Source organism: Sunxiuqinia rutila, assembly GCF_050589705.1.
In the GTDB taxonomy this organism is placed as follows: domain Bacteria; phylum Bacteroidota; class Bacteroidia; order Bacteroidales; family Prolixibacteraceae; genus Sunxiuqinia; species Sunxiuqinia rutila.
This window is the reverse complement of record NZ_JBNGOT010000021.1, coordinates 1-53,039: the sequence shown is the minus strand read 5'-3', so window position 1 is coordinate 53,039 and position 53,039 is coordinate 1. Positions and strand designations below refer to the sequence as shown.

General features: G+C 45.8%; 45 protein-coding genes. 25 read left to right on the top strand and 20 right to left on the bottom strand.

Going from position 1 to position 53,039, the window contains the following annotated elements; translation table 11 throughout:
- Nucleotides 1–372: 372 nt before the first annotated feature.
- Complete coding sequence (locus ACRD6K_RS18950) at nt 373–3,672, bottom strand: TonB-dependent receptor (RefSeq protein ID WP_430974523.1); 3,300 nt, start codon at nt 3,670–3,672, stop codon at nt 373–375.
- 467 nt (nt 3,673–4,139) lie between these two features.
- Here ACRD6K_RS18950 and lacZ point away from each other — a divergent pair, with 467 nt between their 5' ends.
- Complete coding sequence (gene lacZ, locus ACRD6K_RS18945) at nt 4,140–7,352, top strand: beta-galactosidase, LacZ type (RefSeq protein ID WP_430974522.1); 3,213 nt, start codon at nt 4,140–4,142, stop codon at nt 7,350–7,352.
- A gap of 96 nt (nt 7,353–7,448) precedes the next feature.
- Here the strand turns inward: lacZ and ACRD6K_RS18940 are convergent, their stop codons facing one another.
- Complete coding sequence (locus ACRD6K_RS18940) at nt 7,449–7,583, bottom strand: hypothetical protein (protein ID WP_430974521.1); 135 nt, start codon at nt 7,581–7,583, stop codon at nt 7,449–7,451.
- Nucleotides 7,584–7,670: 87 nt separating this feature from the next.
- Here ACRD6K_RS18940 and nadA point away from each other — a divergent pair, with 87 nt between their 5' ends.
- Nucleotides 7,671–8,663, top strand: a complete 993-nt coding sequence (gene nadA / locus ACRD6K_RS18935) for a quinolinate synthase NadA (protein ID WP_430974520.1) — start codon at nt 7,671–7,673, stop codon at nt 8,661–8,663.
- A gap of 190 nt (nt 8,664–8,853) precedes the next feature.
- Entirely contained in the window at nt 8,854–9,588 is a 735-nt protein-coding gene (locus ACRD6K_RS18930) for a hypothetical protein (RefSeq protein WP_430974519.1), read from the top strand.
- A gap of 84 nt (nt 9,589–9,672) precedes the next feature.
- Here the strand turns inward: ACRD6K_RS18930 and ACRD6K_RS18925 are convergent, their stop codons facing one another.
- A complete protein-coding gene (locus ACRD6K_RS18925; protein WP_430974518.1) occupies nt 9,673–10,599 on the bottom strand; it encodes a CPBP family intramembrane glutamic endopeptidase in 927 nt (308 codons plus the stop codon).
- A gap of 169 nt (nt 10,600–10,768) precedes the next feature.
- Between ACRD6K_RS18925 and dusB the strand changes: the two genes are divergently transcribed.
- The 6 genes from dusB to mgrA all read left to right on the top strand — a co-directional run bounded on the left by dusB (nt 10,769) and on the right by mgrA (nt 15,292).
- Nucleotides 10,769–11,782, top strand: coding sequence for a tRNA dihydrouridine synthase DusB (gene dusB, locus ACRD6K_RS18920; RefSeq protein ID WP_430974517.1), 1,014 nt, complete (start codon nt 10,769–10,771; stop codon nt 11,780–11,782).
- Nucleotides 11,779–12,162: a YkvA family protein gene (locus tag ACRD6K_RS18915; protein WP_430974516.1), complete on the top strand. Its 384-nt coding sequence runs from the start codon at nt 11,779–11,781 to the stop codon at nt 12,160–12,162. Before dusB ends, ACRD6K_RS18915 begins: the two co-directional genes overlap by 4 nt.
- 125 nt (nt 12,163–12,287) lie before the next feature.
- The gene (locus ACRD6K_RS18910; protein WP_430974515.1) at nt 12,288–12,623 is read left to right on the top strand and encodes a hypothetical protein; all 336 of its coding nucleotides are present in this window, start codon (nt 12,288–12,290) and stop codon (nt 12,621–12,623) included.
- A 130-nt stretch (nt 12,624–12,753) separates the two neighbouring features.
- A complete protein-coding gene (locus ACRD6K_RS18905) occupies nt 12,754–13,509 on the top strand; it encodes a sulfite exporter TauE/SafE family protein (RefSeq protein WP_430974514.1) in 756 nt (251 codons plus the stop codon).
- Nucleotides 13,506–14,225 carry a class I SAM-dependent methyltransferase gene (locus ACRD6K_RS18900; protein WP_430974513.1) on the top strand — a complete coding sequence of 240 codons (720 nt, stop codon included), beginning with the start codon at nt 13,506–13,508 and terminating at the stop codon, nt 14,223–14,225. The genes ACRD6K_RS18905 and ACRD6K_RS18900 overlap by 4 nt, the downstream gene beginning before the upstream one ends.
- A gap of 77 nt (nt 14,226–14,302) precedes the next feature.
- On the top strand, nt 14,303–15,292 hold the full coding sequence (gene mgrA / locus ACRD6K_RS18895; protein ID WP_430974512.1) for an L-glyceraldehyde 3-phosphate reductase: 990 nt from the start codon (nt 14,303–14,305) through the stop codon (nt 15,290–15,292).
- A gap of 76 nt (nt 15,293–15,368) precedes the next feature.
- Here the strand turns inward: mgrA and ACRD6K_RS18890 are convergent, their stop codons facing one another.
- The 3 genes from ACRD6K_RS18890 to ACRD6K_RS18880 all read right to left on the bottom strand — a co-directional run bounded on the left by ACRD6K_RS18890 (nt 15,369) and on the right by ACRD6K_RS18880 (nt 19,294).
- Nucleotides 15,369–16,289: a coiled-coil domain-containing protein gene (locus tag ACRD6K_RS18890; RefSeq protein ID WP_299584040.1), complete on the bottom strand. Its 921-nt coding sequence runs from the start codon at nt 16,287–16,289 to the stop codon at nt 15,369–15,371.
- Nucleotides 16,290–16,380: 91 nt separating this feature from the next.
- A complete protein-coding gene (locus tag ACRD6K_RS18885; protein ID WP_430974511.1) occupies nt 16,381–18,732 on the bottom strand; it encodes a TonB-dependent receptor in 2,352 nt (783 codons plus the stop codon).
- A gap of 205 nt (nt 18,733–18,937) precedes the next feature.
- Nucleotides 18,938–19,294: a hypothetical protein gene (locus tag ACRD6K_RS18880; protein WP_299584046.1), complete on the bottom strand. Its 357-nt coding sequence runs from the start codon at nt 19,292–19,294 to the stop codon at nt 18,938–18,940.
- A gap of 80 nt (nt 19,295–19,374) precedes the next feature.
- Here ACRD6K_RS18880 and ACRD6K_RS18875 point away from each other — a divergent pair, with 80 nt between their 5' ends.
- Complete coding sequence (locus tag ACRD6K_RS18875; protein ID WP_430974510.1) at nt 19,375–19,770, top strand: DUF3859 domain-containing protein; 396 nt, start codon at nt 19,375–19,377, stop codon at nt 19,768–19,770.
- Here ACRD6K_RS18875 and ACRD6K_RS18870 read toward each other — a convergent pair.
- The 6 genes from ACRD6K_RS18870 to ACRD6K_RS18845 form a co-directional block, all read right to left on the bottom strand.
- Nucleotides 19,767–20,060 carry a hypothetical protein gene (locus ACRD6K_RS18870; RefSeq protein WP_299584054.1) on the bottom strand — a complete coding sequence of 98 codons (294 nt, stop codon included), beginning with the start codon at nt 20,058–20,060 and terminating at the stop codon, nt 19,767–19,769. The two genes, ACRD6K_RS18875 and ACRD6K_RS18870, sit on opposite strands and share 4 nt — an antisense overlap.
- A 2-nt stretch (nt 20,061–20,062) precedes the next feature.
- A complete protein-coding gene (locus ACRD6K_RS18865) occupies nt 20,063–20,911 on the bottom strand; it encodes a DUF3108 domain-containing protein (RefSeq protein WP_430974509.1) in 849 nt (282 codons plus the stop codon).
- Complete coding sequence (locus tag ACRD6K_RS18860) at nt 20,856–22,736, bottom strand: Ig-like domain-containing protein (RefSeq protein ID WP_430974508.1); 1,881 nt, start codon at nt 22,734–22,736, stop codon at nt 20,856–20,858. Before ACRD6K_RS18860 ends, ACRD6K_RS18865 begins: the two co-directional genes overlap by 56 nt.
- 81 nt (nt 22,737–22,817) lie before the next feature.
- The gene (gene glmS, locus ACRD6K_RS18855) at nt 22,818–24,656 is read right to left on the bottom strand and encodes a glutamine--fructose-6-phosphate transaminase (isomerizing) (protein ID WP_430974507.1); all 1,839 of its coding nucleotides are present in this window, start codon (nt 24,654–24,656) and stop codon (nt 22,818–22,820) included.
- A gap of 39 nt (nt 24,657–24,695) precedes the next feature.
- The gene (locus tag ACRD6K_RS18850) at nt 24,696–26,063 is read right to left on the bottom strand and encodes a DUF4270 domain-containing protein (protein WP_430974506.1); all 1,368 of its coding nucleotides are present in this window, start codon (nt 26,061–26,063) and stop codon (nt 24,696–24,698) included.
- Between the two features lie 30 nt (nt 26,064–26,093).
- Nucleotides 26,094–26,897, bottom strand: a complete 804-nt coding sequence (locus ACRD6K_RS18845; protein ID WP_299584068.1) for a glycogen/starch synthase — start codon at nt 26,895–26,897, stop codon at nt 26,094–26,096.
- 154 nt (nt 26,898–27,051) lie between these two features.
- Between ACRD6K_RS18845 and panC the strand changes: the two genes are divergently transcribed.
- From panC to ACRD6K_RS18805, 8 genes are all read left to right on the top strand, one after another.
- A complete protein-coding gene (panC, locus tag ACRD6K_RS18840; RefSeq protein ID WP_430974505.1) occupies nt 27,052–27,894 on the top strand; it encodes a pantoate--beta-alanine ligase in 843 nt (280 codons plus the stop codon).
- 11 nt (nt 27,895–27,905) lie between these two features.
- Nucleotides 27,906–28,256, top strand: coding sequence for an aspartate 1-decarboxylase (panD, locus tag ACRD6K_RS18835; RefSeq protein ID WP_430974504.1), 351 nt, complete (start codon nt 27,906–27,908; stop codon nt 28,254–28,256).
- Nucleotides 28,257–28,340: 84 nt separating this feature from the next.
- Nucleotides 28,341–28,829 carry a D-glycero-beta-D-manno-heptose 1-phosphate adenylyltransferase gene (gene rfaE2, locus ACRD6K_RS18830; RefSeq protein ID WP_430974503.1) on the top strand — a complete coding sequence of 163 codons (489 nt, stop codon included), beginning with the start codon at nt 28,341–28,343 and terminating at the stop codon, nt 28,827–28,829.
- 2 nt (nt 28,830–28,831) lie between these two features.
- On the top strand, nt 28,832–30,196 hold the full coding sequence (gene radA / locus ACRD6K_RS18825; RefSeq protein ID WP_299584083.1) for a DNA repair protein RadA: 1,365 nt from the start codon (nt 28,832–28,834) through the stop codon (nt 30,194–30,196).
- Nucleotides 30,197–30,322: 126 nt separating this feature from the next.
- On the top strand, nt 30,323–30,709 hold the full coding sequence (locus ACRD6K_RS18820; RefSeq protein WP_430974502.1) for a DUF4296 domain-containing protein: 387 nt from the start codon (nt 30,323–30,325) through the stop codon (nt 30,707–30,709).
- Entirely contained in the window at nt 30,706–31,200 is a 495-nt protein-coding gene (locus tag ACRD6K_RS18815) for a hypothetical protein (protein ID WP_430974501.1), read from the top strand. The genes ACRD6K_RS18820 and ACRD6K_RS18815 overlap by 4 nt, the downstream gene beginning before the upstream one ends.
- A 75-nt stretch (nt 31,201–31,275) precedes the next feature.
- Nucleotides 31,276–32,055: a radical SAM protein gene (locus ACRD6K_RS18810; protein ID WP_430974500.1), complete on the top strand. Its 780-nt coding sequence runs from the start codon at nt 31,276–31,278 to the stop codon at nt 32,053–32,055.
- A 135-nt stretch (nt 32,056–32,190) separates the two neighbouring features.
- Nucleotides 32,191–32,793 (top strand): magnetosome magnetite crystal formation protein family, encoded by a 603-nt coding sequence (locus ACRD6K_RS18805; protein ID WP_430974499.1) that lies wholly within the window; start codon nt 32,191–32,193, stop codon nt 32,791–32,793.
- 179 nt (nt 32,794–32,972) lie between these two features.
- Here the strand turns inward: ACRD6K_RS18805 and ACRD6K_RS18800 are convergent, their stop codons facing one another.
- The 3 genes from ACRD6K_RS18800 to amrS form a co-directional block, all read right to left on the bottom strand.
- Nucleotides 32,973–33,422, bottom strand: coding sequence for a DUF2147 domain-containing protein (locus ACRD6K_RS18800; RefSeq protein WP_430974498.1), 450 nt, complete (start codon nt 33,420–33,422; stop codon nt 32,973–32,975).
- A 104-nt stretch (nt 33,423–33,526) separates the two neighbouring features.
- Nucleotides 33,527–34,369, bottom strand: coding sequence for an AmmeMemoRadiSam system protein B (gene amrB, locus ACRD6K_RS18795; RefSeq protein ID WP_299584101.1), 843 nt, complete (start codon nt 34,367–34,369; stop codon nt 33,527–33,529).
- Nucleotides 34,350–35,378 carry an AmmeMemoRadiSam system radical SAM enzyme gene (amrS, locus tag ACRD6K_RS18790; RefSeq protein ID WP_430974497.1) on the bottom strand — a complete coding sequence of 343 codons (1,029 nt, stop codon included), beginning with the start codon at nt 35,376–35,378 and terminating at the stop codon, nt 34,350–34,352. Before amrS ends, amrB begins: the two co-directional genes overlap by 20 nt.
- Nucleotides 35,379–35,573: 195 nt before the next feature.
- Between amrS and pepF the strand changes: the two genes are divergently transcribed.
- The 3 genes from pepF (at nt 35,574) to ACRD6K_RS18775 (ending at nt 39,661) form a co-directional block, all read left to right on the top strand.
- Nucleotides 35,574–37,472 (top strand): oligoendopeptidase F, encoded by a 1,899-nt coding sequence (gene pepF, locus ACRD6K_RS18785; RefSeq protein ID WP_430974496.1) that lies wholly within the window; start codon nt 35,574–35,576, stop codon nt 37,470–37,472.
- Nucleotides 37,473–37,597: 125 nt separating this feature from the next.
- Nucleotides 37,598–38,419 (top strand): class I SAM-dependent methyltransferase, encoded by an 822-nt coding sequence (locus ACRD6K_RS18780; RefSeq protein ID WP_430974495.1) that lies wholly within the window; start codon nt 37,598–37,600, stop codon nt 38,417–38,419.
- Nucleotides 38,420–38,473: 54 nt separating this feature from the next.
- The gene (locus ACRD6K_RS18775; RefSeq protein WP_299584116.1) at nt 38,474–39,661 is read left to right on the top strand and encodes a glycoside hydrolase family 18 protein; all 1,188 of its coding nucleotides are present in this window, start codon (nt 38,474–38,476) and stop codon (nt 39,659–39,661) included.
- Between the two features lie 441 nt (nt 39,662–40,102).
- Here the strand turns inward: ACRD6K_RS18775 and lgt are convergent, their stop codons facing one another.
- Together lgt and ACRD6K_RS18765 are read right to left on the bottom strand one after the other, a co-directional pair.
- On the bottom strand, nt 40,103–40,948 hold the full coding sequence (gene lgt, locus ACRD6K_RS18770; protein ID WP_430974494.1) for a prolipoprotein diacylglyceryl transferase: 846 nt from the start codon (nt 40,946–40,948) through the stop codon (nt 40,103–40,105).
- Between the two features lie 286 nt (nt 40,949–41,234).
- Complete coding sequence (locus tag ACRD6K_RS18765) at nt 41,235–41,774, bottom strand: ester cyclase (RefSeq protein ID WP_430974493.1); 540 nt, start codon at nt 41,772–41,774, stop codon at nt 41,235–41,237.
- 215 nt (nt 41,775–41,989) lie between these two features.
- Here ACRD6K_RS18765 and ACRD6K_RS18760 point away from each other — a divergent pair, with 215 nt between their 5' ends.
- The 4 genes from ACRD6K_RS18760 to ACRD6K_RS18745 all read left to right on the top strand — a co-directional run bounded on the left by ACRD6K_RS18760 (nt 41,990) and on the right by ACRD6K_RS18745 (nt 45,888).
- Entirely contained in the window at nt 41,990–42,577 is a 588-nt protein-coding gene (locus ACRD6K_RS18760) for a flavin reductase family protein (RefSeq protein ID WP_430974492.1), read from the top strand.
- Nucleotides 42,578–42,670: 93 nt separating this feature from the next.
- Nucleotides 42,671–44,776, top strand: a complete 2,106-nt coding sequence (locus tag ACRD6K_RS18755; RefSeq protein WP_430974491.1) for a M3 family metallopeptidase — start codon at nt 42,671–42,673, stop codon at nt 44,774–44,776.
- 224 nt (nt 44,777–45,000) lie between these two features.
- Nucleotides 45,001–45,399 carry a heme-binding domain-containing protein gene (locus ACRD6K_RS18750; protein ID WP_430974490.1) on the top strand — a complete coding sequence of 133 codons (399 nt, stop codon included), beginning with the start codon at nt 45,001–45,003 and terminating at the stop codon, nt 45,397–45,399.
- Nucleotides 45,400–45,423: 24 nt separating this feature from the next.
- Nucleotides 45,424–45,888: a heme-binding domain-containing protein gene (locus ACRD6K_RS18745; protein WP_430974489.1), complete on the top strand. Its 465-nt coding sequence runs from the start codon at nt 45,424–45,426 to the stop codon at nt 45,886–45,888.
- A 517-nt stretch (nt 45,889–46,405) separates the two neighbouring features.
- On the opposite strand, the gene ACRD6K_RS18740 is transcribed toward ACRD6K_RS18745, so the two are convergent.
- The 3 genes from ACRD6K_RS18740 to ACRD6K_RS18730 form a co-directional block, all read right to left on the bottom strand.
- Nucleotides 46,406–48,583, bottom strand: coding sequence for a hypothetical protein (locus ACRD6K_RS18740; RefSeq protein ID WP_430974488.1), 2,178 nt, complete (start codon nt 48,581–48,583; stop codon nt 46,406–46,408).
- A 39-nt stretch (nt 48,584–48,622) separates the two neighbouring features.
- On the bottom strand, nt 48,623–51,340 hold the full coding sequence (locus tag ACRD6K_RS18735) for a TonB-dependent receptor (RefSeq protein ID WP_430974487.1): 2,718 nt from the start codon (nt 51,338–51,340) through the stop codon (nt 48,623–48,625).
- Between the two features lie 658 nt (nt 51,341–51,998).
- Nucleotides 51,999–52,703, bottom strand: coding sequence for a hypothetical protein (locus ACRD6K_RS18730; RefSeq protein ID WP_430974486.1), 705 nt, complete (start codon nt 52,701–52,703; stop codon nt 51,999–52,001).
- Nucleotides 52,704–53,039 lie beyond the last annotated feature (336 nt).

Genomic DNA, 53,039 nt, shown 5'->3' with positions numbered 1-53,039 from the left:
AACTATTTCTATCTTTTACCTTGAATTCGGTATTACAAATATACAAACATTAAATGGTTCTATGCAATACAAAGTACTATCTTTTTTGAAAATATTTTTGCAAAAACAGACTAACGGACTGATTTAATGCAGTCTAGCGATCGATTGGTTTTAATCTTTTTTTCGAAGGATGGAGCAAAAGGGCTTGAAATCACTAAAATGGACTTCCTTTTCATGCCCGAAGACAACAAAAAAACAGCAATGAGAGGGGAAAAAAGAAGAAAAAAAGTGCAGGCAGAAAAGAATGAACCTTTCCTTAGAAAGGTGAAAGGCTGCCCGAAAACAATCGGGCAGCCTTTCTGCTGTTGTTAAAATTTATTTCCTATTCACTCGTTAGAATGAATAACGTACGCCTACTTGCAATTGCCAGCACTGGTTATAATTATAGTAGGTTGAGTACGTTTTTGACAAATAGTTTCCATCAGAATCTTTTGCCATTGAGAAGCTCGGTTTATTATTGGCATCGGCTCCTTCGTATCTTAGAATCTGTCCATTATTGGCTTCAAACATGTTTTTTTCAACCCCCCATTTGCTGTTCAAAAGGTTTCCAAAATTTAAGAAGTCAAGCGTGAACTCCAACGTATTCATTGTATTTCCAACTTTTACATAGTATTCGCGTGCAATGCGGAAATCAAACTGGTGTACCCAAGGAGCGCGGGCTGCATTCGCTTCAGCATACTCTCCCTTATGATTTTTCAGATAACGATCTTGCTCAACAAACTTGAAGAAAGCATCCTCATCAGCTGTACTTACAAAATTGATCTCCCCTTTGGAACTTGGGATATAAATCAAATCTGTTGCATAACCATCGTTATTCATGTCATTCGAATAAGTAAAGCTATACTCCCCTGCGGAATACCCGGAATAGAACAGATTAATAACAGTGGCTGATTTCAAGCTAGTATTCAACCAAGGAATTTTGTACGAAACAGAAGCAATGGCCTTGCTAGGCACCACGTATTGCGAACGTTGAACTTCGGGAAGATGTGGACCATTCACCTGAATAAGTCCATTGTAAGCCGAACCGGCATTACTACCTGGCATACCCGAAATTTCTTTGGATTCGGTGTAAGTATAAGCAGCCATCAACCTCAAATCTTTTGTTGGCTCTGCTCTAACAGTAATGTTTCCAATTGCTCCCCATCCATCATTTGTATTCGACAACACATAAGCGTTTTTCGAAGTATAGGTGATATCATCTCTTTCCGGATAAATATACCTGTTATCCGGTCCACTGAACTGCTGCCAGGTATCATCAGGCTGTTTCAGGTTATAGTTTTTCAGCATCACACCATTAATGGTATTGGTGTAAATCCCCTCTACAGTAACCGACATCGGGAATGATACAGGAAGATCAAAATCTAAAGCCAGCGAAGACTTCCACACTTGAGGCATTTTAAAGTCCGGATCAATGGCGTTGATATCGCGTGGCAAGGCGCCTTGATCTGGCGTAATGGTATTGGGCAGGTTCAACCTTGAAATCATTTCGCTTACATCAGTAATCATAGGTCCGGCCAAAGAGGCCAAAACAGGATCAACATCTGTTACGGCACCATCAGAATCGTAACGGGTTACAGCGGCATAGCTGCCCTGTACCATTCCGGAGTTGGTTGGCATGTTGGTAAAGAAAACCAAGGGCAAACGTCCGGCAAAAATACCAGTACCTCCGCGCAGTTTCAGGCTTTGATCTCCTTTAACATCCCAAGTAAACCCAACTCTGGGCGACAGCTGAACCTTGGCATCGGGCCATTCGCCGGTATCAATCTTCTTCCCGCCAAAGTTCAAATCATAAATGGCATTGTTCCGAAGAACATTGTCTTCATACTTCAGGTAATCAGCACGGATCCCGTAGGTCAGTTTAAAGTCTGAGTTCACATTCCACTCGTCCTGCGCATAAAGCCCAAATTGATTAAACGCCACTTCTGCAGCCGGACTTTTCTCTCCGTCATAACCATAGGTTAACGCGAAATCGCGTGGTGCAGCCTGATTCAGGAAATCCTCAATACTGGCATAGCGATAATAACCTGTTCCGTTACGCATGTAAGAATTGTTGGCCATTTGGTGCTCAAAACTTACCCCAGCTGTAACTTTATGGCTTCCCAAATAGAAAGTAGCATTATCAACAATGGTGAAGATGTTATTATTTACCCCGTTGTTCCATGTAAACAACTCATAACCTGCCGATATGTATGGCTCCAGTATCTGCTGTCCCTCAGCATTTACCCCATTCATAATGTCGATGAACGGAAATGGAGAAGACTCTGAACCCCGAACATCCTGAATTTTGGTATAAGTAGTCAGGAATTTATTCGAAATTTTTTCAGAAATGCGGCTGTTCAAATCCAATGAAAATGAGTTCACAATGTTATCCATTGAATAAATGGAGTTGGAAAAAGCCATGGAGTATTGAGAAATACGATCCATTGAGCGATTACGGAACCCCGCATCGTTTGAGTTGCCATTCGTTGGGTTCCAAGCCTGATTTTTGGTATAGTTATAACGCAAACTCAGTTTATTGGCTTTATCAATGTTCCAGTCGATGCGAGCCAACAGCTTTTTATTGCTTTCGTCAGCCGGATAACTGCTGTACGAACCCGGATCATAGTCATAATTATCAATCAGGTGCTTCCGAACGCGCTCCATATCAGCAATGCTGGTGCGCGAAAGCGACAAGCTTTCGTTTGCCACGCCATTTTCCGAAGGTCTCCAGTTTACAACCTGTCCCGGACGAACCTCATACTCCCCATTGACAAAAAAGAATAATTTATTTTCGATAATCGGACCTCCAAAGGTGGCTCCGTAAATCTTTGTCGATTCTTCATCACGCTCTCCAAAGTCAATATCTCCAATATTGTTACCGCGCATATTCTGGTTGGTAAAGTAGTGATAAGCCGATCCTTTGAAAGTATTGGTTCCTGATTTGGTGATGGCATTAACACCACCTCCGATGAAGTTGGTTTGACGAACATCGAAAGGAGCAATAACCACTTGCACTTCCTCAATCGCATCCAACGAAATCGGATTGCCACCACCAGGAAGATTTGAACCCAATCCAAAATTGTTGTTAAAGTTGGCACCGTCAACCGTGAAGTTGGTTGAGCGGCCATCGCCACCGGCAAAACTCATTCCATTGGCATAGGGCGAAATACGTGCAATGTCCGAAATACTTCGATTAATGGTAGGCATTGCGTTCATTTGTTCGTTCGATATATTGGTCGTAGCCCCGGTCTTGGTCGTCCGGAAAGGCGAGGCTTGCGTACCAAGCACCACCACTTCTCCTACATCAACCGAGCTTTCCTGCATTGTAGCATTCAAAATGTAAGTTTCACCCAAGAATAGTCTGATATCAGTGAAAGTTCCTTTATTGTACCCAACAAAAGATACTTCAACCCGGTAAGGCCCGCCGGATCTCATCCCTTGCAGATCAAACAAACCTTCTTTGTTGGTAATGGTCCCGTACTGAGAACCTGATGGTTCATGAACAGCCAGGACAGTTGCACCCGGCAGTCGTTCACCTGATTCAGTCTCAACAGTTCCAGTCATTCCTGCAGTAGTTATCTGCGAAAAAACCGGAGAAGCTGCAAACAGCATCAAAGCGAATAGCAAAGTGTAATTTTTTAGTTTTGTTTTCATAGAAAATGGATTAAGATTAGTTACAAATAACACAAAAACATATTTGTCAATAATTAACAACTTGTTACAACTTTGTTAAAAATAATTACGATAAACAAAGACCATCCTTCTCCAAGCAAAATCAAAAGATTCTACAAATTACAATTTTATGGTTTATAAAAATATAAGAGCAATCACATGTTCATATCTTTCGCCCCATTGTAGATAAGTTTTTTGTTAGCCAAAAAATCGAATAAGCCGTTCTTCCTTCCATTTTACCTCACGAACACTCTTTTTAGCTTAACAGGTTGCAGAAAATGCCAAACAAAGACAGCAGCTTTTTCCCGTCCTTCCTGACCAAAACCATATTCCAAAAGTTTACAGGCTGTTAAACACGTTTTTTCTGCTTGCTTTTAAAGAATATTTTTAGGATTTTTGCTTCCCTACCGGTACCAACCAGTTAGGCTAACAAACGATAAACACTTATAATGAAAAACTATTACTACTCAATTACGCTGCTACTTGTGCTTTTAATAGGCCATTCATGCACCAGCAAATATAACGACGTTCCTTTTGAAGAGCCCAATCCAAAGCCCTGGGAAGATCCTGAGATTGTTCAAATTAACAAAGAAGCTCCCCGGGCTCACTACATTCCCTACACTACCATTGAACAAGCAGTTCAGGATGAGAAATGGGAATCGCCTTACCTGGCTTCACTGAATGGGACTTGGCAATTTCACTTGGCGCAAAACCCCGATGAACGCCCATACTGGTTTTTCAAAAACGACTACGACACCCGTGACTGGCAGGAAATTAAAGTGCCTTCCAACTGGGAAGTTGAAGGGTTTGATTACCCCATTTACACCAATGTAAAATATCCGCACGCCAAAACGCCACCACTCATTCAAAAAAATTACAACCCCGTTGGCTCCTATAAACGCACCTTTAAGATTCCTTCAGACTGGACGGACAAAGAAGTTATTTTGCACTTCGGAGCCGTTAGCTCAGCCATGAATGTGTGGGTAAATGAGCAATTTGTGGGCTACAGCGAAGACAGCAAAACTCCTGCTGAATTCAACATCACTCCCCTCCTGAAGAGCGGAAAAAATACACTGGCTGTAGAGATTTTCCGATGGAGCGATGCCAGCTACCTTGAAGACCAAGACTTTTGGCGCCTTAGCGGAATGACCCGCGATGTATTCCTGATGGCTCGTAACAAGCAACATATTCAGGATTTCAGCGTGAAAGCTGGCTTGGATGAGAATTACAACGATGGTCACCTGGCGCTGCAGGTTGAACTGGCCAATGTGCAGGCCGAAACCAAAAACCTGACTTTACAGGCTGAACTTTTAAATGGCGATAAGTCTCTGGTCAGTTTTGAACAGGAAGTTGAACTGAGCAGCACCGGCCAGATGCTTCCTTTTGAAGCAACCCTTCCGAAGGTGAAAAAATGGTCCGCCGAACATCCGAACCTCTATTTACTGTTGATCAAACTACAGGATGCCAATGGCAAAACTCTGGAAGTTCTTCGTCAGGATGTTGGTTTCCGAACAGTGGAAATCAAAGACGCCCAACTGATGGTAAACGGAGTCCCCATTCTGGTTAAAGGAGTCAATTTACACGAACACCATGATGTTACCGGGCATGTGATGGATAAAGAAACGATGTTGAAAGATATCGAGCTCATGAAAACCCACAACATCAATACCGTTCGTACATCACATTATCCCCAACCCGAATTGTGGTACAAACTCTGCAACCAATATGGTTTGTATGTGATTGACGAAGCCAATATTGAGTCACATGGAATGGGTTACGGCAAAGAGTCGCTGGCCAAAGACCCCATTTGGGGTAAGGCGCACATGGACCGGACGGTCAACATGTATGAGCGCGACAAAAACCAACCTTCCATCATCACATGGTCATTGGGTAATGAAGCCGGAAACGGGGGCAATTTCATGGCTACCTACAAGTTTCTGAAAGAAGCTGACCCGACACGCCCGGTTCAGTATGAGCAAGCGCACGGCGGCGAAAATACCGACATCAACTGTCCGATGTATGCATCCATTGGTCATATGGAAAACTACGCCAAATCCAATCCTACCAAGCCCTTGATTCAATGCGAATACGCGCATGCCATGGGAAACAGTGTTGGAAACTTGCAAGACTACTGGGACGTGATCGAAAAATACGATGTTTTACAAGGTGGTTGCATTTGGGACTGGGTTGACCAGGGACTGCTGACCACCAACGAAGCCGGAGAAACCTACTGGGCTTATGGCGGCGATTTCGGACCGGACACTGTTCCTTCGGATGGCAACTTCTGCCTAAACGGATTGGTTGATCCTGACCGTGGAATAAAACCCCATCTTCTGGAGGTAAAAAAGGTGTACCAAAATATTGGTTTCAAAGCCATCAACCTTCAAAAGGGCATTGTTGAAATTGAAAACAAATACAGTTTCACCAATCTCTCGGAACTGACTATCAGCTGGACCATTACTGCCGATGGACAAACAGTTAAGGAAGGAAAACTGACCAACTTCGAACTGACTCCCGGAGCCAAGCTTCAGGTAAACCTGGATTATACGATTGATCCGCAACCAGGAACAGAATACTTCCTGAACTTTTCAGCAAAAACAAAAGCACAACAAGGCCTGGTTCCAGCCAACTACGAACTGGCAGCCGAACAAATGAAATTACCGTTTGAGAAAGCGGCCAAGAAAATGAACACCGCCGAATTTCCGGCACTCCAGGTAAACGAAACGGATGCTTCAATTACCATCAATGGTGAAAGATTCAGTCTTGAATTTAATAAAACGGTTGGCGTATTGAGCAGCTTCAAAACCGGCGAAACCGAACTGCTAAAAGAAGGCCCGATTCCGAACTTCTGGCGAGCCCCCATTGATAACGACTACGGAAACAACCTGCACAAGCGTAGCCGCGTTTGGCGCAAAGCCGGCGAAAACCGGACTGTAAGCAGCGTAAAACTAACGCAAAAATCAACCAACGAGGTCGTGGTCAACTTCAAGTTTGACCTGAATAATGAGGCGGGTGAAAAAATTGCGGACTACAACTCAAGCTACACCGTTTATGGTAGTGGCGATGTAGTGGTTAACAATCAATTCAAAATGACCAAAGAGGAACTTCCTGAAATCGTCCGGATGGGAATGAACCTGCAAATGCCGCGTCAGTTTGACCAAATGAGCTGGCTGGGACGTGGCCCACACGAATCGTATTGGGACCGCAAAACTAGTGCATTCGTTGGATTGTATTCCGGATCGGTAGCTGATCAGCTCTGGGCTTACGTTCGTCCACAGGAAAACGGCAACAAAACCGATGTTCGCTGGATGACCATCACCAACAAACAAGGCGTTGGATTGCTGTTTGTTGGCGAGCCGCTGCTGTCGGTGAGTGCACACCATAACATCATGGAGGACTTTGAGTCGCCTGAGCGTACCGATGGACGTCAGGCCCAAGGCGTAAAGCCAGTAAACCGTCACACCAACGACGTGAAAGAACGCGAACTAACCTCTGTCAATGTAGACTACAAACAGATGGGAGTTGGTGGCGACAACAGTTGGGGGGCTTGGACGCATGAGCCTTATCGCCTGACCGCAAAAAGTTACGACTATTCATTCCGCATGCGACCGGTTTCTGATAAAATCAGCCCAGTCGACCATGCGAAACTACAACTCGATTAATACAAATTACTCGATTCCCGAGTCAAATCCCTGTCAGATTATTAGCTGGCAGGGATTTTTTATTTTGATCTTACCGCAATCCCCAGCGGGCTGATTTTACTGAAGGTACAACTGACCAACGGTGCCCAACACATGGTAAAAGTAATGGTAACCCATTAAACGGTGTTTGCCGAAATCTGGTCCCCCACTAACCATTCCTAGTCCTGACACACCCATTGGATATGCGTTCATTCTCAAAACATTTAAAGATTGCTATATGTTTTTTTAGAGGAATTCTTAATTTTGCAGGCAATTATTCTGAAAAAAGGAGTGCTGACGATGGAAAAGTTATTGGTTCAGGAGATGTTGGAAGAGAAAGGTTTTATTGACGAAAAAATCGATCCTAAACTGAATTTGGTAAACGAGATTAAGCGGCTGAAACAGGAAAAAAATGCCGTTATTCTGAGCCATTACTATGTGGATGGAGACTTGCAGGACATTGCTGATTTCGTTGGCGACAGCTTACAGCTGGCGCAGGCTGCAGCCCAAACCGAAGCAGACATGATTGTTTTTGTTGGCGTGCATTTTATGGCTGAAACAGCCAAAATCATCAACCCCTCCAAAAAAGTGATTCTGCCCGACCTAAAAGCCGGATGCTCACTGGCCGAGTCAGCCCCTGCGGATAAATTTGCTGAATTCAAAAAACAATATCCTGACCACCAAGTTATTTCGTACATTAACTGTACTGCTGACCTGAAAACAATGACTGATGTGGTCTGCACCTCATCCAATGCCGAGAAAATAGTCAACAGCTTTCCGGAAGATGCCAAGCTTATTTTTGCCCCCGACAAAAACCTGGGCAACTATATCAACAGCATCACAGGACGCAATATGGTGCTTTGGGACGGCGCGTGTATGGTTCATGAAAAATATTCGGTTGAGAAAATTATCCAGCTGATGGATCAACATCCGGACGCAGAATTTATTGCTCACCCCGAATGTGAAAAACCCGTGCTTTTACTGGCCAAACACATTGGGTCTACTAGCTCTTTGCTGAATTACGTTCAGGAAAACAAGGCCCAAAAGTTTATCGTAGCTACTGAAAGCGGGATCCTTCACCAAATGAACAAAGCGTGTCCCGACAAAATTTTCATTCCTGCCCCTTCAAACGATTCTACCTGTGCTTGTAACGACTGTTCTTACATGAAGCTGAACAGCTTACAAAAACTGTACATCTGCATGAAACATGAGCTACCCGAGGTACAACTTTCTGCCGAGGTCATCGAACAAGCCAAGGTACCGATTGTTCGTATGCTCGAAATTTCGAAGTAAGTTTAAGAAAGAGCCCACAACCTGAAGGACAGTTTCTCCCCTGGAACAGCACTCAGAGAAAGCAAGAAAATACTGCGAACAGCCCGTAAATATTAACTTGTGAACAGGTAGCTGTTAATTAAAATAGGAAAGAACAGCTCAATTAGCTTGCGCGTAATTCTTATCTTCGTAGTATTCAAAAGAACTTAGTATGCCTTACCGCAGGTTGCCAAATACCGACCAAGCACGAATGAAAGCCATTGAGATGGCTTTGGAAAAAGGAAAGCGAACAGCCTATAGTGAATTGGCTTTCAGTCAGCTCACGCTCAACAAGCTTCAATCGCTTTACCCCAATTTGTCCAACTGTATCCGGCAACTTCAGGCTGCCAAGCAAGTACAGTTTGACCGGTCCAACGAATACGGCAACATCTTCAAAAAGGCTAAATTATACTTATCCCACTTCGTTCAGGTGCTGAACTTCGCCATTCAGCGTGAAGAAATGAAACCTGCTGTCCGCGAATTTTACGGGCTTCGTCCCAATGCCTTGGATGTTCCTCCACTCAACTTGGAAAAGGACGTTTTAGCCTGGGGAGAACGGATCATTCAGGGAGAACAAAGACGCTGCATGCAAGGCGGAAGTGCCATCTACAGCCCATCCATTGCCTTGGTAAAGGTTCATTATGAAAATTTCAAGGATGCCTTTCAGCATCAGAAAATTCTGCAAAACAACACCGATCGTGCATCCTTTAAAATGAAGGACATCCGCGAACAGGCAGATGCACTCATTCAGCAGTTGTGGAACGAGGTAGAAGCCCATTTTGAAGGACAGCCCTATGAAATTCGACGCGAAAAAGCCGCACAATATGGCGTGGTGTATGTGTACCGCCAGTCGGAACTGAAACGGATGGAAGCAGAAAAATTGCAGATCAACCTCAATTTCAACTAAGCTGCACCTTGCTTTTAAACCGGGTTCTTATACCTGCAACCGAAAGCTAAGGCTAATCGACAAAACTACGATTTACGGAAACCATCAGGCTTCTGCGGCCACTCTTTTGCACAGTACATAAACCAACGCCATGGTTAAGGCCAGACTCAAAACAGCCATCACTACAGAAGTACTCATCGAATCGCCATAGCTGTTCAATGATTCCATTGTTTTACTGCCGGTCTTTTCGGCATGCAAGGCCAAAACACCTAAGGCATTATTCATGAAGTGAGCCAGAATAGGCAACCACATTGACCCCGAATAAATGAGCAGGTAGCCAAATAAAGCGCCTAACACCAATCGGGGGAAAAAGCCGAAAAACTGCATGTGTAAGGTGCTGAATAAAAACGCAGAGATCCAAATTCCCCAATGTTGATTGCGGGTCATGTTCGTGAAAATCTTCTGAACCACCCCACGAAAAAGCAACTCCTCGCCAATAGCCGGAATTACGGCAATCATAAACAAGTTGAACAGCAACCCCCACACCGTTTCTACCGCAATAAAACGATCAATCAGGTTGGCAGCACTATCCTCCATGCTTCGCATCCAGTCTTCCATGCCGGCCAAAAAGCCGGGAAGATGCATATTCTGGTTCAGCTCGCCCAGGTAACCCACCCAGGGGCCGGCTGCCAGCACCGCAAGCAAACCAAGCAACAGATTGCCTGTCCGCACTTTTTGATCCAGGGTCAGGTACCGCCATACATTCCCTTCAAACAACCAGGCTAAAAGAAAGGGAGGCAATACAAAAAGCCCAATGGACTGAACCACCTGAAAATATTTCAACAAGTTTACCGTGTTCGGGTCCGAAGGATCAAGCCCCGAAAGGCTGTTCATCATTTCGGAAAGCCCAACAATTGGCACAAGCGCAGCAATAGAAATAGAAAAGACAACCAAAAAGGAAACCAGAATAACAAATGCAGAGAAAACTAACTGTGTGCCGGGCTTCATCCCCCGGAATGTGGTAAAGGCCATAGTTAAAATTTTAAGTGCCCTAAAGATAAGTCGCCCGAAGCAAAAAAAAAACCGCAAAAAAGCCCCCCAAAACAGGTCAGCAGCCAGACTCTTTCCCGTCATCTTCAGGTACAAAACTCGAAACTCAAAGCTTCTTTATATATCTTTGTACCTTAAAAATTGGAGTAAAGTGAAGATTGGATCGATTGATTTAGGAGAAATGCCGCTGTTTTTAGCGCCAATGGAAGATGTGACTTACAAGTCGTTTCGATACATGTGTAAAAAATTTGGCGCCGATGTGATGTACACGGAGTTTGTGTCGTCCGAAGCACTGATTCGGGATATTGCCAAAACCAAACAAAAGATGCACCTTTTCGATTTTGATCGTCCGGTAGCCATTCAGATTTATGGGTACGACATCGACTCGATGGTGAATGCTGCCAAAGCCGTTGAAGAGTTTCAGCCCGATTTTATCGATATCAACTATGGTTGCCCCATGAAAAAAATCGTCAAGAAAGGGGCTGGTGCCGGACTGCTGCAGGATTTGGATAAAATGCAACGAATGACGGCAGAGATTGTCAAAGCGGTTTCGCTGCCCGTAACGGCCAAAACCCGCCTGGGTTGGGACGAAGACTCCAAAGTCATTCTGGAAGCTGCGGAACGCCTTCAGGACGCCGGTGTGGCTGCGTTGGCCATTCACGGCCGAACCCGCAAGCAATTGTATACCGGAAAAGCCGACTGGAGCCTGATTGCTGAAGTGAAAAACAATCCGCGCATGCACATTCCCATTATTGGTAACGGCGACATCAACGGGCCCGAAAAAGCCATGGAGTTCTTAAAACAAAGTGGTGTCGATGGCTTAATGATTGGCCGAGGTTCCATTGGCCGCCCCTGGATTTTCAATGAGGTGAAACACTACCTAAAAACCGGCGAAATTCTTCCTCCCCCCACCGTATCTGAAGTCGTTCAGAACTTGCGCGATCAATTACAACTTTCACTCGACTGGAAAGCCAACGAACGCTCTGCCATATTGATGATGCGCCGGCATTTTGCCAAGTACTTTCCGGGCGTCCCCGACTTTCGGCAACACCGCATTCAACTCCTTCAGGCCGTAGAGATGAATGAAGTGCAGCGCATTCTTAACGAAATTGTTGAACACTATGGCCAGCTACAGGTTGATTATACAAACATGAGTTTGAAATGATCCCGCACGATTACAAACAATTCTACAACGAGCAATCGTTTAAGCAGAAATTGCAGCAGTTTGCAAAAACAGCCGGACTGCAAGTTGCTTATGCCGCCTTGCTCCTGTTCTATCTGATGAAAGAGCCTTCCGTTTCCGTCAAAGCCAAAGTAACCATTGCGGCAGCACTGGGCTATTTTATTTTACCCACCGATGCCATTCCCGACTTGGCTCCCCTGGTTGGTTTTAGCGATGACCTTGGGGTTTTGATTTTTGCCCTTTCCCAAATCAGCAGCAACATCACGCCAGAGGTTCAGCACAAAGCAAAAAACCAATTGCGAGCCTGGTTTAAGGAGTTTGATGAAGCCAAGCTGGACGAAATCAACTCCAAAATATTCTAGCCCTTCCTGATCAGCTCAATACCCCAATAGCCAGTCCGCCCAGCGTATTTTTAACAGCCCTTAGCACTTCTTGGCATTGTTTTTGAATTTCATGAATCAGCAAACAAATTAAAAGCCTTGGAGTTATGAAAAAAACAATGCTGATCGTGCTTTTAGGAATGGTGTCTTTTTTACTGAATCCGGAAACAACACAGGCACAGGTGACTGTTGAGCACAAGCCAAGCCCGCCAAAGGTTAAGTTGCCCCTGCCCGAGAAACCCGGACCAGATTATCAGCTCATTCCTGGACACTGGATCTGGCACCGGCCCTCCAAGATGTACGTGTGGGTGGGTCCCCACTGGGTGCTCCCCAAGGAAAACAGAAAGTGGAGCCCGGGGCATTGGCAAAAACAAAAGAAAGGCTGGAAATGGATTCCCGGAAAATGGGAGAAGATCAATAAGAGAAAATACTTTTTCAACTAATAATATTATTTTTTTTCATACTTGTTTGTTATGTGTTTTGGGTCAAAGGCCGGATTGTTCCGGCCTTTTTTTGGCTTCCTTCCCTTCGTTCGCTTCAACTTTACTATTTTTGTCCTTCTAAACAAACAACATGGAATTACTTTCACCCTTTGACTTAAGCCCGCTGCAGTGGGTTTTAATGGCTGTATGCGGCATGCTCATAGGTATGTCGAAGGTTGGAGTGCCGGGCGTATCCATGATCGTGGTTCCCATTCTGGCCTTCATTTTTGGAGGCAAACAATCCACCGGAGTTTTACTGCCCATTTTAATGATGGCCGATTTGTTTGGTGTGGGCTATTATCGCCGGCACGCACAATGGAGCTACCTGGTCAAAATCCTTCCCTGGGCCTTTGTCGGGGTTGGTCTGGCTTTGTGGGTTGGCGAAATTGTGAACGACGAGCAATTCAAAGACCTCATCGCCATTCTGGTGTTTATGTGCATCGGGCTGATGCTTTGGAAAGACCGGCGAAAAGGAAAAAACTTTTTCCCTGACAGCTGGTGGTTTGCAGCATCCATGGGTGTTTTGGGCGGATTTGCCACGATGATTGGCAATGTGGCCGGCCCCATTTTTGCCATTTACCTGCTGGCCATGCATCTGCCCAAAAACAATTTTATCGGTACCTCGGCCTGGTTTTTTCTGATTCTGAATTTCTGCAAGTTCCCCTTGCACCTGTTCATTTGGAAAACCATTAGCTGGCCCAGCCTGAAAATGGATTTAATGACTTTACCGGCCATTGCGCTAGGGGCATTTCTGGGCATTTGGCTGGTTCGCATTATTCCTGAAAAAACCTATCGGACAGCCGTAATCGTTATTACCGCAATCTCAGCATTTTTACTATTGATATGAAACAGCTTCAGCATTTTTTCAAAGACAAAACCGTCCAGCAGGTCCTCGATGTCGGATGCGGATCGGGCGATTTCATCAAAGTGCTTAACGACACCTTTAATGGGCAGGTATCCATAACAGGAGTTGATCCGGGTGAACAGTGGCTGAAAGAAGCACGTGCACGTTTCGCCCAGGAGCACATCTGTTTTTCGTGCATGAGTGGCGAAACACTGGCCTTTGAGGATGCCTCTTTTGATGTGGTTTCCTTGTCGAATGCGCTGCATCATTTAGCTGACCTGGAACAAGCCTTGAATGAGATGAAGCGCGTGGTCAAACCTGGCGGATGGATCATCATTAACGAGGTTTCGGATGGCGATTTGACCGAAGCACAGGAGAACCAAAAAATGCTGCATCATTTCAAATCGTTTGTCGATCGTTTGCACGGTATTCCGCATCGCTCAACCTGGACCGTTGACGAAATTCTGGACATTGTTCGTCAAAACAAACTGGAGATTGTAGACTCCTTCAGGCACCTTAAAACGAAGCAAGTCAATTTTGAATCCTATTTTCTGGATGAAAAGAGCCGGCAAATGGAAAGCCTGCTGGAAGAGCTGCAGGGACGACCAGAGTATGATCAGACCAAAGATCAGCTCCCGCTTTTCAAAGAGCGGTTGGAGCAACATGGCTTTCAGTCAGCCCCTCAGTTGCTGGTAATTGCCCGGCCAAAAGCCCGTTAAAACGCGCTAGCTCATTGGGGTAAATCATCAATTATTTTGTAATTTCGGGAGCACAGAACCAAAAACGAAATTAAATCATGACTTATCTGGCAAACAATGCACGTTACAAAACCATGACCTATAACCGGTGTGGCCGCTCTGGCTTAATGCTTCCGGCAATTTCACTGGGTTTATGGCATAATTTCGGCGGAGTCGATGTCTTTGAAAACGGACGCGCTATTCTGCGCCACGCTTTTGACAAGGGAATTACCCATTTCGACCTGGCCAATAACTACGGGCCACCTTACGGCTCGGCAGAAGAAAACTTTGGGAAGATCATGAAACAGGACCTCCGGCCTTACCGCGATGAACTGGTGATTTCGACCAAAGCCGGTTACGACATGTGGCCCGGACCATACGGAAACTGGGGAAGCCGCAAATACTTGCTGGCCAGCCTCGACCAAAGCCTGCAGCGCATGGGGCTCGAGTATGTTGATATTTTTTACTCGCACCGCCCCGATCCGGAAACCCCCTTGGAAGAAACCATGATGGCCCTTGACCAGGCTGTTCGCCAGGGAAAAGCCCTGTATGTGGGTATCTCCAACTACCCGGCCGAACGCACGCGGGAGGCGGCTCAAATCCTGCGTGATCTGGGGACTCCCTGTCTGATTCATCAACCCAAATACTCCATGTTTGAGCGTTGGGTAGAAGATGAATTGCTGGACGTGCTGGAGGAAGAAGGCATTGGCTGCATTCCGTTTTCACCCCTGGCGCAAGGCTTGCTTACCAACAAGTACCTGAAAGGCATTCCGGAAGGGTCGCGGGCTGCAAAGTCGTGGGGATTTTTGAAAGCCGACCAGGTAGAACCGGCCATCGAGAAAGTGAAGCAGTTGAATGAAATTGCCCTGCAGCGCGGACAAACGCTGGCGCAAATGGCCCTGGCCTGGATCATTAAAGATCAGCGAATTACTTCGGTCTTGATTGGAGCCAGCTCCGTTAAGCAGCTGGATGACAATATTGCCATGCTCGACTACCTGCATTTCTCGCAAAATGAGCTGCAACAAATTGAAGCGATTTTGAACGACTAAAATGACAAAAGCCGGTTGAAAAGTAATTGCTTTTCAACCGGCTTTTGTATCCATTAGTCCTTAAAGGCGTTTTATCTTACTTTTTAAAGGAGAACGTTGTGGTTCCGATGTTGTTTCCATCAGCAAAAATATCCACCGTATATTCGCCGGCAATAAGGGGTTGCTCACCATTGTTATCCCAGAAAATATTCACTGGCAGATCATTTCCTTCATAAGTCACCTCGCGCATGGCTGAGTAAGGAATGCGCAGGTCTTCGAACCGGAAAAGGTCGTTTTTCGATTTCAGCAGCAAGATTTGGTCTGGTCGCTGAATACGGACATAAATATTTTTGGCTCCGCGCTTGGCAGTAATGTTCTTTCCGAGGGTAAAATTCACCTGAATCTTTTCCGCTTTTCGACTGTTGTTCACATCATTACCACGCGAGTTAATTCCAAAAGCCGTCAAGCCTTTGGCCTCCAGGGCAGCGGCTTTCTCCACGCGCTGCGACAGGCGTTCTTTTTCCTTTTCCAAGCGTTGCTTTTGGCTTTCAATTTGGGCAAACTCTTGTTTCACCTGGGCGTTTTCCACCATCAGCTCTTGGTTTCTTTTATTCAGCGAATCGACCTGAGTAATGTAATTCCGCATAATTTTACGCAGCGATCCCACCTGGTTCCGGTACATTTCAATCTGTTCGTAGCTGGCTTTCTTCACCTGCCCAATCTCCAGCATCAGGTCTTTCACCCGGGTTTGTGCCACAAAAAGCTGCGAGTTTACGGTGTCGTTATCTGTTTTCAAGCTGTCGTAACTCTGAACCATTTCCGTTAATTCCATTTGAATGGAATCCTTCTCGGCATTCAGCGCCTTGAGAATTTCCTTGTGCTCGCCACGCTGCAAAAAAAACAACACCACAACACCAACTAAAATAACGGCCAGAAAAATTACAATCAGGTTATTGCGTCTGTCCTTGTCTGTACTTCCTAGAGAAAACTTGTTCTTCTTCATTTGCGAATCGCCCATATTTGCAGAATTTTAGCTCCATAAACAACGCCCACAAAATTAATATTATTTTGTGGGCGGTCAAATAAAGAGGTGTTATGTAGCGAATGTACTAAAAGATATTTCCAAGCTTCACGCCAAAGTAAAACGTACGAGGCGAAAGTGGCCCGTAAATGTAGCCCGGATCGCGGTCAATGCCGTGGTCAAAATCATCCTGATAAGCATCAAGCAAGTTCTTAGCACCAGCATACACTTGCAGCTGCAAACTTCCCGGAAGCTCAATGTTTTGACTTACCTTCAGCCCCAAATCAAAGAAAGAACCGACTTCATTAAGCTGACCTGCCTCCGGGTTGATCAAGGTATTTCCGAAATAAGGAACCAGCATCTTTCCGGTGTAATTTCCAGTAACCGAAGCCTTGAATGTAGCCGTTGGCGAGTAGGTCATGGCCAGGTAGCCATAACTGTCTGGCGTGCGGAAGAAACGACGCTCGTTGAATTCCTGTGGTGTATCGTATTCGCTTTTCTGAAAAGTCAGTCCTGACTGAAACATCCAACGGGCGCCTGGTGAGGCATTCAACTCCAGATTAACCCCCTGAACCTTTGCGCCATCTTCAGCATTGATTCGGGTGTACACCACTTCACCTTGCTCGTTTGGTGTTCCGTATTCATTCGTGAATGGGTTTTCCAGAACGGTGTAGAATCCTTCAGCCAGCAGCTGGGTTTGCCAACGGCCAAAATCTTGTGAAATATCAATCGAAAAAGTTGCACTGTGCGAGTTTTCCTGTTTCAGGTTAGGATCATTTTCATGAATCACCTTGCGAGCTCCGGAAGTTTCAATGTGCAGGTCCTCATCAAAAATCTGAGGAGCCCGGTAGCCTTTAGCAAAGCTGGAGCGCAACTGGACTTGCTCTGACAAGTTGAACAGCAGGCTGGCACGCGGACTAAAAACATCGCCGGAAATATCACCACTCGATGTTGCTTTGTCTGAAATCGCGTAGTGTTCAACGCGGAAACCCAATGAAAAACGCCACCTATCATTGACCCATTCGTTTTGAGCAAAAAAACCAAGTGTACTAACTTCCTGATCTGCTATGGTGGTTGTACCAACATGTTCCATGGTTTCTACATCCAGATAGCCCAGTTTTTTGTCCGTTAAGGCATCACTGGTCAACTCCAATCCCATGACTAATTCGGAAGGGGCAAACAATAGTTTTTCGATATCGCGATGGTATTGCGATCCCAGCGAGTAAGCAAAATCATCGGTGTTTCCATAGGCTGACAAGTCTTGTTCGGCTCCATAGTACGACCCGCGCTCCACCCACTGAGCTGCAGCAAAGAAACTGAGTTTATCGTGGTCGCGCATGAAATGATCGAAGGTCAGGTTGGCCGAATTGATTTGGTGGTCCACAGCCTCTGAAATATCTGCTTCGTGGTTAGGCAAGCTAAAATCATTGCCGCCCCGTCGCGACTCCTCAATAAAGAAGTAATCAAGGTTAATCTTCGAGCGCATCCCTACTCGTTGAAAAAAGCTGGCTCCAAAGGTGCTGTTAGTTATTTTCGCCATCTCTGAGAAACCATCGCCGTTGGCATCGTAAGGATCGCGCTCCCGTTTAAAACCGTAAAAACTCATTCCGGAACGGTAATCTTCGCTTACAATGGAACCATTCATGCTGAGGTTAAAATCAGCAATGGCATCAGCACCAATCAATCCCAATGAGCTGTTAATGCTGTATGTGTCCTGAACCGGCTCTTTGGTAATCAGGTTGATGGTTCCGGCAATGGCATTGCTGCCGAACAAGGCCGATCCGCCCCCACGCACCACTTCTACGCGGTCGATCATGTTGGCCGGAATTAGCTCCAAGCCATACACCCCTGCCAAACCACTAAATACCGGCCGGCTATTAATCAAAATTTGCGAATAAGGCCCTTCCAGCCCATTCATCCGAACCTGGGTAAAACCGCAGTTCTGACAGTTGTTTTCCATGCGCAAACCCGGTGTAAAGCTCAAGCCTTCGCTCAGCGTTACACTTTGAGTGGTCTCCATCAGCTTGGGGCTAATGGTACTCACTATAGTCGAGGCATCCCGGCGTGATTTCTCACTGCGATCAGCCGTTACTACCACCTGCTCCAGCCCAATTTGGTCCGGCTCCAGTTCAGCCAGCAAGGTAAGTGCATTTCCTACTTTAAATTCGAATTCATACGATTTGGATTGATAGCCAACAGCGGATACGACAACCTCCTGCGGCCCTTCCGGAATGCCCACCAATTTATAATGCCCGGTTACATCGGCAGCGGTTCCTACTGTTGTTCCTTTCACCATAATGGTTGCAAACGGGATGTGTTCATCGCCGGAGCGTACATCACCAAAAAGCATGGTATCATTGGGTTTTACCGTTGGAACTTCCTTACCCTGAGTCAGGGCGCAAAAAAGTGACATTAAAGCCACAATAAATATTTTTCTCATAACGAGTGCTGTGGTTTTTTTTATTGGCTTCTGTTGAAAACCAATGCGTGATCAAGTAATTTTTGGGTTGAATTCATTCGTGAAATGACAACGAATGAATTGTTTTTTTGACAAAGCTAGGTGCCTGTTGAAGGATGTACAATCCCCAAATATTGGGATTTAAATCCCAAAATATAACATAATGCCCAAGTTTGTCCCACTAAAATCAGACCACGGGAGGACCACGAAGATCGTTCAGATTGAATTGCTCGTACGAGTAGAAAAAGGCAAGCGGCTGCTCATCGGTATCAACAGCCACCGTTGTCAAACGAACCGGTTCAAAGGGTGTTGATGTATCCAGATAATCTAAAAAGAAAGCCTGATAGTAACAGATTTCCGAATCGCTGTGCGAATGGTGCTTATCGCCTTCTGAATCATGCTTTAAAGGGTGAGCATGTTTCACCACCATGCCATTCGAAAGCACATGCACGTGCATGTTCTGCATCGAGTTAGCCAGCAGGGCCAGATAGACTGGCAGAACCAGAAGAATAAATACTTTTATATATTTGTACAAGCGTCTCATGGAGGAGTTGCAAAGATAATTACTCCGCGCTTATTTGGAATAACTCTTAATAAAAGAATCGAAAAAAATTTAACATACCCTTGGCAAAGAAAAAGATCGATATTGTGCTTTATAGTTATGGTGAATACAGTCCCTGGGACCGATCGAGCCGGGACTTACCCAAAATCAGGGAAATCACCGAAATCATTGAAGCAGAAATCGGAACCGAATTTGGCTACATCTTGAAAATACGGAAAGGAAAAGGGAAAAAACTGGAGTTTCGGATCATTCATCCGCCGTTTAAGGATGAACATGGAGCCATTGCACCAGACTTTACCGGGGAGTACTATATAAACAGCAATGACTATTCCTTCTTTCTGGGTGATTGCATCTGGGAACCCCTTGAAGACAAACTGGGCCCGTGGCGCTTAATCACCTACCTCGATGGGCAGGTGATTGCAGATAAAACATTACAATTGGTTGCCAAAAAACCTTAGGCTTCCTTCTCGATCAACTCTGCGAGTTGGGCATAAGCAGCATCGCAGGCTACCAACAGGTCTTCACCAATTTTACGATAGTGTGCTTTAATTAATTTCGGATTGTCTTTCCCGTCCGGATGATTTACCCGTTGACGCAACTCCTGATGCTTGGCCATCACTTCACCGGCTATTTTGTAAGCAGCATCCTTATCTGCATTTTCAAAATAACTGCTATACTGAAAACAATCAACAACTACCAAGGATACTAAATAATCAATGTCCTTTTTAAGATCGCGGATACTTGCCATAATTAGTCTATTTCTGATGTTAATGGATATTTAATCTGTTCCAGGCCGGTCAAAATTGCGCTAACCGATCCAACCAAAATTTCCGTTTCTACCTTCACCGGAATATGATTTCGGTCGGCCGTGAACCAGACGTTCATGTGTTCGCCATCCGGGAAAAAATCGCCCCCTAACAGGGCAATGGATACATGATGACAACGAAACTTCCGGCCTTCGCGTGTTTTCACAACCTCCTGTCCCAGGTAACGAAAGTACAAATCTTCTGTCTTGTTATCAACCAACATCCGAAAATTAACTTTATCCCCCTTTTTAAGGGCATCAAAGTCGTAATTCCGAAACTGATAGACTGTTGTCAGCATATCGGCCGTAGCGGGCTTCCAGCTTAGCGTATCGTGAAAAAGCGCTTCCTTTTCGCGTTTTATTCGCGAATAAATCTTTTTGCTCGCTGCATCGAAGGCGTATTCGTGTAAGGTGGAGCTTTTGCCATGGTTCACTTTCCGGTTAAAATAGTCGGCTTGTAAGCCCTGCACGCCGACATAACTCATGAAAGTATCACGAACCGTATAGAAGAGATCATAAGCCTTGTAGGTGCGGCCTTCAGCCAGAAACTGCCACTGCGCCTCTCCCTTTCGGCGGAGCGTGTCAGCCTCAAAGGTTACTTCGCCGGCATTCACCCATAGAATGCCCCAGTTGTAATAGGCGCCGTAAGTAATCTTCTCTCCCGACTGGAAGACATAGTCGGCCTTTTGCGCACCGACAGAGCTGGGAAGCAAAAGAACAAAGGCAAGGAAAATCAGGCTAGAAAGGCCGGTTGCCCGACCGCTGCGATTGTTTTCTCTTTGAATTTTTGCCATCCTCTTTTTTCTTGTCTTCATCAATCAGTTCCTTATCAAATTGAATTAAGGGGAGTACCCACACTTCCCGAACTTCAAAATTGGAGCGCAGTTTCAAAATTTTAGAATAGTACATGACCTGCTCAGGCTGAATTCCTTCATCCAGTTTCCCGGTATCCCATTTCCCGTTGTTGTTACGATCAGCAATAAGCCTGATTTTATACTTATCGGGTTTTAGATAAGCAAATTCAATTTCACTGTCCTCGGCAATGCGAATTTCCCGCAAGACTTTTTCGTCCTCGGTATTCTCAAGCAATTGCACGATTCCAGGGCCATTCAAGCCGCCAACCATCAAAATAATCTTGGCATAGAAACTCTCTTCCTGAATGCCTATCTTTTGGTTAAGCTTACTGCTGGGGTGCCCCGCAAAGTTGTAGGCAGCAGCCGAATCAACTTGCAAGCGATACTGGCCTTCAAACTCCCACGGGTAATGAATGTGAAATTTACGCGCCGACAAAGAATCCTGCCAAATCTCGAACTCCCGTTCTTCCTCCAAGGTATCTACTTGTTGGTACAGATGAATCATTGACCAATCAAAGAATTCCAAGGGCTCAGGAGCTTCGAGCAAAATGTTGTTATACACATCAAAGCCTTTGCTTTTGCCATTGGCTTTGAATGTAATATGTGGAATGGGCTCGGGCTTATCTTCCTCCTCCTTTTTCCGTCGCTTTCGGGAAGTGCTCTCTGGTTTGGCATAGTTCAAATCCAGCGTATCATGTTTTAGCACCAGCTGATTCAAGCTATCCGCCACCAAATACTCCAAATGAAACATCAGGCTGTCGGTGTTGCTCAACACGGTGTCGGTCAACCAAAACATCAGCGAATCGCGGGTGGGATTAAACTCCATGTAGTTCCAGTCATCCCGGGAAGGAGTCGAATTAAGCAATTCTACATGAAATGAATCGCTCAGGCTTTCAGCAAAGTAAAAGTGAATCAAGTTGTTGCGTTCCCGTTTGGCATCTTCCAGGTACTGGTCAAAGTATTCTTCTTCAAACAGCATTAAAAAGAACGGTGTTTCAAGGGCACTGCGACGTTTGTCCTTTATACTAAGCGTATCAGTCGTATCCGCTACGGCAGTATACTCCGGCAAGTTCATTTCCTGCGGAATCACCAGGGAATCGAGAAAGCCGATCTGCTCCAACTGCTGGTTGTAGTTTAAGCTGTTGTCAGCATCGGTCAGCGCGTACAGCCGGTACGAGCCCGGAGCAATATTACTGACCACAAAGAAGCCCTCTTCATCCGTTTTGGCAATATAATCAGGAATGCTATCGGTAAAAGCCGACAGCTCTTTCAACGCGTGAAGCATGACCAAAGCGCCTTCAACCGGCTCCAGGTTATCGGCTCTTTTCACATAACCGCCAATCATCAGGCTGTCAAAATCAGGGCCGGTACTAAAAGAAAACCGGAAATCTTCCAGCGGATTTTTCTCATTATTGTCCACAATGGCATCCTTGAAATCAAGCGAATACGTTGTATTTCCCTGGAGTTCTTCCCCCAAATCGATAATCAGGGTTTTGGACTTGGTCCGAATCATGGGCCGCTTTTTCAGTGGAGGCGAAACCACCAAGGCTTCACGCACCTCATCGCTAAGCACAAATTCATCAAAGGTCAGACTAATTTCCTCCCCCTTAAAATTTCGACCGTTAAATTCGGGAACGGTTTTAATCACCGCGGGAGGAATGGAGTCTTTAGGACCGCCTGTGGGCATTCCAGGATTGGCACAAGAGGTTGTAAAAACCAAATACCCAACATAGGCAAACAGAAGTATCGGGAAAAATTTTTTCATGTTTTTAAAGTCTGCATAAACATACAAAATCCATCAGAAATTGCCGGTGGTCTTGCTTTTTTGTTTGGTTGAAAGGACGATTTATTCCACAGTAACTGATTTGGCCAGGTTTCGGGGTTGGTCAACATCACAGCCCCGCATCACCGCAATATAATAAGAAAACAGTTGCAGGGGAATTACCGTAAGCAAAGCAGCCACCGCCGGGTGCGACTCAGGAACTTCGAACAGGTCATCGGCCATTTTACGCAAGCCGTTATCGCCTTCGGTAACTACCGCAATGATATTTCCTTTACGGGCTTTCACCTCCTGAATGTTGCTAACCACTTTCTCATAGTAGCTGTCTTTGGCTGACACCACCACTACCGGCAGGTTGTCATCCACTAACGCAATGGGTCCGTGTTTCATTTCACCGGCAGCATAGCCTTCCGCATGAATGTAGGAGATCTCCTTCAGCTTTAAGGCACCTTCCAAGGCAACAGGAAACAGGTATCCACGCCCCAGGTAAAGTGCATTCACGGCACCTTTATACTTTTCAGCTACTTGTTTGATGTAAGGGTGACCGACTAATATTGTTTCCAGTTTCTCCGGGATAGCCAGCATTTCGGCAATCAACATTTCATAGAATTCCTGGTCAATCTCCCCTCGTTCCTTCGCCAGTTTAAAAGCCAGCAAAGTCAGCACCGTAACCTGAGCCGTAAAAGCTTTGGTTGAAGCCACGCCAATCTCAGTACCGGCATGAGTATAAACACCGGCTGCTGTTTCGCGGGCAATACTGGAGCCAACGACATTGCAAATTCCAAGAATCAGAGCGCCTTGAGCTTTAGCCATTTTCAGGGCAGCCAAGGTATCAGCCGTCTCCCCGCTTTGACTGATGGCAAGCACCACATCGCCTTCATAAATAATGGGTTTCCGGTACCTGAATTCCGAAGCATACTCCACTTCAACCGGCACGCGGGCATACTCTTCAATCAGGTATTCGGCCACCAGAGCTGCATGCCAGGAGGTTCCGCAGCCAAGAATTATAATTCGTTTGGCGGCCACAATCTGTGGAAAAACATCCATCAGTCCGCCTAAGACAATGTCATTCTGATTTGGCCTAATCCGGCCACGGTAAGTATCTGAAATCGTTTTGGGTTGCTCGAAAATTTCTTTCAGCATGAAGTGCTCAAAATCCCCTTTATCCAAATCGCCAATACTCAGATCGACCTTGGTAACTTTGAAGTTGGCCGGATTATTCTGCACCGTTTTCAGCGTCAGGCTGTTCCGTTCCACAATAGCCACATCACCATCATTCAGGTAAATCACACTATCGGTGTACTCCACAATCGGGCTGGCATCAGAAGCCAGAAAATATTCACCCTGCCCAATGCCAATCACCAACGGACTCCCCATTCGTGCCGCAATAATCCGGTCTTTTTCGGCTTTGCAAATCACCACTATACCGTATGCACCAACCACTTTTGAAAGAGCCAGGCGAACAGCTGTTTCGGTGTCTTCCACCTCTTCCAGCTGATAAAAATACTCAATCAGGTTGGCCAAAACTTCGGAGTCTGTTTCCGAATGGAATTCAAAGCCTTTGGCCATCAAATCCTTTTTCAGGCGGGCATAGTTCTCAATGATTCCGTTGTGCACCAGCGCAAAATTACCGAGCATGGACTGATGCGGGTGAGCGTTCACATCGTTGGGCTCGCCATGGGTTGCCCAGCGGGTATGTCCAATCCCGACATGCCCTTCTATGTTTTTGTCCGCTACAAAAGCTTCCAGTTCGCTTACTTTCCCTTTGCGCTTGTAAACGTTTAAGGAACTATTATAAATAGCAATACCGGCGGAATCATATCCCCGGTATTCTAATCGTTGCAATCCTTTGAGCAGGATTGGGTATACATTTTTATCGCCGATATAACCAACTATTCCACACATATTTTATCTGGTTTTAAAAGTGGAAACGATTGGCAGGCGCTAATTCAACTTGGTGTAAGTCACCTCCAAACGAATTCCAACATGGCTGGAACTCCCTTTCAAGACCACTCTTCGAGTCCGCTCATTGCGGAAGAGAGTAGAAAGGTAAAAACCATAATTCGTTACTTCTCCATCAATAATATCTTGTAAGTGATGGGTAATATTGAATGTATAGGTCGCATCCTCAGCATTAAACCGTCCGCCATACAAAGCAGAAGAAACCGCAAAATCGGAAGGCAGGTACAAGTAGCCATCTTCCCCTTCTGTTTTTTCTCCATCAATAGCCCGTAAAACTAAAGCCGATGGAACTTGATAGTTGTTATAGTCTGAAGCAACGGTATCAACCTGAAAAACAATAGAAGCCTTGTTTATGATGAAATCCGTTGAATCCTTCCAGGTATCCAGACTTGGAATGTCAACCTTTGATCTCAACCCTCCAAGAGTTTGAAGATAAATCAAGCTGTCCGGCGTTTCCGGGTGTTCTACCAGCTGGTCTGCAAATACGGTAGTAGAGTAATCATGTGTAAAGCTGCTAATCCGCGCCGAGTTGGTATTGATGCGATACGAAAAGCTTAAAGAATCAGTCTCCACTGTATCTATTACTTGCGTGTAGTGCAAGGTAAGGTTTGATCCACCTGCCAAGGTATAGAGGCTCAGCAAAGCACCACCTTCACTAACATCTTGCGACTCGATGTAAAGGCCTTTAAAAAAATCAAGGAACACATCGTTATTCACCATGTCCAGTGAGTCAGCCTTCACCAAACGTTCGGCCAAAGACTGATCAAGTTTAATGGCTAATTCCTGAACCAAGGTATCGGTTTCCGTAGAATCCATGCGGAAAACAGGATAAAAATCCAGCTCTCCAATGACATTGGCACTGGCCAAAGCTTTCAGATCAACATCCTGGTAATAAGGATAATCTCCGGAACCCGTAACATCGGTTGTATCCAGATAAACATCCTCCTCCAACTCATAAACCTTAAGTGACTGCAAGGTCGTCGTATCGCCATAAAAATCCTTGTAAAGCAGGTACAATACCAACGAATCAGCCTGGGTCGTTTCATCAAATCCGGGATAACCGGGCAAACGAAGCTGAACCGCTAAATTGGCTGTTGTTTTCCCAAACACAGGATCATTAAATGTTCCAAAGATATTGTAATTGGGCTCGTCGGTTCTCAAAAGCTCATCGTTTTCGGTATACGCCGCAATGGTTGTTGAATCCACAGCAAAATCTACTTCCTTCAAGTCAGAACCTGGTAACAACTCCAAACCGGTACTGTTCGGATCTTCCTTACAGCTCCACAAGGCTAAGCTTGCCAATGAGCAAACGAGTGCCAGTCTACTTAGTTTTTTTAGTTTCCTTTTCACGTAAACATTGTTTTTAGTGCATCAGTGCGCTTACATCACCTTGTCGTAAAATTCGTTGTAGGCATCCACGTAAGTGTCTTCCGACTGATAATTTAGAAATAGTTTTTCTGACTCCTGAATGTAAGCCGACAGGTTGGGATTAATCTGCTCACTGCCTTGAATAACGGCATCTGCATATTCAATTCCCAGTTTACTCATGTTCTCATAAGTCGGTTCATCCAACAGTTTCAGATCGTCCTCTGCAATACCATCCAACAGTACATTGGATTTCGTATTTGGACTTAACGGATTTTTGAAGGTTTCATTGTATACCGAATACACAACTTTGGAATTGGCAAAAAGCGGATCGTCATGATAAGCCTTTTTGATGTATAGAGGTACCAGAGAAGCTAACCAACCATGACAATGAATCAAATCCGGAGCCCAGCGAAGTTTGATTACTGTTTCGAGCACGCCACGGGCAAAAAACACCGCACGTTCATCATTGTCTTCAAATTCTTTTCCTTTTTTATCCCGCAGGATTTCTTTTCGGTGAAAATAATCCTCATTATCAATAAAATAGACCTGCATACGTGCAGCCTGAATAGAAGCCACCTTAATAATTAGCGGGTGATCGGCATCATTAATAACCAAGTTCATTCCCGACAAACGAATCACCTCATGCAATTGATTTCTGCGTTCGTTTACACTCCCGTAACGCGGCATGAAAGTCCTGATCTCTCGACCTTTCTCTTGAATTCCCTGAGGTAAAAACCTCGACTTAACCGACATTTCTGATTCTGGAAGGTAAGGTGTAATTTCCTGGGAGATAAATAATACTCTTTTCTTTTCCATTGAAAAATAGCTGAATTTGAATAGGCAAAATTAGTAAAAATATCGCGAATATTCAATTTAAGGCGGTTACGTGTATCTTAAAAAAACTTAAGAAGGCAGATCACCTTTTGTTTTGAATTAATTTATTTACTTTGCAGCTCAAATTTTGCCCTGTATGTTGGTTGTAAAGGAAATAAAAGAATTACAAGAACGAATTGCGCGAGAGAAACAGGAGGGAAGAACCATCGGTTTTGTACCAACCATGGGGGCCTTACACCAGGGGCACCTATCGCTGATTGAAAAGGCGGGACAACAAACTGACTTTGTTGTTACTAGCATCTTTGTAAACCCCACCCAATTCAATGATAAAAAAGATTTAACAAATTATCCAAGAACCTTGGATAAAGATCTTGAACTGTTGCAGGAAACAGCCTGTCAGCTGGTTTTTGCACCGGAAGTAAAAACCATTTATCCTCAGGAAGATAAACGGCAATTCAACTTCGGAAAACTGGAGCAGGTCTTGGAAGGTCAGTTTCGCCCCGGGCACTTCAACGGAGTAGCTCAGGTGGTCAGTAAACTGTTCGACATGACCAAACCAGACCAGGCTTTTTTCGGTCAAAAGGACTTTCAACAGCTGGTGATTATAAAAGCTCTGGTAAAACAACTAAATTTGCCGATAGAAATCGTGGCCTGTCCAACCATGCGCGAAGAAGATGGCCTGGCCATGAGCTCGCGCAATCAACGCCTGACGGATGAGCAGCGTCAAAACGCTCCGCACATCTACCAAACGTTGAAAGAGGCACGGAACAAAGCCCGCTCCATGAGCGTAAACGAAGTAAAGCAGTGGGTGATTGAGACGATTGATCAAAATGAATTCCTGCAAACGGAATATTTTGAAATTACTGATGATGAGAATCTTGACACAATTGAGAGCTGGGACAGTCCGCTAAACAAAGTAGGATCACTGGCTGTTCACTGTGGAGAGGTCAGGTTAATTGATAATATTGTATTTGAATAAATAATTACAACATGTTTATTGAAGTTTGTAAATCAAAAATACATAAGGTAAGTGTTACCGAAGCAAACCTGCAATACGTTGGAAGTATCACCATTGATGAAGATTTAATGGATGCGGCCAACCTGATTGAGAACGAAAAAGTTCAAGTGGTTAACATTAACAATGGCGAGCGGCTGGAAACTTACGTCATTAAAGGAGAGCGCAATTCGGGCGTTATTTGTCTGAACGGCCCCGCAGCACGTAAAGTTGCCGTAGGCGATGTAGTGATTATCATCTCTTACGCCATGATGGATTTTGAGGAAGCCAAACAACACAAACCAACCTTGGTATTCCCCGACATTGAAACAAACAAAATCGTTTAAAACGATTGAAACCCATAAATTAAACCTCAAGGCTTTTTTTAGCTTTGGGGTTTTCTTATTTTTACTGAATAACCTTCAGTTAAGATGATAAAAGACCTCTCCCGTAAAATCTTCCCTTCGTTTGAAGCCTTTTTTGACACGCTTAAAACCTGGAAAACAAGCAATCACAAACTTGTTTTCACCAACGGATGTTTTGACCTGTTGCACCGGGGACACCTCGACTCCTTGATTCAGGCAGCCAGGCTGGGAGACAAACTCATTGTCGGACTCAACTCCGACACCTCGGTTAAGCGCCTGAAAGGTGCCAATCGTCCGCTGATTGATGAGGAGTCGCGCGCACACATGCTCGCGGCGCTGGAGATGGTTGACGCCGTCATCCTGTTTGACGAAGACACCCCTTATCCCTTAATTAAGGCCATTCGCCCCGACATTCTGGCGAAGGGAAATGATTATGCCATCAGTGAGATTGCGGGAGCCGACCTGGTTCAAAGCTATGGCGGAACCGTGGCACTCCTTCCGCTAACCAAAGGATTTTCAAGCTCATCCTTGATTGAAAAAATAAAAAACAGCTAAACATGGCCAAAGTAAAAACCGTTTATACCTGCCAAAACTGTGGCAGTCAATCTCCCAAATGGGTGGGTCGTTGCAACAACTGTGGCCAATGGAACACCCTTGTGGAAGAAGCCGTAGTGAAGGAAACCAAAAGCCCGTTAAGTTCGCGAACAGCCAGTGGCGCCAAACCGCAAAAACTGAACGAAGTGAGTTCCGAGCAAGTACAGCGAATCGATTGCCACAACAAAGAACTCAACCGGGTGCTTGGCGGCGGCTTGGTTCCCGGTTCCCTGGTGCTGGTTGGCGGCGAACCTGGCATTGGCAAATCAACCCTGGTTTTGCAGGTTGCCCTTGACCTAAGCACCAAAAAGATTTTGTATGTCTCGGGCGAAGAAAGCATTCAGCAAATAAAAATACGCGCCAACCGGCTGAAACGCGAAAACGACAACTGCTACTTTTTAAGCGAAACATCGCTCGAAAATATCCTGACCCACTGCGAACACCTGGAGCCCGAAGTGCTCATCATCGACTCCATTCAAACGGTGTCCACGGCCCACATTGAATCGTCGCCGGGCTCGGTCAGTCAAATCCGGGAGTGTACCAACGGCATTCTCAAATTCTCCAAAGAACGGCAGATTCCCGCCATTTTAATCGGACACATCACCAAGGAAGGCAGCCTGGCCGGCCCCAAAGTGCTGGAGCACATGGTTGACACGGTTTTGCAGTTTGAAGGCGAAAACCAATACCTCTACCGGATTTTACGATCCATCAAAAACAGATTTGGCTCTACCTCCGAATTGGGGATTTTTGAAATGAACAACGAAGGGATGCGCGAGGTAAGCAACCCATCGGAGCTGCTGATTAACCGCGACCACGAAGGACTGAGCGGGACAGCCATTTCCGGAGCCATTGAAGGCAACCGCCCTTTGCTGATTGAAATTCAGTCGCTGGTAAGCACGGCCGCCTATGGCACCCCGCAGCGCTCCTCTACCGGTTTCGACCTGCGCCGCCTGAACATGCTGCTGGCCGTACTGGAAAAACGAGCCGGGTTCAAACTGGCCAGCAAAGATGTTTTCCTGAACATTGCCGGCGGAATAAAAGTGGACGATCCGGCCATTGATCTGGCTGTGATCTCGGCCATCCTCTCGTCCAACTTCGATTTGGCCGTCGACAAGAAACTTTGCTTTGCCGGCGAAGTGGGTCTGTCGGGTGAAATACGCGCTGTCAACCGGCTGGAGCAGCGTATCGCAGAAGCCGAGAAACTGGGCATGCAGAAAATTTTCGTGCCCAAAAGCGGAAAGGCCCTCAACCTGAAAAAATTCAACATCCTCATCGAGCAAGTCGACCGAGTGGATGACTTTTTCCGAAAGCTGTTCCGCAAAAACTAACCGAATGCCAACAAGCATTTCCGGTTCCAGCCCAGCTTCGTTTTAGTAAATTCAATCTTTTTTTGAAGTTAGCGGATCAAATAATGAGATGGAATCCTAACTTTGTCAACGAATTCACGATCAGTAATGAAAAAAATAAGCTTATACTTCCTCCTGATACTTTTGGCGGTAGCCTCCTTTTCCTGTAAAGAGAAAAAGGGCTTTCCCGAACCTGCAAACCTGATTAAGGAGAAGCAGATGGTCGATATGCTTTACGATATTCATCTTAATGAAGCCTACGCCAACCAAGCCCGCTACGATAAAAATAGGATTCAGGTGGAGTCGAAAGACTTGTACCTGTCGGTGCTGGAAAAATACGGCGTGCCCGACTCTGTTTTCGCACAATCAGTCGTCTTTTACTCAAGCAGACCCAAACTGTACGACCGCATCTACCAACAAGTGGTTGAACGCCTGAACATGCTTCAGGAAGAGAACAGCGCCCGGAAGGAAGTCAATATTCAACCCCAAGAATGAAGAAATACGCTGCTCACTACCTTTTCCCCGGCAACGAAAAACCCATTGCCCAAGGAATGGTTCAGGTCGATTCCAGTGGTCTGATTCTGGCTGTTGTTAAGCCGCATGGAAAACTGCAAGAAGAGGCAGGCATGGAATTTCACAACGGCATCCTCTGCCCAGCCTTTGTCAATGTTTACCACGAATTTGAGCCTGAACGCTTTTACCGCAAATTCCCCTTGCTGAAAAAATTCCAAGCGCTGCAGCCCGAACGCTTATCAACCGAAAAAGACGTCTTAAGCTGGCTGATTGCCATTCAGCAGGCCGATGAACAAATCAGTCTGCAACAGCTGATTGCCGTATTTACCATCGATGCCGCCAAAGCCATCGACCTGGAAAAAGAAATGGGTAGCCTCACTGCCGGGAAACGCCCCGGCCTGATGCTCCTTTCGGGCATGGACTACCAAAAACTGCGATTGACCGAAAAGAGTCATCTGAAGAGGCTGGTCTGACTCCAAAGTAGCCCAGCGCACAACTTGGCTCAGCCAAAACCAAAGAAATCCTTACTTTTGCTGAAAAATTACCGCATGGCAACCTTTCTGTTTGACGAGATTATTTTTGGACCGGTTAAAAGTCGCCGGTTGGGTGTTTCCCTTGGTGTAAACCTGCTTCCTACCGACAGCAAAGTCTGTTCGTTCGATTGCATTTACTGCGAGTGTGGCTGGAACCCGAAACAGCGGGAGAAAAAAGCGGAACTACCAAGCCGGGAAACCGTTTCCGACAAGCTACGCAGCAAGCTAAAGGCCATGCAAACGGCAGGTGAACTTCCCGATGTAATTACCTTTGCAGGCAATGGCGAACCCACCCTGCACCCGCAGTTTGCCGAAATTATTGACGACACCATCGCCCTGCGTGATGAGTTTGCCCCCGACTGCCGCATCGCAGTGCTTTCCAACTCAACTATGATTCAGCGGGAAAGCGTTTTTCAGGCGCTCTTAAAAATCGAAGACAACATTTTAAAGCTGGATTCGGCCATCGAAAAAACCGTGCAACTGCTGGACTGTCCGGTTGGACGTTTCGACCTGAAACAAACCATCGAGCAGCTGAAGCGATTCGGCAATCAGGCCATTATTCAAACCCTGTTTGTGCGCGGAGAACAAAAACAGCAAATGGTGGACAACACGACCGAAGAAGAACTCAACGCCTGGCTGGAAGCACTCCTGGCCATTCAACCGAAACAGGTCATGATTTACACCATTGCCCGTGACACACCGGCCGAGGGACTTCAAAAAGTTTCGGTGGAAGAGCTGAATACCATTGCCGACCGGGTAAAATCAGCCGGCTTTGATGTGCAGGTGTCGGGTTAAGTTCGACCGCTTCTCCCGCGGCTATTTCCCTTAAATAAAACAGCTTGCAGCAATGACGTAAAAATGACGTAAGCCAGACGCTATACACACTAAACCCTGCTCCTACTTTTGTTCGAAACATTAATTTGAAGAAAAATGAAAAACAACGATTTAGCCAGGCGCGTCAAGCTCCTTCGTTCACGGAAAGGTTTTTCACAAGAGTTATTAGCCGAGAATTCAGGCTTGAGTTTACGTACAATTCAACGTATGGAAAATGGCGAAACGGAGCCACGTGGCGACACCTTAAAACGTTTGGCTCACGCGCTGGATGTTTCGTCGGATGAAATCATGGACTGGACCATTGAGGAAGATCGCGGTTTTCTGACCAGCCTTAACTTATCAGCCTTAAGTTTTATTCTGTTCCCCCTTTTGGGTATACTCGTTCCTTTAATTCTTTGGATCTCGAAAAAGGATAAAATAAAAGACGTGGATCAGGTGGCCCGAAACCTGTTAAATTTTCAGATTAGCTGGAGCATGTTTCTCTTTTTGGGATTGATTGGCAACATTTTACTAACACAGTATCGGATCCATTCGAGTGGAGACATCAATATGGCCATCCTCATGACCGCCAACCTCCTCAACATTGGTTTGTTTGGATTAACCTACTTCTTCAACCTAACGCTGGTCATCATCAATACCATTCGTATCCAAAATGAGAAAGCAACATGGTACTTTCCAAAGATTCGCTTTCTGCGTTAATCCAAACCACTCTTTCCTGAAGAATAACAACGAAATTTTTCAAATCGAATAATCCGATCTCCTGGTTTGAAAAATAAACCACTTGAAGACAGTTGAATACAATCACTTTCAACTGTCTTTTTCGGCTGAAGATTTATATCAAGCTATATCTTTAACATCTTATTCGCTTTGCCCCCGAATCAGTTGAGCTTGGTGCGTGTCCATTCGGTTGATTTGCCCAGCCATCGGATTCCCACCACATAACCTTTCAGGTAAAGCGTGTTTGAATCATTTTTAAACCAGGCGTAGCAATCGTAGGTTTTGCCCGACTTGGGATCGTAAATTCGTCCGCCCTGCCATTCCTTGTCGCTGGTATCGTAGGTCAGGCTGTTTAATATCTGAAGTCCAACAATGGAGCGGTTGCGCAAAGCCGGATCCGGATTTTCATCATCTTTAGGAGGCTGGCCATTGTCATATTTCTCCGGAATCATATACACAATGGTTCCCGTGAACACGCCATTTTCTTCAACCACTTCTATTTTCGAAGTCTTTTCATCATTCCACCAAATTCCGGTGATATCGGAGGCTTTCTGTGCCGAAACAGTATTCAGCCCCAGCCCAAACAGCAAAAGAAACAGGATTTTTTTCATCGTATCAGGATTAGTCATCAAACATAGCGCTTGCCGTTCTGTTGAATTGCAGGCAGCCTAAAGGTAAAGAAATCAATGAATAATCCTTCACTCCAATGAAAACATCAGGCATCGTAACACAAAAAGGAGATGTAGTCCACCACCATTGCTGCCGGCTGTACTTCCCCGGAATTTCCTCTGCGCAGCAAGGCAATTCCAGGCCGCTGCGCCACCTGACGGGTATATTCAATCAAGGTCATAATGGGGCCATAGCCACAGGCCGACACCTGGTGTTTCTGCACCACATCAAATACGTTCTGACTATTCAAGCTTAAAATCTGATCGATTACCAGCTGATCCTTCTCATACCCCTTGCTTGGCGATTCGTGGTGCGAAAAATCAGAAGAAGCGATAAGCAGAATACGCTCACCGGTTTGCAGGGCAGCCTGCTTGATTTTGGAAGCCAGCGACACCGCGCTGGGGACGGTTTGCTTATTCATGGTAATCATGACCACCGCAAAAGGATGCTCGGCATACAACTGCAAGAAAGGCAATTGCACTTCACCCGAATGCTCGAGCGAATGCGCCCGGTTGTTGGGTTCAATATCCAGGGCCTCCATAAAAGCCTGGTCGGTATCCACCGTGCCCAAAGGCGTTTCCCATTGGGTGTAGCTGCTGGTGTTGTACCAACCCGATCCGTAGCCGGTGTGGTTGGGATTTACCACCACAATGGTATCGAAATGCTGCTGACTTTGCTTGAGAATATCGTAGAAATGAATGGCCTCGTAACCGGAGTAAGCATAGCCTGCATGCGGAACAATGCCGCCGAGCAGGGTTTTCTGAGCCAGAGCTTTGTTGATGCTTGCCTTTTCAGCCTGGTAAACATTCTGGATCAGTTGCTTTAAGGCCACCTCGTTGTCGGGGTAGAAACTTCCGGTAAAAATGGGGTTACGAATCGACGTGTTCATAGAGATGCTGTTTAATGACGTTGGTTTTACAGTGCTGACAATTTCCACTGGCATCAATCCCGCTCGGATGAACCTGGTAGGCATTGCGCTCAATCAGCTTGTTGTTGCAATGCGGGCAAAACGTATCGCCATGATCACCGACAAACAAATTGCCCAGGTAAACGTGATGAAGCACATTTTTAGCCAGATCATACATCCGGAACAAGGTTTTGGCTGGCGTTGGTTCCAGTCGCAAACGGTAGCCGGGGAAATACCTGGAAAGATGAAGAACCGTTGAGTTCCCAGTCTCATCGGCAATCCATTGACACAGTTGTTCAAACTCCTGCAAATCATCATTCAGTCCCGGAATAACCAGGGTCGTCAGTTCCAGATGACTGTCTGATCGTGCAATCTGTTTGATCGTACGTAACACCGGACTCAGCCTGCCCTGGCAATGCATCCGGTAAAAAAGCTTGTTAAAGGCCTTCAAATCAATATTGAAAGCATCCATCATTCCCATCAAGCTGCTCAAAGGTTCGGGGTTGATGTAACCATTGCTGATCATCGCGGTGTGCAAGCCTTCCTGCTTGGCATTAACTGCTGCACTCAGCATAAATTCATAATTCACCGTGGGCTCATTGTAGGTAAACGCCAGGCCAATGTTATGCGGCGTTCGTTTAGCCAGCTCTACCAGCTCTACGGGCGAAAACTCATGCAGGGGTTGGCGGTCTGTTACCCCGCCCTGGGTCAGGCTGTGATTCTGGCAAAACGGGCAGCGCAAATTGCATCCGGCCGTTCCGACCGACAAAATTTTATGCCCCGGAAAAAAGTGATACAAAGGCTTCTTTTCCACCGGATCCAGGTTCATCGCCTCCACCTTACCATACACTTTGGACAACAACACCCCGCCGTGGTTCATGCGAACCAGGCAATCGCCATAGGCACCGGGCTTAATCCGGCAGTTATGCGGGCACAAGTGACATTGCACCTGGTGGTTCTTCAATGCGGTATAGTAAAGCGCTTCGTGCATGTTTTTTTTGCTTTTAATACGGGGCAGACAGCCGTTTTCAAAGCCCTGTAATCTTCTATACGCAAACCTTCGATAAAAGGTATCTTAATCCAAAAATCAGAAAAGATGAAGAACATCTTTTTTTATACCAATTCCTTGTAATATATTTCCACCATAAATTACCTATACAGTCAGGAACTGTACAATTTAAAATACATGAAGCGAATTAATCTGAAAACAAACGCGATCCTGTTAACTATTATAGCGATGTTTGTGGCTATGAATAGTAACAGTCAGAATCAGAAAACCCGGGAAGATATCCCCGAAAAGTACCAATGGAATTTGACCGATTTATATGAATCGGATGAAGCCTGGCGGGAGGCCGTAGAGAATTTAACAGACAAACTCGATGAAGTTGAAAAGTTCAAAGGCACATTGACCCAATCCGCCGATCACCTGCTGAAAGCCATGGAATTCAACAGCCTGCTTTCCAAAGAAGCTTCCAAAATTTACCTGTACGCCGGCATGAACTCCGACCTGGACACCCGCAACATGAAATACAACGGCATGAAACAAGAGCTGCAATCTTTGTTTTCCAACTTTGGAGCCAAAGCCGCTTTTATTGAGCCGGAAATTCTGTCTGCCGACTGGGCAACCATCAAAGACTTTATTAAAGAAGAGCCAAAGCTGGCCGTCTACCGCATGCCGCTGGAAAACATGTTCCGCACCAAAGCCCACTCCCTGAGTGAAAAAGAAGAGCGTATCATGGCCCTTTCCGGTATGGTAGGCTCCGTACCTCAGGCGGTTTACGGAACTTTTTCCAATGCCGAGATGCCCAAACCCGAAGTTACGCTGACGGATGGCTCGAAACTTAAGGTTGGAAGCGCCGAATATGGCCGCTACCGGGCATCAGCCAACCGCGCCGACCGCGAAATTGTGTTCGAAGCCTACTGGAACAACTATGCGAAATTTCGGGCGACCTATGGCGAAATGCTTTACGGCAACGTGAAAGCCGACATTTTCCATGCCCGCGCCCGTCATTACAACTCGTCGCTTGAAGCTTCGCTTTACCCCAATAACATTCCGGTGGAAGTGTACCATTCGCTGGTGGACAACGTGAACGAAAACCTGCCTGCTTTTCACCGCTACCTCAACATTAAAAAGCGCATGATGGGGGTTGATACCTTGAAGTATCTCGACTTGTACGCTCCGGTGGTGAAAGATGTTGACCTGACCTACGACTACGACGAAGCAACAGCCCTTATTCTGGATGCGCTGAAACCGCTGGGAAAAGAGTATGTGAACACCGTTAAGCAAGCGGTTGATGAGCGCTGGATTGATGTGTACCCCACCGAAGGCAAACGCTCCGGAGCTTACTCCAACGGCGCCTTCTACGATGGTCACCCCTTCATTTTGCTCAACTACAACGATCTTTACGACGATGTAAGCACCCTGGCACACGAGCTGGGTCACACCATGCAAAGTTACCTTTCGAACAAAAGCCAGCCCTACCCAACGGCCGACTACGTAACTTTTGTGGCCGAAGTAGCTTCTACCTTCAACGAAGTATTGCTTTTTGAATACATGATGAATAAGGTGGAAGATGACGATGTACGCTTGTCGTTGCTGATGGAGTGGCTCGACCGTTTCAAAGGCACCTTGTTCCGTCAAACCCAGTTTGCCGAGTTCGAACTGAAGATTCACGAAGAAGCTGAAAAAGGCAAACCGCTGACCGGTGATGAGTTCTCCGAAATTTACACCGACATTGTTAATCGCTACTACGGACACGACAAAGGCGTTTGCTACGTGGATGACTACATCAACATGGAGTGGGCCTACATCCCTCACTTCTATTACAACTTTTACGTGTACCAATACAGCACCTCGTTTACAGCCTCCATTTCGCTGGCCGAAAAAGTGATGAGCGGCGACAAACAGGCCTTGAAAAACTACATCGATTTCCTCTCTGCCGGTGGATCCGACTACCCCATTCCGCTGCTGAAAAACGCAGGCGTGGATATGACCAGCTCTGAACCATTCGACAAAGCCATTGCCTCGATGAACAAGGTGATGGATGAAATTGAAAAGATACTGGACAAGAAGGAGAAAGAGTAACCATGTTACTGATTGTCCGTTTATAAACCAGCTTCCCGCAAGGGAAACTGGTTTTTTATTGACTCCTTTCCCTGGCTTACCCGGGAACTTTCATTCGATGAATAACTCATAAAAATCTCCAACCAATGACTCCTGAAAAAGACTACATCGCCATCAACCGCGAATCGTGGAACAACAAAACAGCCACGCATCTCCAGTCCGATTTCTATGATCTGAAAGGCTTTCTGGCAGGCAAAACATCCTTAAAGTCCATTGAACTGGAACTTTTGGGTGATGTGCGCGGAAAGAGTATCCTCCACCTGCAATGTCATTTCGGACAGGACAGCCTTTCATTGGGGCGCATGGGAGCCCGGGTAACCGGCGTTGACCTTTCGGACCGGGCCATTGAGCAAGCCCGCCAGCTGGCCGAAAAAACGCAGATTGAGGCCAAATTCATTTGTTGTGACCTTTATGACTTGCCCCGGCATCTGGATGAAAAGTTTGATGTGGTGTTTACCAGCTATGGCACCATTGGCTGGCTGCCGGACCTGGATCGCTGGGCCCGGCTTATTGCCAGCTACCTAAAGCCAAACGGCCAGTTTATCTTTGCTGAATTCCACCCGGTGGTCTGGATGTTCGACGACCAGTTTCGGCAAATTGCCTACAACTATTTCAATTCCGGAGCCATTGTAGAAACGGAATCAGGCACCTACGCCGACCGGGATGCACCCATCAGCCAGGAGTTTGTTTGCTGGAACCACAGCCTGGGTGAAGTCATCACCAGTTTGATTGAAAACAAGCTTGTGCTAAACACGTTCAACGAGTTTGATTATTCGCCCTACAACTGTTTTAACAACACCCTGGAAGCGGAGCCGGGCAAATTCCGAATCCAACACCTTGGCAATAAGCTGCCCATGGTTTATGCCCTAAAAGCGAGCTTAAAAAAAGTAACAACAACAGCGCGATAAAGCTGTTGTCCTACAAAAACACTAATTTTGCATTACAAATTCAAAACCTTCGACATGAACAAATTATTCGCTATTGTTTGTCTGGCAATTCTCGCAACTGCGATGGCCTGTACCTCAACCAGTGAGCCGGCTAACAAGCCTGCCCGCGTGATTATGGGTTATTACTTTGCAGGAGAAGATGCACAGATTGAAAAACTTCCGCTGAACAAGTTAACGCACATCATCTTTTCGTTTACCGAAGTATTGGACGGTGAGATGAAATTTCCAACGGCATTCAGCGCGGATCAACTTCACCGCCTGGTCGCCCAAAAAGAGAACTATCCCGGACTGAAAGTGATGGTTGCCTGCGGTGGCTGGGTTGGCAGTAAAGGATTTTCGGAAATGGCTGCAACTCCTGAATCGCGCAAAAAATTTGTGGATAGCACCGTTGACTTCATTAACACATTCAAAATTGACGGAATCGACCTTGACTGGGAGTATCCGGCTTTGCCAGGAGATAACAACCCTTATGGCCCGGAAGATACGCCCAACTTTACTTCGCTGGTTAAAGAGCTTCGCGAAGCGATGGATAACATCGATGAAGATTTAATCCTGTCGTTTGCCTCAGCCGGATGGGCCAAGTACTACGACCATATTGAGACCCTTGAGGTGATGAAGTATGTGGATTACATGAACATCATGACTTACGACCTGACTACCGGAGCCAATCCGTTTACTGGTCACCACACCAACCTGGGACTGATTACGAAAGAAGACCTGGAAGGAACACCAATGATGGAGGCTTACAAAGCCGATCCGGATTTTGATGTTGAAAACTGGACGCCTCGTTCTACGGAGTTCATTGTTGACTATTGCATTGATCTTGGCATTGAGCCTTCAAAAATTGTGCTGGGAGCTGCTTTCTACGGACGCGGATGGAAAGGTGTTCCACCGGAAAACAATGGTCTTTATCAACCCAACCAGGGAATTTTCATCAACTGGGCTTCCTACTCGCTTATGCGCGACAAGTACGAAAACAAGAATGGCTACGTTCGCCATTGGGACCCGGTAGCCAAAGCGCCTTACCTGTACAGTGCGAAAGACAGTATTTTCTTTTCGTACGACGACAGCACTTCGCTGAAAATGAAGAGCCGCTATGCAATCGACAAAAACCTGGGCGGAATCATGTTCTGGCACCTGGGTGACGATACCACCGAAGAAAACAGCTTGCTAGATGCCATTTATGAGGAAATGACACGCTAAAACAAGCACTGAAAATAAAGAGAAAGGCTGTCTCAAAGTAATTTTGGGACAGCCTTTTTTTATGGCTAAACTGACCAGCTTTTCCAAAGTTTAGGTAGGTACTTTGGAAAAGTTAAGAAAACGTTCCACGCCCAAAAGCTTATCAGCCAAATGATAGCAGAATCAACGATTTCGGTCCGATCCGCCACTATTTCCATGCAGTCCGACACAATTTCGATGCAATCCGCCATGATTTCGGTCCAGTCCGATGATATTTCCGTCCGATCCGCAAGCATTTCGGAACAATCCGACGGTATTTCGGTGTAGTCCGAGAGTATTTCCCTGCCCTCCGCAAGCGTTTCGTAACCATCCGTAGCAAATGCGCTCCAATGAGCCGTTCTTTCGTGGCAAACCTACTGCCTGCTCATCTTCCCAGTGAAACACAAAACCCAGAGCCCCTGATTAAAGGCTGAGTTCCCTCATTTTTGCTGTCTTTTGCATCCCGTAGATGACAAACCCGACTCCAATGATGATGTAGGGAATACTCAAAAGTTGTCCCATATCTAATTTCATATCCTCCTCAAATGCCACTTGCCTTTCTTTGATAAATTCGACAAAAAACCTGGCAATAAAGACTAACAACAAGGTGAAACCAAAGAAAAATCCATTTCTCAGATAGGCTCTTTTCGTTTTATACAAGGTGAATGTTATGCCGAAAATCAAAAAATAAATCAATGCTTCATAGAGCTGTGCTGGATGTCTTGGAATTTGATCCACCCGTTCGAAGATAAAACCCCAGGATGCAAAAGTTGGCCGGCCAATAATTTCTGAGTTCATCAGGTTCGCCAGTCGAATAAAGCCAGCTCCCAGGCCGGCAACAACAGCAATCAAATCCAGTGTATCAATGATGGCGTGTTTTGTTTTTCGGGAATAAAAAATTATGGCAACAATTAGACCTAAAGTACCTCCGTGGCTGGCAAGCCCCTGATAGCCCGTAAACTTAACGCCACCATTTTCCAGAAATTTGATTGGAAGAATCATTTCAATAGGGTGGGATAAATAGTATTCAGGCTCATAAAAGAGACAATGCCCCAACCTGGCCCCTACCAGAATACCGATAAAGCCATAGGTTGAAAGTATTTGCAGCTTGTCATTCGAGAGCTTCTCCTGCTTAAATATCCAGCTAAGCACATAAAGACTCAGAAAAAGTCCACTCACAAATAACAGTGAATAATAACGAATTGAGATCCCTAAAACCTTAATGATCTCCGGGTCTGGATTCCAATGAATGTAGTTCAATAGCATCATTCAGTTTCCTATATTAGCAGGCCTCATTTAGCTTCGCGCTCGCAGAGTTGCTGTAGCAGCAAATAATTAGTTGAAAAAATACAGATTTTGCGGGGTAAAGTTGATCGGGAAGCTTTTTCATTGGTTTTCGTTTTAAGGGTGTTAGCAAGTCGATTAGCGTTTCTAAAAATAGGAATTTATTGTTTCATGTTTGGCACGTTTACCCAACAAATCAACCGCCCTTATATTAAGATGGCTCAACGCTATCTTACGTCAAGCCATCTTAATGGAGGCCAAGGGGAGTATCCTATTCATTAATTTCTTCCTTCATTTGAAGTTCCAGACCAAGCTGCATCATCATTCCCAGTTCATCCATAACTTCCCATTCTTCAACAATCTTTCCGTCCACCAATCGGAAAACCGTAAAGATATCTACCTCAACCTTTTTCCCGGTAGCAGGCAGGCCTTCCATATCCCCCTTATGAACTGCCTCCAGCCTTACACGACTCATCACCCAATCGTCTTCAGCAATTAATTGATTAATCGTGAGGTGGGAATCATGCATTGCTGAAAGATAACTCTGGTACACCTCCTTGTACTCTTCCAGTCCATTCATCTCCATGGACGTTCCATGATAAACCACATGGGGAGATTGTAACTCTTCTAAAATCTCAGCATGTCGTTCATTCCATTTCCCATCCCAATACCGCTGAATAATTTGCTTATTCTGCTCCTCAATGTTCTGTTTAAGCTTAAAGGCGTCAAGCTCAGTCCTCGCTGTTTTATCATGGCATGAAGTACCGAATAATAAAACACATGCTAAAAACAAAAAAACGATATTTTTCATGACTGTTAATTTTTGGTCCAATATTAAATTTACGAAATAAGCACCTCACACACAAGAATCTAAGCTTGAAAGACAATGCGCCCTGACAAACAGTTGTCAAAAGGAAAAGCGGCCCCATAACGGTTCAGAAACCGAAAAAAGGCCAGTCCGTGCACATGAACTCATGAGTCGATGTACTTAGGGCACTTTTTTTACCTTTGCACCAAAACACAAACATGTCAAAAGTCAATTGGAAACCGGGAACCATGGTGTACCCCCTCCCCGCGGTGTTGGTTAGCTGTGGTGTTACCCCCGACGAATACAACCTGATTACCATTGCCTGGACTGGAACCATTTGCAGCGATCCGCCCATGTGCTATATTTCGGTTCGGCCCAACCGCCATTCCTACGAAATCATCAAACGCACCGGCGAGTACGTGATCAACCTGACCACCGAGAAGCTGGCGCGGGCAACCGACTGGTGCGGGGTTCGTTCGGGCCGCAAGTTCGACAAGTGGAAAGAAATGGGACTGACTCCGGCTCCGGCAAGTGTCATCCAAACCCCCGTTATAGAAGAAGCCCCCATCAGCATTGAATGCCGGGTGAAAGAAATTGTTCCACTCGGTACCCACGACATGTTTATTTCCGAAGTGGTGAATGTCATGGCCGATGAGCAATACCTCGACTCTGAAACCGGAGCATTTAGCCTGAAGAAAGCCGACCCGATTTGTTACTCACACGGGCATTATTTTAAGCTCGGCGATCCGATAGGCAAGTTTGGCTGGTCGGTTGAAAAGAAGAAGCGCAAGAAGAAACGAAAATAAGGATGAACTATTTTTAAAGTTTTCTGTAATATTCTGTTACAACTTACAACACATCCTACAAACAATTTACTGAAAACTTAAAAACGAATAACAATGAAAAACAATTACAGGGTGTTAACCACCCTCTTAGTCTTATTGATTATGATGACAACGCAAGCAGAGAACAGCGAAAATCCGCTACTGAAACCTTTCCAGGATATCCATCAAACCGCCCCCTTTGGCGAAATTAAAAACGAGCATTTTTTACCCGCTTTCAAAGCCGCCATTGAAGAAGCACGGGCCGAGGTTAATGCCATTATCAACAACCCCGAACCCGCATCATTTGAGAATACGATTGTAGCCATGACCAAATCCGGTGATCGTTTGTCAACCATTCGCAAAATCTTTTTCAACCTGAACTCGGCTGAAACCAATGAGGAGATTCAGAAGATTGCCCAGGAAGTGGCTCCGATGCTTTCTGAATTCGGAAACGATATTTCGTTGAACCCCGATTTGTTTGCCCGCGTAAAAGCCGTTTACGAGCAAAAAGACCAGCTGAATCTGAATCCGGAGCAGGCTACCCTGCTCGAAAACTCCTACCTGGGATTTGTTCGCAGCGGAGCAAACCTGAACGATGCCGACAAGGCCCGCTACCGCGAAATTACCGGCGAGCTTTCAAAATTAAGCCTGAAGTTTTCAGAGAATGTGCTGGCCGAAACCAATGCCTTTGAAATGCACATCACCAACGAAGACGAGCTGGCCGGACTTCCGGATTTTGCCAAAGAAGCTGCTGCCCACACGGCCCAGTCAAAAGGCAAAGAAGGCTGGATTTTTACCCTGCAGTACCCCAGCTACATCCCTTTTATGAAATACGCCGACAACCGCGCATTGAGGGAGAAAATGTACCGGGCTTTCTCGACTAAAGGCAACCAGGGCAACGAGTACGACAACAACGAAATCATTCATACCCTTGTCAACCTGAAGCTGGAAAAAGCCAAATTACTGGGCTACCAGTCGCATGCCGACTACACGCTGAAACGCCGCATGGCCGAAACGCCCGAGCGCGTAATGGAATTCCTGGATGATTTACACCAGGCATCGCGGCCGGCTGCCGAGAAAGACTTTGCCGAGGTGGTTGAGTTTGCCCGTTCCGAAGGCTTTGAAGGCGATCTGCAACGCTGGGACTGGGGCTATTATTCAGAAAAACTGAAAAAGGCCCGCTATGGATTCAACGAAGAAGAGGTCAAACCTTACTTCAAACTTGAAAATGTGATTGATGGGGTATTCGACCTGGCTCAAACCCTGTATGGCCTTGAGCTGAAAGAAAACCAATCGATTCCGGTTTACCATCCGGATGTAAAAGCCTACGAGGTATTTGATGCCGACGGCTCTTTTGTTTCGGTGCTTTACATGGACTTCTTCCCGCGCGACGGCAAACGTTCCGGCGCCTGGATGACCGATTTCCGCGGGCAATGGCTGGAAGATGGAAAAGACATCCGCCCCCATGTCAGCATAGTGACCAACTTTACCAAGCCTACCGACACCAAACCATCGCTGCTTACCTTTGATGAGGTAACCACCTTTTTGCACGAGTTTGGGCACGGATTGCACGGCATGCTGAGCCAGTGCCAGTACGAAAGCACCTCGGGAACCAACGTCTTCTGGGACTTTGTGGAGTTGCCATCGCAAATTCATGAAAACTGGGCCTACGAAAAAGAATGGCTCGACCGCTTTGCCGTTCATTACGAAACCGGCGAGAAAATTCCTGCCGATTTGATTGAGAAGATTGTCGCTGCCAAAAACTTCCAGTCGGGCTACATGTCTGAACGCCAACTAAGCTTTGGCATGCTCGATATGGCTTACCATACCATTACTTCGCCGCTAACACAGGAAGTGGCCGAAGTGGAAACAAAAGCCATGACACCAACCGAACTATTCCCTGTTGTTGAAGGAAGTCTGATGAGTACCTCGTTTAGCCACATTTTTGCCGGAGGCTACTCGGCCGGCTACTACAGCTACAAATGGGCTGAAGTGCTGGATGCCGATGCTTTTGCGGCTTTCAAGGAACATGGCATTTTTGATCGGGAAACAGCCAAGGCTTTCCGCACCAACATCCTTGAAAAAGGCGGTAGCGAAAACCCAATGGAATTGTATGTTCGTTTCCGCGGACAAGAGCCAACCGTAGACGCCTTGCTTGAGCGCAGCGGACTAAAAAACTAACTTGCACCAAGTGGCAAGCACAAAGCCTGGACATTCATTTGTTCAGGCTTTTTTGGGCTCAAACTGGTCGTTTCTTTCCCCATTCTGAATGGAAAACAAAAGCAGCAACTCGCTATTTACAAATTTTTTAGAAAGTTCAATCAACATTTAAAAGCACTTGCCTGTTGTGTGCTTAAATGACCTAACAAGAAGATTTGTAATCAAGCATTTAAACCACACAAACGATGAAAAGACAAAACTTACCGGCTGTTTTTGCGCTCAGCATGATCTTCAGCCTGCTTACTTTAGCTGGACAGGCTAAGCCCGAAACCAAAACCGAAGCCGACACCTTGCAAGTCCCTCAAAATGTCAAAGTGATTCTTAACAATTCCTGCTTTGGCTGCCACAATACCGACTCGCGAAACGATGACGCCAAAGAAGAGCTTGACCTGAAAACCTGGCACCAACTCACCGGTACGAAAAGGCTGCTTGCCTTAAAACACATTCGCGAAACCATTGAGGAAAATGAGATGCCTCCTAAAAAGTTTCTGCAGCACAAGCCGGAAAAGGCACTGAGTGCCGAGCAAAAGAAACTGTTGATTGACTGGGTGAAGCAGGAAAGTACCGCTTTATTGAAAAAGTAGGTTTTAACGTCAAAAAAAACATCTATGCGAACTGCTTTTCGTTTGCTGATCCTACTATTTATTGTGGGATTGGTAGTCATCCAGTTTTTTCAACCCGAGAAAAATACCGCAACTGACAGTCCCGACCATCTGTTTAAGCAAGTAGATGTGCCCGATGATGTTTCGGCCTTGCTCAAGCAGGCTTGTCTCGACTGTCATTCCAACCAAACCCAATACCTGTGGTACCACCAGATCGCGCCGGTTTCGTGGTTCATTAACGACCATATTGTTGAAGGGAAGGAAGAACTGAATCTTTCCAACTGGGGGAACATGGAAATTTTAGATCAGATAGCCGCCATGGAAGACATGAGTAAGGAAATCCGAAATGGCAAAATGCCAATCGCCTCTTACAAACTGATGCACCCCAAAGCACGCCTCTCCGAACAAGAAAGCCAACGCCTGATCGAATGGACTTCAAGCTTTAGTGAAAAACTGCTGACCGGAGAATGAGGCAATTGACCAGGGAACGAATTACAATTTACGATTTGGGGAGGAAAGAAAATAGAGAGGCAAAGGGAGAGGAATAGGCAAAGAGAAGGAAATCAACCTACAAGAAATGAAAAAACCGCTTCTGCTCTCAGAAGCGGTGTCAATCTTAAGTATAGACTAGAAACCAGAACCGTTTTAATCCGCTGTTCTAAGACTAAAATTCACCTGGTTTTTCTTGGGACTAATTTGAGCAGCTTCAACCGTTGCTTTTTCGTATGGAATCTCAAGGACATCGGCCGCCTTGTTTTCTTTTCAGCAGCAAAAGAAAAACTGACTATTCCGGCTAATAAAAAGCTTACGATAAGTGCTTTCATCTTGTTGATTTTATATTTTACTCAAATATACCTCAACCCGATTAAGTCTGGATTACATAAAAATTAAAGTTCAATTAAACAGAAAAAGTCCCGGACACAAGGTGCCGGAACTTTTTAATTTACGGGAATTGAAGTCTGCTTAACTTCAATATTGTTAATCTAGTTTAGTCTACAATCACTTCGCCATTGCTGGCGGTATTTAGCGCATCTGACAACCAGGCTGGTTTTCCTATGCCATTGCCAGCTCCTTTGGCTTCCGTATTTTCACCAATTGTCAGCCCATCGGGACCTTTGGCCTGATCACCAATTTCCACAAAGTTGGCATTGGTAATCACAATGTCGCCAGCAGCAATGCGGGCAACCGCATCGGCATCAGCGTAGAAGTAAGAATGGCTTGAGCCATCCACCAACCCGCCAATCACGATGTTGTCAATGTTTTGCTTACCACCTCCTTCTTTAAAGTAGAACGGCTTTTCACCCATACCATAAACGGTCAGGTTTTTTAGCGTGGCGTTGGTCATTGGCGTAGCTTCCGCATTGTCGCCATTGTTTGAGCCTTCGATTCCTGATTTGGTGGAATACAACGACAACCAGTTCTCGCCGGTTCCTGACCAGCCATCGGCAAAGTCAATCCCGTCGTCATCGCTGTATACCGACACCAAGTGAGAAGCATCCACGGTTCCTCCGAAAAACTCAATTCCGTCGTCTTTGCCTTTGTAAGAGACAACATAATCAACAACGGTTCCCGAACCGACTCCGAAGAAAGAAACGCCGTTAAATTGCTTCGTATCGCTGTAGTTGAATCCGGTATATTCTACACGCAGGTAGTTGATTACTCCGGAATTGTCATCGGCCACATTGCCGCCATAAGGCAAGCCTGAAACCTCCGCTCCGGCTGAAGCATCTGATTTGTTGGTTGGTGCTTTTCCGCAAACAACCAGTCCACCCCACGAACCCGGAGTTGGATCATCTGAAGTCATCACCACAGGTGCGTCCGCAGTTCCGTTAATGAAGATTTGAGCATCCTGTGCCACGGCAATGTAAGAGATTTGTCCGCCAATGGCTTCAATCACTGTTCCGGCAGGAATCGTCAATGAAGCACCTGCTTTTACCACCAAGGCTCCGGTTAGTTTATAAGCTGTTCCGGCATCCAGCACAACATCTGTTGTAATGTCACCACTCAAAGCCACTTCGCCTCCGGTTGGCGCATCGCCAAATACTGTAGTCGACTCATTGACCTGATTCAAGGCATCCGGCATCCAGTCTGGTTTTTCAATGCCATTACCCGCTCCGGTAGCCGCCGGGTTTTCGCCAATTGTCAATCCGTCCATTGCTTTGGTTTGCGCACCAACCAGGTCCACAAAACGAGCGTTGGTTACCACCACATCACCAGCTGCAATACGGGCCGCAGCATCAGCGTCGTCACCATCGGCATAAAACATGGATTGTTCCTTGCTGGCTACCAAGCCTCCAATTACCAGGTTGTCAATCATTACCTGTCCGGCACCTTCTTTCAGGTAGAAAGGCTTTTCGCCCATGCCATAAACAGTCAGGTTTCTCAAGGTTGCGTTGGTCATTGGTGTTGCAGCACCATTGTCGCCGTTGTTTGATCCTTCAATTCCTGATTTGGTTGAGTTCAGAGCGACCCAGTATTCACCGGTTCCTGACCAGCCATCAGCAAAGTCGATACCATCATCATCACTTCCTACAGATACCAGGTGAGAGGCATTCACCGTTCCACCAAAGAACTCAATACCATCATCCTTACCCATGTAAGAAACGACGTAATCAACCTCGGTTCCGTATCCTACGCCGAAGAAAGAAACACCGTTGAACTGCTTGGTGTCGCTGTAGTTGAATCCGGTGTATTCGACACGCAGGTAGTTAATTACTCCGGAGTTGTCATCGGCCACATTGCCACCATAAGGCAAGCCCGAAACTTCCGCTCCGGCCGAAGCGTCCGATTTGTTGGTTGGCGCTTTTCCGCAAACAACCAAACCACCCCATGATCCGGGTGTTTTGTCGCTTGAAGTCATCACCACCGGTGCACTGGCCGTACCGTTAATAAAGATTTTGGCATCCTGTGCCACAGCAATGTAGGAGATTTGTCCACCTACTGCTTCAATCACCGTTCCGGCAGGAATCGTCAAAGAACCCCCAGCTTTTACAATCAAGGCTCCGGTCAGGCTATACTTGGTGTTAGCATCCAAAACCATATCCGTTGTTACCTCTCCTTCCAGATTCGAATTTTCTTCAGGAACCTCTGGGGTCGGATTGTCTTCATTACATCCGGCAAAGCCCAGCAATACGATAGCAAACAATACGAAAAGTAATTTTTTCATGTTTTAAAAATTTAATTCGTGTAATCGATTCAATTCATTTTAAAATTTATAAGACAGTCCTACACTGAATTTCACTCCTTGCTTGTAGGATCTGATCAGGTGATCGGCAGAGGCATTTTCCTGCACCCGGTCGATGTCACCATTGAGCATATTTTTGGCTGAGAAATTCACGCCCAGCTTATTGAAAGATGCTTTCAACACATAGTCAAGCGTGTGGACACGCTTGTCGACCTGGTTGCCGAAAGAGGAAAAGCCAATCAGGTAAAGGCGGTCGGAAACATAGCCATACACCAGCGAAGAGCTTAGCGCGTTTTTACCTTCGCCCCAGGTGCGTTTATAGCCCAGGCTGGCATTGGCCATTAAAGGCGCAGCCCCCTGCAAGACATCCTTATCCTGGTTGAAATTGATATTGATCAGGGAGTTTCCGTTCTGATCTTTCGTTTCTTCCCGAACTTTAGCCCCATCCAACTCCTGACTGGTTTCCATCAGCGTCAGGTTGGCCGAGGCAAACAGTTTCTGATAGTCAGTTCCTGTTGTTTGGGTCCACAAATCTTTTTTCACTTCCAGCTCGGCGCCATACAAATAGGCATAGTCGCCCGTATTGGCATAGGTAAAATCGTTGGAAGCCGAGGCCATCACCACCCGGTTCATCGGGTCGGTAATGTATTTTCCGAAAGCGGCTACCGACACCAGTTCGCCACTGTTCGGGAACCATTCCCACTTCAGGTCGCCATTGTACACTTTGGAAGGATACAGGTAAGGGTTACCCACCGTGGTTTCGGTAATTCCTTCAAATAGAAACAGGGCCATTTCGGTAAACTGAGGCAAGACATACGTGTTACTGGCCGCCAGACGTAAATTGCTTTTCTCGTTCAGAGCATAGCGCAACGACAAGCTTGGTAAAACTTCCAGTTCGTTGAAGTTGCCGGTTCCGCCATCCGTATCCAGCGCAGTTACAAAATCGACTTGTTGGTTGACATTCTCCACCCGAAGGCCCAGAACTCCCAATAGTTTTGGTGACAGCTGGTACTCCAGCGACGCAAAGCCTGCATTGATCAGCTGTGTTCCCTCGTAAGTTGAAGGGCGAATGGTGTTTCCAAAGAAGGTTTTCAGGTAAAAGCCATAGCCATCAGGGCGCTGCAGGTTGGCAGCATTCAGAAAAGCGTCCACGTCCATCACGTCAACATAAACATGGTATCCGCCCGGAGGTGGGTTGAAAATGTTCCGGTTTCGGTAAATGTCGTGGTTAAACTGAGTGGCTTCAAACTGACGCTCTTTGTACTTTCCGGAGTAGCCCAGGGTTAGTTTTCCGCGGAAATCATCGGTTCCAATTCCTTCGCCAAACCGGTAAGCCGTGCTCCAGTTCAGGGCATATTCATTTTCGTTGAAGTCGTGGAAATAACGAAAGTTGTCCGACTCATTGTCATCCGTAAAATAAGCGCGACCATCCCTTAGCCCGTTCAGGGAAAGGTGACGACGGTCGGGCGTAATGTTATGTACTTTGTTGTAAGAGAGGCCCCAGTTCATGGTCACCTGCGGGTTCAGTTCGTGCTCACCCAACAGCTGATTCACCCAAATGGTGGTTCGCTCAAACTCCGAGCGGCGAATCAGCGCGCTGTCTTCAGCCAGGTCTTTGACAAATCCACGCAGGTTTTTCAAGTCCTGATTCGACGAATTCAGCAACATGGTATTGAAATAGTAATCCGACTGCTTGTGTTCCAGGTTCAGGTTAACCATACCTGTAGTCTGCGTTTCATAGGCATACTGCTCGCCTTGCAGGTCTTTGCGCACATCGTCACTCCCATTAATCCGCCGCTGCATCAAGTCGCTGTAGCTGTATTCATTATCGAAAGACGCCGTAAAAAAGGCATTCAGTCTCGAATCGGCCACTTCAAACGATTTGCCGCCGGAAAGGCCGATTCCCAGGTTCGGGATGGCTGTTTTCTCCACCGGGTTCCAGGAGTTGCCGAAGTCATAAGCATCTAAAGAAGGCGTTGGCTGGAAATTGTCGAAACCCGAAAAGCCCGGCCCATCTTGCAGGTAGAAATGATCCACGCCCGGCACGCTGCTGTTTACGCCGGACTTAAGGGCCAGCTCAAAAAAAGGATCGCCGGTAAATTTCTTCGAAACAATGTCGATATTGGCCCCCGCAAAATCGCCATACAAGGCACTGGTAGCTACTTTTTCCACTCCAATGAACCCAATCACATCCGAAGAGAAAAGTCCCAGGTCAATGTTCTTGGTCTCGGCATTGTTGGATGGGAAAGGCAAGCCATTCAGGGTAGTGGCATTGTAGCGGTCGCCCAGCCCGCGAATGTTCAGGCTTTTACTGCCTTCCTGCTTGCTCACCCCGGTAATTTTTGTGGCGGCAGCAGCGGCATCTGAAACTCCCTGCGTCGAAAGCTGCTGAGCCCCAATAGACTCCTTCATAATGGCAGCCTCCTTCTGATCCATCAGCAACATGGTTTCCGACTCGCGGTTGGCCTTAGCCACCACTTTTACATCCTCAATCTGTACTGTTGATTCGCCCAAAACAAAGGGCAGATCGACGATTTGATCCTCCACAACAGTAACATCTTCGAGCGTTTTCGTTTCATACGAAATAAACGAGCAACGCACCGTGTACTTTCCGGCGGGCACTTGCTCCAACCGGTAGTTCCCATCAAAATCGGTAATGGTTCCCAAGCTGGTTCCTTCCAGAAAGATGGTGGCGCCAATCAGTGTTTCTTTGGTTTTTGCATCGACAACCGTTCCCACAAGGGATCCAGTTTTAGCTGATGCCAGCTGTGAAAAGTTTGCCAACAGGCAAACGAAAAGTAATTTTTTAAGTCCCATAAATTTGTAATCAATTATCCAATCTGCTCAACCACTGGGGTTGATTCCTGCCGATGGACACAAGCTGTTGCTGGTTTACAAAAGGTTGGCTGATGCCAATTCGGGCTTTAGCAGGTCACCCAAATTCGATGTTCAAAATCACCTTTTACAAACATGCCACTGCGTGTCCAATCGCATTTGTTTTCACAGGCGAATTACGAGGAATTAGATTACAACTTGATTACAGTTTTTATACGGTTAAATTACATCTGGATAACAAAAGGGAAAAGGAACAGGCAGAGGCAGAGGCGAAGGGAAAACGCGGGGACAGGCCGAGGCAGAGGCACAGGCGAAGGAAAAGACGCAGGCAAAGAGATAGGAATCGGAGACGGTTGAAGCTCAGAAACAGGCTAATGCAGGAACGGATGAAGCATGGATTCCGTATCTTGCGTGGTCGGGAACGGATGGTTGGTACATGTTGTCTTTACGGATTTCGGGGAGCGTTCCTGTCCGAAGGACACGGAACTGCGAAACGAGAATCCGCAGTTGGCATACCACCGAACCCCGCCCTGCAATATGTACTGTGTTAGCGGTTGTTTTTTCATCTTTTGAAGGTAAAAGTTAATCCTGCTTTTAGAAAATCATATTTGTCAATATTCTCATAGCCAAACTCAATACCTACTAGTTTCTTATAAACAAAACTTTTAATAAAAGCTGAGTATGTAAAATAGTCGAAATAATATCCAGTTGTTAATCCCGCATATAATTTTTGATAAATAAAAATATTACTCAGCCCAAGCTCAAGTCCAATATTATTTTCGTTATTCAGGTCATGATAACCAAGTTTCAATTTGGCTATGATGCCAGTATTTTTAATAAATGTTTCTGCCGAGATATTAAAATTGATAAAGTCAAAATCCCTTGTTGGATAGTTATATTTATAAAATTCAACCGCTAGTAAAGATAAATATCTAGGATATTTCCATCCAGCGCTGATTCCATAAGAATAGTCTTTATTAAAGTCTGTGTTCCCTTGTAGTTTAAATACGAAGTCTTCTGAAAAATCTTCAAAATGTATTAAAGGTCTTTCGTCATAGCCATTACTTATTTGTAGTCCAAATGTTGAGCTAATAAAGTCATGTTGAACACCTATTGTCAACCACTTTGTGTTATAAATATCCAGTCGATTCATTACTCCCGAAAGCATTTCATTAACGTCCGTTGAATCTTTACCTTCAATTTTTTGAGCTTTTGTCTCAATTGAAGAAACAATAATCAAGAAACTTAGTATTAATATTTTAAACATTAACGTCTGTTTCATTTTGGTTTTAAAATAACCGCTAACACTTGTATACCCACAGTCTTGTGGATATATTCGCTTTAGCAGGATGTGTTTTAGCTGGTTAAAACGCTGATTGTGTGCGGTGGGTGTCCGTTGGTTAATACTGTCATTGGTTTTTTCCTTTTTCGATTTCGTCGATTAAGTTATAAAAATTTACAAAATGTATGTACAAATAAGCAGCTTTTTATTTTCGGGTAGTGTTCATTAAACTGTGTCAATTATATTTTGCTATTAGAGTTTTAGTTTGCATCGTTCTCCAAATTTGATAATTAATTCTTGTTTTACTTGCCCCCAGTAAGG

Coding starts and splice junctions, on each gene's coding strand:
- ACRD6K_RS18950 (WP_430974523.1), bottom strand. CDS start 3,672: ATGAAAACAAAACTAAAAAATTACACTTTGCTATTCGCTTTGATGCTG.
- lacZ (WP_430974522.1), top strand. CDS start 4,140: ATGAAAAACTATTACTACTCAATTACGCTGCTACTTGTGCTTTTAATA.
- ACRD6K_RS18940 (WP_430974521.1), bottom strand. CDS start 7,583: ATGAACGCATATCCAATGGGTGTGTCAGGACTAGGAATGGTTAGTGGG.
- nadA (WP_430974520.1), top strand. CDS start 7,671: ATGGAAAAGTTATTGGTTCAGGAGATGTTGGAAGAGAAAGGTTTTATT.
- ACRD6K_RS18930 (WP_430974519.1), top strand. CDS start 8,854: ATGCCTTACCGCAGGTTGCCAAATACCGACCAAGCACGAATGAAAGCC.
- ACRD6K_RS18925 (WP_430974518.1), bottom strand. CDS start 10,599: ATGGCCTTTACCACATTCCGGGGGATGAAGCCCGGCACACAGTTAGTT.
- ACRD6K_RS18915 (WP_430974516.1), top strand. CDS start 11,779: ATGATCCCGCACGATTACAAACAATTCTACAACGAGCAATCGTTTAAG.
- ACRD6K_RS18910 (WP_430974515.1), top strand. CDS start 12,288: ATGAAAAAAACAATGCTGATCGTGCTTTTAGGAATGGTGTCTTTTTTA.
- ACRD6K_RS18905 (WP_430974514.1), top strand. CDS start 12,754: ATGGAATTACTTTCACCCTTTGACTTAAGCCCGCTGCAGTGGGTTTTA.
- ACRD6K_RS18900 (WP_430974513.1), top strand. CDS start 13,506: ATGAAACAGCTTCAGCATTTTTTCAAAGACAAAACCGTCCAGCAGGTC.
- mgrA (WP_430974512.1), top strand. CDS start 14,303: ATGACTTATCTGGCAAACAATGCACGTTACAAAACCATGACCTATAAC.
- ACRD6K_RS18890 (WP_299584040.1), bottom strand. CDS start 16,289: ATGGGCGATTCGCAAATGAAGAAGAACAAGTTTTCTCTAGGAAGTACA.
- ACRD6K_RS18885 (WP_430974511.1), bottom strand. CDS start 18,732: ATGAGAAAAATATTTATTGTGGCTTTAATGTCACTTTTTTGCGCCCTG.
- ACRD6K_RS18880 (WP_299584046.1), bottom strand. CDS start 19,294: ATGAGACGCTTGTACAAATATATAAAAGTATTTATTCTTCTGGTTCTG.
- ACRD6K_RS18870 (WP_299584054.1), bottom strand. CDS start 20,060: ATGGCAAGTATCCGCGATCTTAAAAAGGACATTGATTATTTAGTATCC.
- ACRD6K_RS18865 (WP_430974509.1), bottom strand. CDS start 20,911: ATGGCAAAAATTCAAAGAGAAAACAATCGCAGCGGTCGGGCAACCGGC.
- ACRD6K_RS18860 (WP_430974508.1), bottom strand. CDS start 22,736: ATGAAAAAATTTTTCCCGATACTTCTGTTTGCCTATGTTGGGTATTTG.
- glmS (WP_430974507.1), bottom strand. CDS start 24,656: ATGTGTGGAATAGTTGGTTATATCGGCGATAAAAATGTATACCCAATC.
- ACRD6K_RS18845 (WP_299584068.1), bottom strand. CDS start 26,897: ATGGAAAAGAAAAGAGTATTATTTATCTCCCAGGAAATTACACCTTAC.
- panC (WP_430974505.1), top strand. CDS start 27,052: ATGTTGGTTGTAAAGGAAATAAAAGAATTACAAGAACGAATTGCGCGA.
- panD (WP_430974504.1), top strand. CDS start 27,906: ATGTTTATTGAAGTTTGTAAATCAAAAATACATAAGGTAAGTGTTACC.
- rfaE2 (WP_430974503.1), top strand. CDS start 28,341: ATGATAAAAGACCTCTCCCGTAAAATCTTCCCTTCGTTTGAAGCCTTT.
- radA (WP_299584083.1), top strand. CDS start 28,832: ATGGCCAAAGTAAAAACCGTTTATACCTGCCAAAACTGTGGCAGTCAA.
- ACRD6K_RS18820 (WP_430974502.1), top strand. CDS start 30,323: ATGAAAAAAATAAGCTTATACTTCCTCCTGATACTTTTGGCGGTAGCC.
- ACRD6K_RS18815 (WP_430974501.1), top strand. CDS start 30,706: ATGAAGAAATACGCTGCTCACTACCTTTTCCCCGGCAACGAAAAACCC.
- ACRD6K_RS18810 (WP_430974500.1), top strand. CDS start 31,276: ATGGCAACCTTTCTGTTTGACGAGATTATTTTTGGACCGGTTAAAAGT.
- ACRD6K_RS18805 (WP_430974499.1), top strand. CDS start 32,191: ATGAAAAACAACGATTTAGCCAGGCGCGTCAAGCTCCTTCGTTCACGG.
- ACRD6K_RS18800 (WP_430974498.1), bottom strand. CDS start 33,422: ATGAAAAAAATCCTGTTTCTTTTGCTGTTTGGGCTGGGGCTGAATACT.
- amrB (WP_299584101.1), bottom strand. CDS start 34,369: ATGAACACGTCGATTCGTAACCCCATTTTTACCGGAAGTTTCTACCCC.
- amrS (WP_430974497.1), bottom strand. CDS start 35,378: ATGCACGAAGCGCTTTACTATACCGCATTGAAGAACCACCAGGTGCAA.
- pepF (WP_430974496.1), top strand. CDS start 35,574: ATGAAGCGAATTAATCTGAAAACAAACGCGATCCTGTTAACTATTATA.
- ACRD6K_RS18780 (WP_430974495.1), top strand. CDS start 37,598: ATGACTCCTGAAAAAGACTACATCGCCATCAACCGCGAATCGTGGAAC.
- ACRD6K_RS18775 (WP_299584116.1), top strand. CDS start 38,474: ATGAACAAATTATTCGCTATTGTTTGTCTGGCAATTCTCGCAACTGCG.
- lgt (WP_430974494.1), bottom strand. CDS start 40,948: ATGATGCTATTGAACTACATTCATTGGAATCCAGACCCGGAGATCATT.
- ACRD6K_RS18765 (WP_430974493.1), bottom strand. CDS start 41,774: ATGAAAAATATCGTTTTTTTGTTTTTAGCATGTGTTTTATTATTCGGT.
- ACRD6K_RS18760 (WP_430974492.1), top strand. CDS start 41,990: ATGTCAAAAGTCAATTGGAAACCGGGAACCATGGTGTACCCCCTCCCC.
- ACRD6K_RS18755 (WP_430974491.1), top strand. CDS start 42,671: ATGAAAAACAATTACAGGGTGTTAACCACCCTCTTAGTCTTATTGATT.
- ACRD6K_RS18750 (WP_430974490.1), top strand. CDS start 45,001: ATGAAAAGACAAAACTTACCGGCTGTTTTTGCGCTCAGCATGATCTTC.
- ACRD6K_RS18745 (WP_430974489.1), top strand. CDS start 45,424: ATGCGAACTGCTTTTCGTTTGCTGATCCTACTATTTATTGTGGGATTG.
- ACRD6K_RS18740 (WP_430974488.1), bottom strand. CDS start 48,583: ATGAAAAAATTACTTTTCGTATTGTTTGCTATCGTATTGCTGGGCTTT.
- ACRD6K_RS18730 (WP_430974486.1), bottom strand. CDS start 52,703: ATGTTTAAAATATTAATACTAAGTTTCTTGATTATTGTTTCTTCAATT.